Raw genomic sequence first — 57,671 nt, 5'->3', positions numbered from 1 at the left:
GGTGCTGGCGCTCTGACGCCGCGTTTCGTCGGGATTCGTAACTATGCTCGTCTCCTCAACGACACCAAGTTCTGGAACTCGCTTCTCGTTACCTTCCTCTTCGTGCTTGGCTCGGCGATCATAGGGCAATTCGTCCTTGGGCTCGTCTCGGCGATGGCGCTTGGCCGGTCGATCCGCTTCCGGAAGGTCTTCGCCTCGATCATCCTGCTGCCCAATGCAGCGCCCGAGGTCGTTGCCGGCTTCATGTGGATCTCGATGCTGGCGGGTGGCGAACAGGCGACGCTGAGCCGCATCGTCGCATTCTTCGGTGTCGAACCCTCCGATTGGCTGAACACTTTTCCGCTCGCCATGATCATCGTCGTCAATACCTGGCGCGGTATCGCCACCGCGATGATCCTTCTGACCGCCGGCCTCAGCACCATTCCCGGCGAAATCTACGAGGCGGCGCGGATGGACGGCGCAACCCCGATGCAGACGTTCCGACGCATCACGCTGCCGCTGATGATGCCGACCATCCTGCTTTACATGCTCATCTCCGCCGTCTCGACGATTGCCGTGTTCGGCCTTGTCTATGCGCTCACGCGCGGCGGCCCGGGCGGCGCGACCGAGCTCATCAGCATCTACATCTACAATCAGTCCTTCACGGCATACCAGCTTGGCTACGGCGCGGCCGTCGCTGTCGTGGTTCTGCTGATCTCCGTCGTCATCGGCGTCGGCTACGTCAAGGCCATGAAGGTGGAGGTCTAGGATGGCTGCAATCTCCCCAGCGGAAAGCGCAAACAAGGTGAAGGGCGATCTTCTGGCCTATGCGACGCTTTCGCTCATATCGATCTTTTGCGCTATCCCATTCCTTTGGGTGTTCCTCGCTTCCCTTGACGGCAATGCGCAGCTCTTCCTCCGCTGGCCCGAGCAATGGACACTCGGCAATTATGCCAGGATCTTCGTTCAGGAAGATGGTGGCAGGTGGCTGTTCAATTCGCTGTTCATCGTCGGCAGTTCGACGGCTGTCGTCATCGTGCTCGCCGGGCTTGGCGGCTACGCGCTTTCCCGTACGACGGCCTGGTGGAAGCTGCCGTTTCTCTATGGCATCCTGCTGATCAGGGTCCTGCCGCCGACTGCGCTCGTCGTCCCGCTCTACAAGATCCTGCTCACGCTCAATCTTGCCGAGGCGGCGATGCTGCGGCCGATCTTCGGCAGTTCCACGCGAGCCATCATGCGCTGGACCGGGTTCATCGACGGATATCTCGGCATTATTCTCGTCCTCGCAACAATGCAGCTCCCGCTGGCGCTGTGGATCATGAAGACGTTCTTCGACGGCCTGCCCAGGGACTATGAAGAGGCGGCGCTGATGGACGGCGCGACTATGGTGCAGCGCATCCGCCGCGTGCTTGTGCCGCTGGCGCTGCCGGGCCTTGCCGCGGCCGGCCTGTTCGCCTTCATTTCCGCCTGGGGTGATTTCCTGCTGCCCTTGACCTTCCTCTCCTCGCCCGAGCTGCAGCCGCTGCCGCTTGGCCTGTTCCGAGCCTATCTGCGGGTGAATACCGTTGACTACGGTTTTCTTGCCGCCCTGGCGTTCATCTACCTGCTTCCCGCTGTCGTCGCCTTCGGCTTTGCCCGCCGTTTCCTGGTGCAGACCTTTGCCGGCGGCGTGAAGGGTTAGCCGATGAAGAAAGAGCAACAACAATGATTACGCTAAACAATGTCCGCAAATTCTATGGCGCTCTCGAAGTCATCAAGGGCGTGGATATCACCGTCGAGGATGGAGAGTTTGCCGTTTTCGTCGGCCCGTCCGGCTGCGGAAAGTCGACTCTGCTGCGCATGATCGCCGGTCTTGAGGGGATCGATGACGGCGACCTCATCCTCAACGGCCAGCGCATCAACGATGTCCCGCCCGACAAGCGCGGCATCGCCATGGTCTTCCAGTCCTACGCGCTCTATCCGCATATGACCGTCGCGGAGAACATCGGTTTTTCGCTCAGCCTCAAGAAGGTTCCGGAGGCGGAAATCCGCAAGCAGGTGGAAGGTGTCGCCGAGATCCTGCAGCTGACGGACTACCTTAATCGCCGCCCCGCCGCCCTTTCCGGTGGCCAGCGGCAGCGTGTGGCGATCGGCCGGGCGATCATCAAGAAACCGTCGCTCATCCTGTTCGACGAACCGCTTTCAAACCTAGATTCTGCCCTCAGAGTGCAGATGCGCGCCGAGCTGCAGCGCCTGCACCGCGAACTGAAGGCGGCCGTTGTCTATGTCACCCACGATCAGGTCGAGGCGATGACGATGGCCGACCGGATCGTTGTGCTGAACAAGGGCACGGTTGCGCAGCAGGGCGCACCCATGGAGCTCTATCACCGCCCCCAAAACGAGTTCGTCGCCACATTCATCGGCTCGCCGAAGATGAACGTCATCCCCATGACGGCCACCCGCAATGGCTCCGACGCGGCGCTGACGAGCGGCATCGGGCTCGCACTCGGCCTTGCGGATGCGGATGGCCGGATACCGCAGGGCGAGGTGCGGCTTGGCGTTCGCCCGGAGCATTTGAAGCTCACGGCGCACGGGCAGGGAACCTTCGAGACGGAGGTCCAGCTTGTCGAGCGGCTGGGCGTGGAAACCTATCTCACCGTCGGTCGTCGCGACGACCCTCTGATCGTTCGAACCGAGGGCGACATGGTCCTGCGCCCCGGCGATCGCGTCTCCCTGCGGGTCGATCCCGATAGCTGTCACGTCTTCGACACGGCCGGCCGCCTCGTTCGTCCGGCAGCAATCTCTTAAAACCACCTGAGGAAAGTGAAATGACAATCAAAGTGACCATTTGGAACGAAGGCCGGCACGAGAAGACCGATGAGATCGTGCAGAAGCTCTATCCCGACCGGATGGATGGCGCGATCGCCAAGGGGATTGAAAGCCCCGACTTCGAAATTCGCCGCGTGACGATGGACGATCCGGAAGAAGGCCTGCCGGATTCGCTGCTTGAGGATACCGATGTTCTGCTCTGGTGGGGGCATGTGGCGCATGAGGAGGTCAGCGACGGGCTGATCGACCGGATCCAGCAGCGGGTGCTGAAGGGAATGGGCCTGCTGATCCTGCACTCCGGCCATCATTCGAAGCTCTTCCGGCGCCTGATGGGAACCAATGCGAACCTCTCCTGGCGTGAGCTCCCAGAGGGCGATCTCGAACGCGTGTGGGTGATCAATCCTTCCCATCCGATCGCAGAGGGGCTGCCGCCTTATTTCGAAGTCGAGGCTTCGGAAATGTATGGCGAGCCCTTCGATATTCCGCAGCCCGACGAGCTGGTCTTCATCTCCTGGTATTCCGGCGGCGAAGTGTTCCGCAGCGGCTGCACCTTCCAGCGCGGCCGCGGCCGGATCTTCTTCTTCAGCCCCGGGCACGAGAGCTATCCGGTGTATCACAACCAGCACGTCCTGAGGGTGATCTCAAACGGCATCCGCTGGGCGCAGCAGAAGCACACCGACGGCAGGATTCTTGAGAATTGGCACCGCAAGGAGCCGCTGCACGGAAAGACCGCGCCCAGATCCTGAGGCTACCTCCCGTGGGAGGCTGGGGCGTTCGCGCCCCGGCTTCCTGCGGGACGTTCTATTTTGGAGGCCATGTGATGACAGAAGCCCATGCCGAGTTAACGGGCCGCATGCTTGATGCGGATTTCTGGATGCACGTTCGCTGTCGGCATGATGGATGTTTTGCGCCGCTTGCAAAGCTGGCCGCCGAGCACCCCGATGTGTTCGCATTCGAATCCGGCCTGCAGATCGCAAAACGTTGCCAGACATCCCAGACAACGGTCGTTCGCTTCGCCCATCACCTCGGCTTTGAGGGGTTCTCGCAAATGAAGAAGGCGTTTCGCCTTGCCTTGAGAAGCCGTATCCGGACGATCAACTAATACGGCTCTGGCATGAGCCGTGATCTGCTCTTCGCGTGGCGTTAGCCGAGTTCCTGAGCGAGCCCGATGAGAAGCCCTCCGGGACCACGAATGTAGCAGAGCCGGTATATATCCTTGTACTGCACGACTTCGCCCACCAGCTGCGCGCCGCGCTTGCGGAGCCTTTCGAGCGTCTCGTCGACATCGTCCACGGAGAACATGACGCGAAGGTAGCCGAGAGCGTTGACCGGGGCATTGCGGTGATCTTCGACGACGGCCGGTCTGATGAAGCGGGAGAGTTCAAGCCGGCTGTGGCCATCCGGCGTGCGCATCATGGCAACCTCGACGTGCTGATCGCCCAGTCCGGTGACACGCCCGGCCCACTCTCCTTCGATCGTGGCCCGCCCTTCGAGCTCGAGCCCGAGCTCACGCAAGAAATCAATCGTCTCGTCGAGATCGTCGACGACGATTCCGACATTATGCATCTGCTTGATCGCCATGTGTCCAACCTCCCGGGTGCGATTGCAATCTACAGGGCGTCTTCCCGTCAAACAACGGACGAGTTGTGCAATCTCCCGGCCTGAGCGGACCGGCAAGATCATGCAAGGCATCACGGCCACCGGCGGAATCGCCCACTGGGCGTTGTTTTGTAAGGCAACGCTGCCGATGGCCCATGCCCGTTCACTAAATATGTGCCATGATTAATCGCGCGTTCATTTTGCAGTCGCTATTGAGGAGCGTTAACAGTTTCCAATATTTCATGTCTGAACAGAGCTATTTCCCTTCAAACCCACGAAGAGCCCGAACACGGAACTTTTGCGCCCCCAGGCGCATCTTGTTTGGTCAGGATATTCAATCGGACATGATCTCAACAGAAGAGCGGATGGTATGGTGTCTCAAAATCTAACGGGCGGTTCGACCGCACAGGCCAAACTGCCTCTCGCGGATGTCGATTTCGGAATCCGCTCTACTCTTTTGTCGAACGATCAATTGAGAGCCAAGGCCACGCAATTTGCGGAAAGCCAGAAGCTCGATGTCGCCAGCTTCGAAAACTTCGATTTCTTTCAACGACATCGCGAGAACGAAAGCGAGATCCTGAGGGTCTATCGCGCTGCGGCAGCGGATGTCGATGCCGGCGAAAGCATCACGCCGGCGACGGAGTGGCTGCTCGACAACCACTACATCGTCGAGGAGGCTATTCAGGAAGTCCGCCGGGACTTCCCGAAGAAATTCTATCGCGAGCTGCGCACGATCAATCTGAACGGCGTAGCAATACCGCGCACTCTGGCGCTCGCCTGGCTCTATATGGCCCATGCCCACAGCAATATCAGCAATGCCGGCATGGCGGCCGTCACGGAAGGCTTCCAGGACAAGCAGACCTTGCATATCGGCGAACTCTGGGCGCTGCCGTCGCTCGTTCGCTACGTGCTGATCGATAATCTGCGGCGTGTTGCTACACGCATCGACAAGAGCCGCGAGATGCGCGGCATTGCCAATGCCGCAGCCACCAAGGTGATTGCGCTCGGCGATGCAAGCTCCGCCGAATTCCTTGAGACGCTGTCCGCCAATCTCGACGACACGACCTTCGTGACTCAGTTGCACTATCGTCTGCGCAACGCGATCGAGCCCACCGATGCCGCACTCGGCTGGCTGGAAGCAAAGCTCGCTGCGAAAGGCACCGACGCCGAAGCTGTCATGTCGCTCGAGCAGACGCGACTTGCCTCCGGCAATACGCTGATGGGCAGCATCATCAAGAGCCTGAGGGAGATCGATGATACCGATTGGTCGACCTGGGTCGAAGAGGTCAGCAAGATCGACAAGCTTCTGTGGAAGCAGACCGACTATGCTGAGCTCGACTCCGGTTCCCGCAATGCCTATCGCCGCCAGATCGAGAAGCTGGCAAAGCGCAGCGAGAAGACGGAGCTCGATATCGCAGAGGCGGCCATCAGCCTGGCCGAGCGTTCTGCCGCTGGCGGCAAGGACCCGTCGGCCGCCGCCGCCAATGTCGGCTATTTCCTGGTTGGTGCCGGCCGCCCCCTGCTAGAGGCGGAGATCGATTTCCGGCAGACGATCGGCCTGCGGTTCATGCGGGCGATCCGCCGCCTGAACTGGCTGGCGATTGCCGTGCCCGTACTCACCTTGACGCTGTTGGCGCTCCTTGCCGTTGGAAGCGTTTTCGTCAGCACCGGCATTCCGGTCATCGCGACGATCGTTCTTTTGCTGGCATTCGCGCTTCCGGCCTCGGAAGGTGCTACCGGCCTCTTCAACTTCTTCGCCACCTTCTTCATCGCGCCTGATCGCCTGATCGGCTACGAATTCAAGAAGGGCCTGCCTGCCGAGGCCCGCACGCTCGTCACCATCCCGAGCCTGATCGGCAAGCGCGAGCATGTTGACGAACTGATCCGCAATCTCGAGGTTCATTATCTCGCCAATCCCCTCGGCGAAATCTACTACGCCCTGCTCACCGACTGGCCCGACAGCCAGGAGGAGCAGAACGCCCGCGATCTCGAAATCCTCGACTATGCGAAGCGCCAGATGGCCAATCTCGAGGCGCGTTATGCCGAGGAAGGCAAGCAGCGCTTCTATCTGCTGCATCGCCGCCGTCTTCACAATCCGGCCGAAGGCGCGTGGATGGGCTGGGAGCGCAAGCGCGGCAAGCTGCACGAACTGAACATGCTGCTGCGCGGCAGCCGCGATACCACCTTCCTGCCGGGTGCCGACAAGGTGCCGCAGGATGTGAAATACGTCATGACGCTCGACAGCGACACGCGCATCATCCGCGACACGGTGACGAAGCTCGTCGGCAAGCTCCATCATCCGATCAACCGCCCGGTCTTCGATGCCAAGAGCCAGCGCGTCGTCGACGGCTACAGCGTGCTGCAGCCGCGCGTCACCCCGTCACTGACGACGGGTAAGGATGCATCGGCCTTCCAGCGCATCTTTTCGGTCAATCGCGGCCTCGACCCCTACGTCTTCGCCGTTTCCGACGTCTACCAAGACATCACCGGCGAAGGTACCTTCACGGGCAAGGGGCTTTATCACGTCGACGCCTTCGAGGCCTCACTGAAGGGCAGGATCGAGGAAAACTCGGTGCTCAGCCACGACCTGCTCGAAGGCTCGATGGCGCGCTGCGCCCTGGTGACCGATTGCGAGCTCGTCGAGGATTTTCCGATCCGCTACGAAGTGGAAATCTCCCGTCAGCATCGCTGGGCTCGCGGCGACTGGCAGCTCCTTCCCTATATCTTCAACCCGAAGCGGGGCGTGACGGCGCTCGGTCGCTGGAAGATGGCCGATAACCTTCGCCGCTCGCTGACGCCGATCGCCTGGTTCCTGGCATCGGCCCTCGGCTGGTACTGGATGAGCCCACTCGGCGCGCTGCTCTGGCAGATCGTGCTGATCTTCAGCCTGTTTGTGGCGCCGACGCTGTCGCTGATCAACGGCATCATCCCGCGCACCAGCGATATCATCCTGCGCGCCCACCTTCATACGGTCTGGAACGATATTCAGAATGCCAATGCGCAGGTGGCGCTGCGTATCGTCTTCATCGTCGATACCGCCTGCGTCATGGCCGATGCCATCATCCGCTCGCTCTACCGCGCCTTCGTCAGCCGCAAGCTGATGCTGCAATGGCGCACCGCCGCCAGCGCGCAGGCCATGGCACAGACGACCATTCTCGGCCACTACAAGGTCATGTGGCGGGCTCCGGTGCTCGCCCTTCTCGCGCTGCTCTTTGCCGTGTCTTCCGGTGACAGCGCCTTTCTGGTCGGCGTTCCCTTCATCATCCTCTGGGTGCTGTCGCCGGTGATTGCCTGGATCGTCAGCCAGACGGCGGAGACGGAAGACAGGCTCGTTGTTCCCGACAAGGTGAGAAGCGAGCTTCGCAAGATCGCGCGGCGCACCTGGCGCTACTTTGATAATTTCGTCGTTCCCGGGCAGCATTACCTGCCGCCGGACAACGTGCAGCAGACGCCGCATGCCGTCGTGGCGATGCGAACGTCGCCGACCAATATCGGCGTTTATCTCCTGTCGGTGGTTTCGGCGCGGCATTTCGGCTGGATCTCGTTCGAAGATGCAATCAAGCGCATCGAGCAGACGATCGAGACCACCGCGAAGCTCGAAAAATATCGTGGCCACCTGTTCAACTGGTATCACACCGATACGCTGAAGCCGCTTGGCCGGAAATATGTGTCGTCGGTGGATAGCGGCAATCTGGCCGGCCATCTGATCGCCGTGGCCTCCGCCTGCCGCATTTGGGCGCTGAATCCTGCCGCGCAGATTCACGGCAGCCTCGATGGCATCGGCGACGTTGTCGGTATCCTTCGCGAGGTCCTGGCCGAGGTTGCGGATGACAACAAGATAACCCGTGACCTGCGGGCTCGCGTCGAGGAGCGGATAGCCGCCTTCGAGGCCACGCTCGCAGCGGCCAAGCAGAAGAACGAGTTTTCTTCAGCCACTATCGAGCGGCTTGTTGCAGACGCCCGGGAGATCGCCAAATTTGCCGGCGATCTCGATCGGGAGGTCAAGTCGGCCAAGAGCGAAGAGGTCGTCCACTGGGCCGGCAAGCTTACGGCGACCTGCGACCTTCATCTGGTCGATAACTCTTTCGACCAGGCGAAGATGGATGCCGTCTCGGAGAGGCTTGTTGCGGTCGGCAATCGCGCTCGCGAGCTCGCCTTTGCCATGGATTTCAGCTTCCTCTTCCGTCCCGAGCGCCGGCTGTTGTCGATCGGCTTCCGGGTCGAAACCGAAGAAGTCGATGCCGCCTGCTACGACCTTCTCGCGTCCGAAGCCCGTCTGACGAGCCTCTTTGCCGTCGCCAAGGGCGATCTGCCGACCGAGCATTGGTACAAGCTCGGACGTCACGTCGTTCCGGTCGGGCCGCGCGGTGCGCTGGTTTCCTGGTCGGGCTCGATGTTCGAATATCTGATGCCGCCGCTCGTGATGCAGGAGCGCCAGGGCGGTATCCTCAACCAGACGAACAATCTGATTGTTCAGGAACAGATGAACTACGCCAAGCACCTTGGCGGCATTCCCTGGGGCATTTCGGAAGCGGCCTTCAATGCCCGCGACCACCAGATGAACTATCAGTACAGCAACTTCGGGGTGCCGACGCTCGGCCTCAAGCGTGGTCTCGGCCAGAATGCCGTCATCGCGCCCTATGCCTCGCTGCTGGCAAGCCAATACAACCCGATCGCCGCGCTCGAGAATCTCGAGAGGCTTCGGGGCGTCGGTGCGCTCGGCATGTATGGTTTCCACGATGCCGTCGACTTCACGCCGAGCCGCGTGCCCGAGGGTAAGAAGCATGCGGTCATCTACAACTACTATGCCCACCATCACGGCATGTCGATCGCAGCCGTCGCCAACGTCGCCTTCGACGGACTTCTGCGCGAACTCTTCCATGCCGATCCGGTGATCGAAGCGGCCGAACTGCTGCTACAGGAGAAGGCGCCGCGCGACATTCCCGTTATGGCGTCCAAGCACGAGACCGATGCGCCGGCAACCATTCAGGGCGATCTGATGCGCCCCGAAGTGCGCCGCGTGGAAGATCCGGCCTCTCGCGAACGCGAGCTGCTGCTGCTGTCCAACGGGCGTTATTCGACCATGCTGACGGCGACGGGCGCCGGCTACACCCGCTGGAACAACCTGGCGATCAATCGCTGGCGCGCCGACCCGACCGAAGACCGCTGGGGCTCGTTTATCTTCCTGCGGGATACGGCGTCGCACGAATGGTGGTCCGCAACCGCTGAGCCGCGATCGATCGCCAATGAGCATGTTCGTGTAACTTTCAGCGACGACAAGGCCGAATTCGTCAAGACCGTCGGCGATCTCACCAGTGAAATGGAAGTCTTCATCGCGAGCGATCACGATGCTGAAGGCCGCCGCCTGACGATTTCCAATACCGGCACGGAAGACCGGGTGATCGAAGTCACCTCCTATATGGAGCCCGTTGCCACGCTCGACATCGTCGATACCGGACATCCGGCCTTTGCCCGCATGTTCGTGCACACGGAGATTGCCGGCCAGGGCGATGCGATCTTCGTCGAACGCCGCAAGCGCGGAGTGACCGATCCGGAAGTAGCGATCGCGCAGCTTGTTGTCGACGGCAGCGACGGGGATGGACCGACCCAGTTCGAAACCGATCGCATGCGGTTCCTCGGCAGGGGACGCACCTTGACGGAGGCCGCCGCCTTTGACGAAGGCGCCACTCTTTCGGGCACCGATGGGTTCACCATGGATGCCTGCGTGTCGCTGCGCCGTGTCGTCCGCATTCCAGCCGGCCAGAAGGTCAGCCTGGTCTTCTGGACCATTGCGGCCGCGAACCGGGCGGAACTCGACACCGCGGTCGAGCACTATCGCCAGCCGGACAGCTTTGCCCAAGGTCTTGTCCAGGCGTGGACGCGGACCCAGAAACAGCTGCGCCAGATCGGCGTCAACTCCAAGGAAGCGGCGGCCTATCAGCGCTTTGCGCGCTATATCGTCTATCCCGAAATGTCGCTGCGGGCGGACAGCAAGACGGTTCGCGCCGGTCTCAAGTCGCAGTCGGTCCTTTGGGGCGCAACCCTCTCGGGCGACGTACCGATCATCACGCTGCGCATGACTGACGAACTCGGCACCGATCTCGTCAAGGAACTGCTGCGCGCCCAGGGCTTCCTGCAGTCGCGAGGTGTCGAGGTCGATCTGGTGATCTTCAACGAGCGCACCGGCGAAGAAGCCTCGGAGATGCAACGTATCATCGACCAGCTTTGCGATGGTGCCCGTCATGCCAGCGAGGCGGCCGGCGTTCAGCGCAACATCTATGTCATCCGCAAGGACATGACCGAACCTGGCGTCTACGACGCGATCATCGCCTCCTCTCGCATCGTGCTGCGCGGGCGCGATGGCAGCCTGAAGGGTCAGCTGGAGCGGGCGCGCTCCGTCGCCGGATCGCCGGCGCTGCTTGGCCAGTGGGGTGATTCCACGCTTGTACCGAGAATGACCCGCAGCGAGACCGTTCCTGCAGCAGATGCGGGACGCGACCTGGCATTCTGGAACGGCTATGGCGGTTTCGCAGCAGAGGGCAGCGAATATGTCGTGCGCCTTTCGGGTGGCGAACAGACACCGCATCCGTGGGTCAACATCATGGCCAATGAAAGCTTCGGCTTTCACGTCTCGGCCGAGGGTGCTGCCTTCACCTGGAGCCAGAACTCCCGCGATCATCAGCTGACGCCCTGGACCAACGACATGGTCACCAACAGGCCCGGCGAAGCCTTCTATCTCAAGGATCTCGAGCGTGGTTCGGTGATCGTGCCCTATGCTGCCCTGGCGCAGCATTCGGACACCCAGTTCGAAGCGCGCCATGGTCTGGGCTACTCCGTCTTCACGACCGTCCAGGACGAGATCGCGCTGGAAGTCACGCAGACCCTCCATATGGAGAAATCGGTCAAGCTGACGCAGATTCGTATTCGCAACACGGCGACTGTGGCACGCAAGCTCCGCCTTTACGGCTATGCCGAATGGATTCTCGGCAACAACCCGACCAAGAGCAAGCCGTTCATCGTCTCGGAGTTTGATGCCGAGACTGGCGCGATCTTCGCGAACAATCCATTCAGCGTCGATTTCTCGACGCGGGTGGCATCATTTGCCGCCAGCGAGAAACCATCCAGCATTTCCGGTAGCCGCCGCGAATTCATCGGCCGCCACGGGACGATCCAGCAGCCACGCACGGTTTCGGCCGGGTCGCGCCTGTCCGATGCGATTGATCTCGATGGAGATCCGGCCGCCGCAATGGCTTTCGATCTGACGCTCGAGCCCGGCGGCGTGCACGACATCTGCTTCTATATGGGCGATGCCGGCTCGCGCGAGGAAGCGGCAGCGCTTCTGGCCGATATCCGCGCGGTCAGCTTCGACGAGGTACTCGGCAAGACCAGAGATTTCTGGAAGGTGTTTACGGGCAAGACGCGCGTTTCGACCCCGGATCAGCGCTTCGACTTCATGGTCAACCACTGGCTGCCCTATCAGACGCTCAGCTGCCGCATCATGGCACGTACGGCCTTCTATCAGTCGAGCGGTGCCTGGGGGCTTCGCGACCAGCTGCAGGATTCCCTGGCCTTCCTGCTGCATTCGCCGGAGATCGCCCGCAAGCAGATCGTCAATACCGGCAGGCGGCAGTTTCCGGAAGGCGACTTCCAGCATTGGTGGCTGGCCGATAGCGGCGCGGGTGTCCGGACGAATATTTCGGACGATCCGGTCTGGCTCGCCTACGCCGTCGACCAATATTATGCTGCGACCGGCGACGTCACGATCCTCGATGAAATGCTGCCTTTCGTCGAAGGTGCGGCGCTCAGCCCGGGTCAGCACGACGCCTTCTTCCAGCCGCGCCTTTCGGCCGAAAATGCGTCGCTTTACGAGCATGCCGCCCTTGGTCTCGATCTGGCGATCAAGCGCACGGGTGCAAATGGCCTGCCGCTGATGATGAGTGGCGACTGGGGTGACAAGATGGACCGCGTCGGCATCGACGGTCGCGGCGAAAGCGTTTGGCTCGGCTGGTTCCTGGCCGGTGCGCTTGGACGTTTCATCACCTATGCCGAAACGCGTGGCGATGCGCAGCGTGTTATCAGCTGGACGGATCATCTGGCAAAGCTCAAGAATGCGCTTGAAACTGCGGGATGGGACGGCAACTACTACCGCCGCGCCTATTTCGACAATGGCGCACCGCTTGGATCGCATCAATCCGATCAGGCCAAGATCGACTCCATTGCCCAATCATGGAGTGTTCTGTCCGGCGAAGGCAATCCGGAACGCAGCGAAACGGCGATGAACGCTGTCCTCGAACAACTCGCGGACCAGGAAGGCGGCTTCATTCGCTTGTTGACGCCACCCTTCACCAACCCGACGAACGATCCGGGCTCCATCAAGGCCTATCCTCCGGGCGTTCGCGAGAACGGTGGTCAGTATACCCATGCTGCCGTATGGGCGACGCTGGCTCTCGCCCGCATGGGCCGTGCGGAGGACGCCTGGCGCTGCTTCGAGATGCTCAATCCGATCAATCATTCGCTCGATAAATCGGCGGCGGATGTCTATCGCGTCGAACCCTACGTGATCTCGGGTGACGTTTACAGCGAAGGTCCCCTCAAGGGTCGCGGCGGATGGAGCTGGTACACCGGCTCCGGCGGCTGGCTCTATCGAACGGCGATAGAGGGTATCCTCGGCGTTCGTGTCGAGAACGGCCATCTCCACGTCAAGCCGGTTCTCCCGGCAAAATGGGATGGGTTCTCGGCGGATCTTTATTTGCCGAGTGGGGCGTACAAGGTGTCGGTTTCCAAGGGAGCGGCCGCGGACGGCTATGCCGTGACGATCAACGGGACCGCCATCGACCACCTTAACGAGGGATATCCGCTCGGCGCCGGGCAATAACGATAGTCCAAAGAAAAAGAGGCCGCCCGCAAATGCGGCGGCCTCTTGCCAAGCCTTCAGGGCGTAGCAGCAATAGATCTGCCTATTGGCCTATCGCAATGCTGCGGGTCTCTTTGTCGAAGAGATGAAACTGCGCGGGATCGATGGCGAGGCTAACGGGCTGCCCCACGCTCAGCTGGACGTTGCCGGCCAGGCGGACCGTGGTCAATTCAAGGCCCTCATGAGCAACGTAAGCATAGGTATCGGAACCCAGTCGTTCGATGACGTCGATCTTGCCTTCGAGATTGCCCTTCCCGGGTTCCAGAATGCCAAGATGCTCGGGACGGGCGCCGAGCTTGGCAGCCTGCGAGGGTGCGTAAGGCAGCAGTAACTTGCCGCCGCCGGCTATTTTCAATCCCCCTGCGGTCGGTTCGACGTCGTAGACGTTCATCTTCGGCGAGCCGAGGAACTGCGCCACGAAGAGGTTGGCCGGCTTTTCGTAGAGATCGATTGGCGAGCCGATCTGCTGAATGGAGCCATCCTTGAGCACGACGATCTTGTCGGCGAGCGTCATCGCCTCGACCTGATCGTGGGTGACATAGATCATCGTTGCGCCAAGGCGCTGATGCAGCCGGGCGATCTCAATGCGCATTTCCGCACGCAGGGCGGCATCGAGGTTCGAAAGGGGCTCGTCAAACAGAAACGCCACAGGGTCGCGAACGATGGCGCGGCCGATGGCGACGCGCTGCCGCTGCCCGCCGGAGAGCTCCTTGGGCTTCCGGTCGAGATAACTTTCCAGCCGAAGTGCAGCCGCTGCAGCCTGGACGCGGCGGGTGATCTCGGCCTTTGGCGTGCGTGCGACTTCCAGGCCGAAGGCCATATTGGCGCGCACGGTCTTGTGCGGATAAAGCGCGTAGGACTGGAAAACCATGGAGAGCGCCCTGTCCGCCGGCCCGAGCTCGGTGACATCCTCGCCGCCAATCAGGACTTGGCCGGAGGTGACCTCCTCCAGACCGGCGACGAGGCGCAGCAGCGTTGATTTACCGCTGCCGGAAGGGCCGACGAAGACGACGAACTCGCCGTCTTCTATCCGCAGGTCGAGCCCGTGAATAATGTCCAGAGCGCCGAAGGATTTGCGGATCTTGTTCAGTTCGATAACGGCCATGTCTGTTTCTCCGCAGCTTCAAGCCTTGACGCCGCCGGCACCCAGGCCACCTTGCCAGAAGCGCTGCATGACGATGAAAGCTATAATGACAGGAACAATGCTGATCAGTGCGCCGGCCAGCACGAGTGTAAAGAGTGCGGCACCACCGCCCGAGCCGACCGTTGCCGTCGCATACCATTGGGCAAGGCCGACCGTGACTGGAAAATATTCCGGCGAGCTCAGCACGACCAACGGCAGGAAGTAGTTGTTCCAGGTCGCGACGAAGGACAGGATCAGCACGGTCGCAAAGCCGGGCATCAGCAGGCGCAGCGCCAGGGAAAAGAAGATGTGCAGCTCGCCGGCGCCATCGACGCGGCCGGCATCGAGCAGCTCGTTCGGGATCGCACCGTCGGCATAGACGCGCATCAGGAAGACGCCGGGCGGATAGACGAGCGACGGCAGGATGACAGCCCAGGGCGTGTTGACGATGCCGACCTTGGACATCAGCAGAAACAGCGGCACCACGAGCGCCGTCTGCGGGATCATGACGGCGCCGAGGATAATCGCAAAGACCAGCCGCTTGCCGAGAAATTCATACTTCGCGAGCGCATATCCGGCCATGGTCGCAAAGAGTGCGGCGCCGATCCCGGCCGTGGTGGCGTAAACGATGGTGTTGAGCAGCCAGCGGGCAAAGATGCCACCCTGATAACTGAAGACCTGCTGAATGTTCTCAAACAGCTTGAAGTCGCCGGCAAACCAGAGACCGAAGCTTGTGAAGAGATCGTTGTTCGATTTCGACGCGGACACCAGAACATAGAATAGGGGCAGGGCGGTATAGAGCCATATCACCAGCAGGATGGCTGACAGCATCCAGCGGTTACGACGGAACGATGGCGAGCGCTTCGATTTACCGACAATGGTCATGCCTTGCCTCCACGATTGACGATGAGCATGAAGGCATAGGAGATCACAGCGGTGACTGCGCCGAGCAGGAAGGACATGGCGGCCGAGTAATTATATTGCTGGTTGGCGAAGGCGAGCGTGTAGGCATAGTAGTTCGGCGTGTAGGAATTGGTGATGCTGAGCGGGGCGAGGTTTCGCAGCAGATAAGGCTCCGAGAAGAGCTGCAGCGAGCCGATGATCGAGAAGATGATGGTGACGACCACCATGGGTGCAATCAACGGCAGCTTGACGCGCAGCGCATAGACGAAAGCGCTTGCGCCATCCATCGACGCGGCTTCTTCCAGATCGGACGGGATCGCCTGGAGCGCGGCGTAGTAGATGATCATCTGATAGCCCGTATATTCCCAGTTCGCGATATTGGCGATCGACGGGAGAATTGTGCTGGCCCCGAGAAAATTCGGCGCCGGAAGCCCGACGGCATTGGCGAGCTGCGTGAACGGGCCGAAGGCCGGCCCATAGAGATAGCCCCAGATCAGCGTGGCGATGACGGCCGGGACGGCATAGGGCAGGAACAGGCTGATGCGAAAGAAGCTCTTGGCGTAGACCGTGCCGCTATTGAGGATCAGCGCGATCAGAAGCGCGATCGCCACCATGCCGGGGATCTGGATGACGGCGAATTTGAGGAGCACGACAACGCCCTGCCAGAATTTCGGGTCGCCCAGCGCGCGCACGAAATTATCCGCTCCGACGAACTTGGTGCCTGCAACCACGGTGGTCTTATAGACCGCCAGATTGAGGGCATAGAGCATGGGAGCGATCAGGAAGGCGATGAAGAGCAGCGCAAATGGCGCAAGGAAGAGCAAGGGCGCCAGTTTCTTGCTCACGCGGCGGCGGCGCTTGCGGCTACTAGGACCAGCCATTTGTGGTGTCTCCGGCTGTGAATTGCGCCTGCGCCTCGGCGCGGGTCATGCGAGAAAGATATGTGCGGGGGCGAGGCCCCCGCACGGAGTCCATCAACCGTTGGAAACGGTATAGCCCTGATCGGCGCAATAGGCGCTGACGCCCGCCTGCAGGCGATCGAAGGCATCACTCAGCGAGCCCTTGCCGCCGATCGAGGCGGAGAGTTCCTGCTGCACCTGGCCGGCGAGGTAATCCTGGAACGGCGCATACTGGAACGACGAGTCGACGTGCTTGGCCGCCTCGACGAAGACCTCGTTGACGGCCTGGCCGCCATAGAGATCGTATTTGTGATTGATGAGCTCCGGATCCGAGACCAGTTCCTTGAGGACCGGGAAAAGGAACTGTTTGGTGTTCCAGAGGCGCGCGGTCTGAGGATCGGCACCGAGGAACACGGCAAGCTGCGTTGCTTCCTTCGGATGCTTCGTGGTCTTGAAGGTCGCAAAGGTGGAGCCGCCGAGATTTGCGGTCACATATTTTCCTGCATCCCATTGCGGCAGGGGAGCGGCGCGCCAGTGGCCGTTGCTCTTCTTGGCAAACTGCGGAATGAACACGGCACCCCAGGCGCCCGTCATCCAAGAGGCATAGGTGCCTTCGTCCAGGCCCGTGAACCAGTCGGTGGTCCAGACCGGGGTTTTGACGCCCACGGCCTTCGCATCGATGAGATCCTGCCAATAGGCGGCCCATTTCTTGGCGATGGCATCGTTCAGGTTGAGCTTCAGATCCGTGCCCTTGAGCTCGAACGGCTTCCAGCCGGCCTGCGCCAGAAGAGCGATGACCCAGCCGCCATCGGCGGTGCCGCCGAAATTGGTAAGGAATGTATCCGGTGATGCCTTGCTCAGTGCTTTCGAGCTTTCGGCAAAGGCGGCCCATGTCTTCGGCACTTCGATCTTGTGCGCATCCAGAACGTCGGCGCGGTAGAGAATGCCCATCGGGCCGGAGTCCCACGGAATACCATAGACGGCGGCGCCGTCGGAAGCGGACGTCCAGGTCCAGTCGATGAACTTGTCCTTGACGTCGTTGGCGCCGTATTGGCCCATGTCGAGCAGCGCTTCGAGCTGACGGAAGCCTGGAATATTGGTGAACTCGACCTGGCCGACGTCAGGCAGGCCGGTGCCAGCCTGGATCGCGTTGCGCAGTTTCACATATTCGGCAGGCCCCTGGCCGGCATTTTCGAGCTTGACGCTGATATGCGGGAAAGCCTTGGTGAACAGATCGATCTGGGACTGCGTGTCGGGCGTCCAGGCCCACATCGTCAGCTCGACCTTTTCCTGCGCCATGGCCGGTGCACCGAGGCCTGAGAATACGGCTGCAGCAGCACCCGCACCAGCCGCCTGCAGCAGCTGCCGCCGGCTCAATGCGATCTGGATTGCATCCTTTTTCATGTCGTTGGTCATTGCATGTCCTCCCACATTCGATGAAACCGCACCCTCCCGGATCGGCTTTTTCATGATGACGCGCAATTCATCACGCGCAATTTGCGTTGTCAATTGCGCAATTTGCGAACTTATGCAAAATATGTCGCAAGTTTCGTGTGTGCGATAAAGACAGAGCCGTTGATATCGGCGTCCGGGGATGGATTTCTCACGAGAATCCCGTGATTATCCGGGGTAAATTGAAGGGTAGGCATTTGACTCGTTCACCTAAGTCCAACGCAAATCAGCTCGAAATTGCGAAGGCGGCTGGCGTTTCCGTCAGCACTGTGTCCCGCGCGCTTTCGGACGCTCGCGGGATCAGCGATGAGCGACGCCTGCAAATTCGCAAGATTGCCGAGGATGCCGGCTATTTTGGCCGATCCAGGGCAGCGGCGGCTCCGACAAGGCATTTGCGGGCCTATGTGACCGGCAGCCTTGCAACCGGGGGCTTGGCGCCTTTCTACGAGGCGGTGATCGCCGGGTTGCGTGACAGCTCGAATGACGGCGGCTTCAGCCTTTCGATCCGCATGGTGGACGAAACTTCGCTTGGTCCGCATCGCATGGCCCGCGACCAGGAAAAGGAAGAGGCCGATGTCACGATTTTCGTCGGCATTGATCTGAACGACAGTCTGGCCGGCTATTTCCTCAACGGCAGCCACCGCGCGGTGCTCGTCAACGGCTATGATCCGGATATGCGTTTCGACTGTGTTGCGCCCAATAATTTCTACGGCGCACGGCTGGCCGGTCGGACCCTGCTCAAGGCGGGGCACAGGAAATTACTTTATATTCATGATCATACGCGTTGGACAACAATCCAGCGCCGCCGCGGGTTCTACGCTTCCCTCGAAGAGTTTCCGGGTGCCTCCTGTACGGCGATCGGCGTCGCCAATGGTGTCGATACCGCGCTGCTGGCGGAGGTGGAGCGGCGAGCAAAGGGTGAGGCGGATTGGACCAGCGTGTTCTGTGCCAACGATATGGGTGCGTTCCGCCTGATGAATGCGCTTGAGGCTGTGGGGCTCAGCGTGCCGGGAGAGGTTTCGGTCATCGGCTTTGACGACCTGCCCTATGCCGCGATGATGCATCCTCGACTGACGACGATGCGGGTCAATTGTCTGGAGATGGCCCGCCAGGCAATTCAGCTTGCGCAGCGGCGCATTGCCGAGCCGGATGCCATGCCGATGCAGGTCGAATGTGCTGTTGCGCTGGAGTCTGGCGCAACTGTCGCGCAATTTGCGTGAATTGAAGAAATATTCGTTCTTATATTGCGTAACTTGCGTTTGTATGCGATCTCATTTCGCGAATGGCCTGATTGCCGTTCAGCATTTGCGGACATCGTTCCGCCAGGAGTTCGCTGTTGCCATCGCCCTCAAATATCATGCCCCCGCCAAGGCTCAGCTTTGCTTTCGGTCCTCTCGGAATAGAAAAGCTCTTTTCCCCTGCGGATCTGCATCGGCTTGAACGTTGCTGCAGCATCGTTTCCAGCAAGCCTCTCCGGGAGTTTCAAGGTGAGGAGGCGAAGGCACAGCTCGCCGAGACGGATATTCTGGTCACGGGTTGGGGGTGTGCCGCAATCGATGCGGCCGTGCTGGAAGCTGCGTCATCTCTGACGCTTGTCGCCCATGCGGCAGGATCGGTGAAACATCTTATCGGACCTGATGTCTTCGAACGAGGAATTGCGGTGACGAATGCGGCTGCCGCCAACGCCGTTCCTGTCGCCGAATTCGCGCTTGCCGCCATCCTGTTTGCCAACAAGGATGTCTTTCGCTTCCAGCGGCTTTATGCCCAGCAGCGGCGCTCCCTCGAAATGCATCAATCCTTCGATGGCGACAGCGGCAGCTGGCACAAGAAGGTCGGCATCGTCGGCGCCTCGCGCATTGGCCGCCGCGTCCTCGAGCTTCTCCGCCCGCATGATATGGATATCCTGCTCTACGATCCGCTCGTGGATGCAACCGAGGCTGCCGAACTGGGCGCTCGGACGGCATCTCTTTCGGAGCTGATGGCCGAGTGCCAGACTGTCTCCCTGCATGCGCCGCTACTGGCAACGACGCAGCACATGATCGATGCTTCAATGCTCGCCCGGATGCCGGATGGTGCGACATTGATCAATACGGCGCGGGGCGGCCTTGTCGATCAGGCAGCACTCGAAGCCGAACTTTCGAGCGGCAGGATCTCTGCCATTCTCGATGTCACCGAACCAGAGGTGGTCCCACCGACATCACCGCTCTATGATCTGCCGAATGTCGTTCTGACACCCCATATCGCCGGCGCAATCGGCAATGAGCGCCAGCGCCTCGGCCGGCTGATCGTCGACGAGATCGAACGGTTCGTTGCCGGCGCGCCGCTGCAACATAGTCTGACTTTGGAAAGCCTGCGCTACCAGGCGTGAGATGCCGGATCGCAGGATGCCTGAAATTCGTATCGTGAGGATAGCCACATGACCGCATACCCTTTCATCGCACCTCGTCTCGACGATCCGCGGCTTCTGCAGCAGCGGCGCTATAGCATGGTGATCGGCGGTAAATCGGTACCGGCCCTTTCGGGGGAGACGATCACCCGGGAAAGCCCGGCCCATCCGGGTCACATCGTCAGCACGATCCCGAAGGGCAGCCGCGCCGATGCCGAGGCGGCAATCGCCGCTGCACGCAAGGCATTCGACAATGGCCCCTGGCCGAGGATGACTGGTGGTGAGCGCGCCCGCATCATGCGCCGCGTCGGTGATCTGATCGAGGCGAATATCGAGGAACTCGCGACCATCGAGGCGCTTGAGGTCGGCAAGGCCATCAGTCAGGCCCGTGGGGAGATCGGTTTCGCCGTCAGCCTCTGGCACTATGCCGCCGGCCATGCCCAGGGGCTTGAAGGGGAGGCGCATAATGATCTCGGCCCGAATACGCTTGGTCTCATTCTGCGCGAGCCTGCCGGCGTGGTCGGCCTGATCACCCCTTGGAATTTTCCGCTGCTGATTGGCTCGGAGCGGATTCCGTGGGCGATCGGAGCAGGCTGCACCGTCGTCATCAAGCCGAGCGAGTTCACCTCGGGCTCGACGATCCGCATGGCAGAACTTGCGCTTCAAGCCGGTTTACCCGAGGGCGTGCTGAACGTCATCACCGGATATGGCGCCGATGTCGGCCAGATTCTGGCCGAGCATCCCGATGTCGATGTCGTCAATTTCACCGGCTCGCAGCGTGTCGGGCGTCTGATCGGCGCTCTCGCTGGACAGAATATTAAAAAGGTGGGGCTGGAGCTTGGAGGCAAGGGCCCGCAGGTGGTTTTTGCCGACGCCGATCTCGATGCCGCGGCGGCAAAGATTTCAGGCGGTGTCTTTCATTGCTCCGGGCAGGTCTGCATCTCCGGCAGCCGCCTGATCGTGCACGAGAGCATCGCCGATGCACTTCTGGAAAAAGTGCAAAAGGTAGCAGGACAAATCGTCACCGGCGATCCGCTGGATGATCGGGTCAATGTCGGTGCCCTCATTCACCAGGGGCATCTGGACAAAGTTGCCGGCTATGTCCAGCAGGGCAAGGCCGATGGCGCGCAGGTGCTGGTGGGCGGCGACCGGCTGGGCGAGCTGGGTGCCTTCTACGCCCCGACGATTTTCACCCATGTCACGCCTCAGATGGCCATTGCCCAGGACGAAATCTTCGGCCCGGTGCTGACCACCTTCCGCTTCAAGACGGCAGAAGAGGCGATCCGAATGGCAAACGACACGCCCTATGGCCTGTCGGCCTGCGTCTGGTCGACCAATCTGTCGACTGCCTTCCAGGCCATTCGCCGCATCAAGGCCGGCCGGACCTGGATCAACGGCATGGGAGATGGCGCTCCGCAGCTGGCGATCGGCGGTTACAAGCAGAGCGGCGTCGGCCGCGAACTCGGCAAGCACGGCTTTGATGAATATTCCGAGCTGAAAAGCGTCCACGTTACGCTGTCAGCTTTTCCGGGATAGTCACTGTCGCCTCCCGATTCCGGTGCCTTATGGCGTCATGCCGAAGCGGGAGGCGAAAAGCGATTTGAGGCGCATGACGTCCTGCGGAGCGATCGAAGCATCCGTCAGGGATATCCAGCTATCGATATAGTGCTGCGGAGCATAGATATGCCCGTAACCGATCGGCGAGGTCGTCGCGATCATCATGTCGAACAGAAGCTGGAGCATCGTCACCACGGGTATCCAGGTGAGCTCCGGCGAAACGTCCGGACCGCGTGGCGCCTTCATCCATTCCGGCTCGCGGAAGGCGGATGCTGCGTTGAAGAACACGACCGGGTCGCTCGCATATTGCAGATAGACGACGCGAAGTGGTCCCCAGGGGGCCGCGAACTGGTCCGGCGCATGCTCCTGGTTTGCAAAGCGGATCACGGAGCCGTCGCGAAATGTCGGCAACCATTCCGGCGTGCCGGGATTGCGGGCTGCGGTCGCCGCCTTCCATCTGGCACTGCGGAACGGAGGGCCGCTCCAGAGCGCACCATTCACCGGATCGCCGATAACATTGTAGATGTCGAGCGACAGCTGCGAGTTCAGCGCGCCGAGACTCAACCCATGCAGATAGAGCTTCGGACGCTTGTCCCGAGGCAGCTTCGACCAGTAGCCATAGACGGCGTCGAACAGGTCGACCGCCGTTTCCTCGCCCTGTTGCGGTTCGAAGAGAAGCGACATCCAGCTCGACAGATAGGAATATTGCACGGCGACACTGGCGACGTCGCCATGCTGCAGATATTCGAGCGTATCCATGGCGGCCGGATCGATCCAGCCTGTCCCTGTGGGAACGATCACCACCAGCATGGAACGATTGAAAGCGCCCTGCCGTATCAGCTCTTTCAGGGCAAGTGCAGCCCGCTCTTTGCTGGTGTCGCCGTTGTTCAATCCGACATAGATGCGAAGCGGCTCCTGTGCCCTAGCATTCCAGAAGGTTGAAATTTCGGTTGCTGTCGGGCCGGATGCAACGAAGTGCCGTCCCTGTCGCCCCAATCCCTGCCAGGCGACAAGCGAGGCGGTACTACCGGTCTTTGTCGCATCCCGCGGGCTCGGCAAATCGTCATCGATCAATGCGTCAGCCTGCTTGAAGGAAGCGTCGGCCGCATCAAGCGCGCCGCGAAGCAATATGCCCTGCCCGATAGACCAGAACAGCGCGACGGCAAGCAAGGCGCCTACGACTTTCGAGAGCCGGCTTGGCACGACGCGCGAAAGCCATCGTGAAAACACCAGGTAGGCCAGGCGAAACAAGCGGCCGATGATCAGCGCAGCCAGGAAGGTAGCTGCGGCCACTGCCGCGAGCCAATATGGATCGGCGCTGGCGATCGGCGGCATCTTCCACAGAATGCGGATCGAGTTTTGCCAGAAGGTCGCGTGCCAGAGTGCGGCAAGGCAGAGGATCAGGCAGGCGATGCCGATCAGCCAGCGTGCCAGTCTCAACGACTTAGCTGGAGCCGGGAGTTGCAGATAGAACCAGAGCCAGGTGAGGGCCGTCCCGATCATATAGCCGACGCCGGCGCTGATGCCCGAGAGGGCGCCTTGGACAAGATAGGATCGCGGCATCAGGCTCGGCGTCAGCGAGGCCGCGAAGAAGATGAGCCCCATGACCATGCCGAGGAGGGAAAGGGAACGGAACATCTCCTTGTCCAGTCGGCGCATGGTTATCCTTTTGCTTGGCGCGGAAATGCAGGCAACGGTTACCCGCGGGATGGGTTGCGACTTCAGGTGGATGCTACGCAATCAAGCCCGGAATGCCAAGAAATGTCCGTGACGATATCTCGGCCGCCGGCTTTTACATGCGCTCGCCGGGCAAGTGGCTTGCCTGCCGCACCCAATCGGCAAGCTGCGGCTCGTCGATCGGGTCGCCCTCATGGATGTTGAGGTAGCGTGTCTGTTCGCTCTTGGATTCGCCGGGTGGGATCGGATGAAGCAATGCGCCGCGAAAGAATGCGACCTTGATATACTTCGCAAAGCAGTGAATGCCGAGAAACCAGCCGTCGCCCTCAATACCGTAGAGCGGCGAATTCCATTTGACCGCCTTCTGAACATTGGGGATGGTTTTCGTGATGAGTGTGTCGACACGGCGTCCGACCTCGCTTTTCCAGCCCGGCATGGCGGCGATATAGGCCTGCACCGGTTCGTCGCCATAGCCCTTGGCAATCTGTGGGTTGCCGCCTGAAAGCAATTTGGGCGCCGATGCGCTTTTGCCGGACACAGGCGTCGTTGATTGCTTTGGGGGTCTATTCGCCATTGCATTTCTCCGCAGCCGGTATCCGGTCTATGGTATAAGGCTGATTTGGTGTTTCGTCTTCATTGTTCCAGATATGCCATGTGCCCCGCTGGTCAAAGCGGGCTGATCATCTGGGATAAAAGTGCAGCGCGTCGAAGTGGAGTTTGGAATTGAGCACAGCGTTCATGAAGGAAGAAAGCGCCGAAACGGCAGCTGAAACCCTGTTGCCCGACCGGACGATTTCCCCGCATCCGAATCTTGTGACCGAGGCGGGATTGAAGGCGCTGGAGCAACAGCTCCAGCAGGCGCGCGAAGCCTATGAAGCAACGACCTCAATCGAAGATATCAATGAGCGCCGCCGGCAAGCCGCCATCCCGCTGCGCGACCTGCGTTATCTTGTCGAGAGGGTGCGCACTGCCGAGATCATGCCGGCTCCCGTTTCTTCGGACCTCGTCGCTTTTGCAAGCACGGTCACCTATAGTCGCGAGGATGGCCGTGTGCAGAAATATCGGATCGTCGGCGAGGACGAGGCCGACCCCAAGGCCGGATCGATCTCCTATGTCTCCCCGGTGGCAAGGCTGCTGATGGGCAAGGCGGTCGGCGATTTCGTCAGCCTCGGTAGCGAGGAGCTGGAGATCACTGCGATCGAATAGAGCGCTCGCTGTGAGACGTGACGGCACTCCTGATCGCATCGCGCAACCAGATATGCGCCGGCTGGGAATCCAGCCTTCTGTGCCATCGCATGCAGGTGGCAATCCTGGGTGAGATAAATGGGAGTTCGCTTATTGCGAGGCGGGAACCCTTGCAGATCGCTTCGGCAATCGGCCGTCTCATCGGAACATAGATATCCTGCTCCGACAGGACATCGGTGCATCCGAGCAGGGGCACGGAATGCTTCACGTCGCGATGCATCTGCCGCTCGCCAAGCCAGCGGTCGAGGAAACCGGTGTCGTCGCCGGCGGACGAGAGATGCAGGTGCGGCTTGCCGATCAACTCTTCAGCCGTCATTGGAGTTTTCGCCTTGCGGAGTTCCGAGCGATGGACGATGACGAAATCGTCGCTGCTCAAATCCTCGGAGGCGAAGCGTTCCCGGTCTTCGCCCGGGCGGCCAATGAAGAGGTCGAGTTCGGAAGCATCGATCATGCGGTCGATGTCGGCCGTGCCGCTCGGGCGCAGGTTCAACGATATGCTGGGCGCAACAGCGCCGACAGCAAGGACGATTTTCGATGTCAGCGCGATCGCCGAGCAATTGTCGACGGCAAGTTTGAATTTCTGTTTCGATGTCGCCGGTTCGAACGGCCCCGATTGAAGGCCGAGTTCGAGATAGCTCAGCGCCTGTCTTATGGGTTCGGCGAGTTGCTCGGCGCGGGACGTCGGCAGCATTCCCTGGGCTGAGCGGACAAAGAGGTCATCATCGAGCGCATGGCGCAGACGCGCCAGCGCATGGCTGGCGGCGGGCTGGCTCATGCCGAGGCGCTGGGCGGCGCGCAGGATGTTGCCCTCCCGAAAGACGGCATCGAACACCCGCAGAAGGTTGAGATCGATACTGTTGATGTTGGGGGAATGCATGGCTGCCGATCGTCGATAATTCACTTCGCTTCGGCAACATGCACATTTGAAACGAAAAGTGGAGATCAAAATTCATATTATGCATATCGGTATGACGAGGTTTCAGTTCCACGCCGGGCAGGATTGATGCAAGAGACGCTCATTCTGCCGGCTTCTCGTCATCCTTTGATGTGGGCCGCTTTGTTTTAACCGGCGGTCCCGAGCAGTTATTTCAGCGGCTGGAGCGGCCGCCAAGGAGTATTGTCGATGACGATTGCCGGATCGCTGTTCAAGGCGCTGCGTGTCCTTGCCCTCCTATCGCTTGGTTTGGCTCTGCCCGCCATTTCACGTGCCGGCGAAGTGACCGACGTGCTTGGACGCAAGGTCAATGTGCCCGATCACGTCTCGCGCATTGTGCTCGGCGAAGGGCGCCTCAGCTATGCTCTGGCGCTGCTCGACAGGGACAACCCGTTCCAGCGGATCGTCGGATGGCAGAACGATCTGCGCAAGCTCGATCCTCACACTTTCGATACTTACAAGAAGAAATTCCCGTCCGTCGCCGATATCGCCGTAATCGGCGAGACCTCCGAGGTGAGCGTCAGCGTCGAGACCATTCTCGCCCTGAAGCCGGACCTCGTGATCTTCAGCGTTGCCGGCGAGGGCCCGAAGGCTCATAGCCCGATTGCGGATACGCTGGCACAGGCCGGTATCGCGGTCGTCTATGTCGATTTCCGCGTTTCTCCCATCGAGAACACCCCGAAGAGCATCGCGCTTATCGGTGAGGCGATCGGTCGTCAAGCGGAAGCAAAAGCCTTTACGGACTTCTACTCCCAACACCTTGGCTTGATTACTTCCCGCGTCGCCTCCCTGAAGGATGAGCAGAAGCCGAGCGTATTTGTCGAGCTCTTGGCGGGCGTATGGCAGGCGCCGGGCCACACGACAGGCAATGGTGGCCTTGGCCAGTTCGTGACGGCCGTCGGCGGGAGCAATATCGCGGCCGGTGTCGTGCCCGGCGCCATCGGCGATGTTGCGGTTGAATATGTTCTCCATGCCGATCCGGATATCTACATTGCTACCGGCAACCGAGCACCGGGCCTGCTTTTGGGCGCCGGCGTCGAGAAGGAGACAGCGCAGAAAAGCCTCTATACGGTTCTGACGCGCCAGGAATTCAGGGATCTTCGGGCAATCCGGGATCGCAAAGCCTATGGTCTTTGGCACGATTTCTACAATTCGCCCTACAACATCGTGGCGATAGAGGCTCTGGCGAAATGGATCCATCCGGAGCTTTTCCAGGATATCGATCCGGCCAAGACGCAACAGGAGATGGCAAAATCCCTCCTGGCTATCGACAACACCGGTACTTACTGGGTTGAGCCCAGCGCTACCAACTGATGGGACACGGGGGAATGGATGCCTCCGTAACGCCTCGGAGCAAACTTGAAGCAGGCAGCACGGCCGGCTTTGCCGAGACACGGGTGGCCTATCGCCGCCTTGTTGGCCGGCGCCTGATCATCATGGTCTTGCTATTGGGGTTGCTGTTGACCTCCTTCGGCTATGATCTCGTCACGGGATCATCGGGCATGAGCGTCGCCGATCTCCTTCATGGCATTTTCCACCCGGCGGATCTGTCGCCGACCGACCGCGCCATCATCTGGAACGTCCGCCTGCCTTTCGCGCTGATGGCGCTGCTCGTCGGGGCATCGCTATCGCTTGCCGGTGTGGAAATGCAGGTCGTCCTCAACAACCCGCTTGCCAGCCCGTTCACACTCGGTGTCGCCTCGGCATCAGCACTCGGTGCATCAACGGTTATTGTCTTTCATCTTGCGCTGTCCTGGCTTCCCTATAATTGGCTCGTCTCGCTTGCTGCCTTTGTCTTTGCCTTCGGGTCGGTGCTTCTGCTGGATGCGCTATCGCGCTTGAGGGCCGCCAGCATGGAAACGATGGTCTTGCTGGGGATTGCGCTGGTCTTCAGCTGTAACGCCGTGGTGCTGTTGTTTCAGCTTGTTGCAACGGAGGATGCGCTGCAGCAGCTGGTGTTCTGGTCGGTCGGCAGTCTTGCCCGCGCCACATGGGACAAGGTCGCGATCCTCGCGGTTGCGCTCGTGGTTGTCATGCCGATGTCGTTTGCCTCGGCGGGGAGAATGACGGCCTTGCGCATGGGGGAGGAGCGGGCGATCAGCTTCGGCATCGATGTCGTGCGGCTGCGCTATCTCTCGCTGTTGCGGGTCAGTCTCCTGTCGGCCATGGCGGTCGCCTTCGTCGGTACCATCGGCTTCATTGGTCTCGTCGGGCCGCATATAGCGCGACTTCTTGTGGGCGAGGATCAGCGTTTCGCGCTGCCGGCGAGCGCTCTTATCGGTGCTCTCCTGCTGTCGCTTTCATCGATTGCCAGCAAGACCGTGCTGCCGGGGCTGGTCGTGCCCGTCGGCATCGTCACGGCGCTTGTCGGCGTACCGGTCTTCGTCGTGCTGATTTTCAATGCAAGGCCAGGCCGATGACGAGCGAAGTCAACGGCCTCGTCATTCGCAAGCTTGCGGTCGCCTATGGCCGCAAGAAAGTAGTAAGCTCGTTTTCGCTGGGGCCGGTGCCGCGCGGTGCGGTTCTTGCCCTGCTCGGGCCGAATGCGGCCGGCAAATCTACGCTGTTGCGCGGTATCGCGGGGCTTGGCTCTGCTTCTGGCGAGGTTCTGCTCGACGGCATCGATCTGGCACGGCTATCGAGGGTCGAACGCGCGAAGAAGATCGTCTACATGCCGCAATCGCAGCCGCCGGGCATTGCCTTGCCCGTCATTGAGGCCGTCATGAGCGCTTGCAGCGGCTTGATGGGTCGCGAGGCGGCAATGCGCGAAGGCTATGATGCGCTTGCGCAGCTGGGTGCCAGCGACCTTTCCATGCAATTGCTCTCTGAGCTTTCCGGAGGGCAACGTCAGATGGTTGCTCTTGCCCAGGCGGTTGTGCGTCGGCCCGATGTGCTGCTGCTCGACGAACCCACAAGCGCGCTCGATCTCAGGCATCAGATTCGCGTCATGGAATGTGCAACAGCCCTTGCCCGCGAGCAGGGCACGATCGTGCTTGCGGTTCTTCATGACGTCCCGTTGGCACTGCGCTATGCCGATACGGTCGCCGTGCTCAAGGGCGGGGATCTTATGGCATATGGCGAGCCCGGGGCTATCGTCACCTCGCAGATGCTTGCCGATATCTACGGCATCGAAGCTCGCGTCGAGCGCTGCAGCCATGGGCGAATTCAGATCATGGTCGACGGCACGTTACCGCAATAATCCGGCGACATTGCCGCAACTGATTATTTGAAACCATGCGGCAGCTCTGCATCGCAGCTGCGCTGACTGATTCTAGCGCTCTAGTCTTAGAGGGCGGGTATCCGCGAAACTATGCCGGTCTTGCGAGGTTGCATGGACAAATGAGGCTCGAGAGAGATCGATCTAAGGTTGAAACGGGGTGTCGGGATTGTCACAATTCTGTAGAGTTTCACCGTCTCGTCGAGCCGAGATTTTGCGGAAAACAGCGTAAAATGCCCTCTAATAGCCATTTGCGCCAAGTCGATGCGTTGTTTCTGCAACAGGACGCATATACGTTTTGTCACATATTTCTGGGTTGTTGTAAAAGGGCGGCCTCAAAAGCATTTTATTCATGGAAGCGAAACGCTGAGCTTCAACTAGGTACTGAAACTTGATGTCGAGCGGCCCCCCAGGTTCGTCAATCGCGCAAGTACATTTGAAGAATGGAGTTACCATGAACATCAAGAGCTTGCTTATCGGCTCCGCTGCTGCGCTATGCGTAGTATCCGGTGCGCATGCGGCCGACGCTATCGTCGCCGCTGAGCCGGAGCCATTGGAATACGTTCGCATTTGCGACGCTTTCGGCGCTGGCTATTTCTTCATTCCCGGCACTGAAACCTGCCTCAGAGTAGGCGGCAAGGTTCGCACGGAAGGTCAGTGGTATGACCCCTACAATCGGGCCAGCACCATTGGTACAAAGTGGCATACTCGCGCTGAACTCAACCTCAACACCGCAACCGACACGGAATATGGTCCGCTGAAGACGGAGACCATCGTTCGCTGGGACTGGAATGACGGCGGCGCCACCACGACGAACCTGCTTTGGGCCTACATCACCCTCGGTGGTTTCACGGTCGGTAAGACGGACTCGCAGTACAACCAGTTCGTCGGTTATGCCGGCGATGTGATCCAGGACGACGTCATCTATGACGGTCCGTACGAATTGAACCAGCTGACCTACAACTACGACAGCGGTACCGGTTTTACGGGCGTCATCTCCCTCGAAGACAGCAATTCCGGCACCACCACCAGCGCCTATGGCGGAAACTGGCAGTTGTCCAAGGCTGACCATTACGCTCCGAACGTCGTTGCCGGTCTCGGCTACAAGGCTGGGATGTTCGGCTTCAAGGTCGTCGGCGGCTATGACTCGATCGTCGAGCAAGGCGCCATCAAGGCCCGTATCGATGCCGACTTCGGTTTCCTCACGGCCTTCCTGATGGGTGGCTGGAACACCGATGGCGATAAGCTCAACCAGTATGCCGGCTCGAACCAGAACGTATCGGCCTGCACTTCGCCCGCGGGCGTTGTCAATGGTGCAAAATGCGGCTGGGGTGACTGGGCAGTGTGGGGCGGTGTTGGCGTACCGGTCAACGACAAGCTGAAATGGAACCTGCAGCTCGCCTATACAGACTCGAAGATCTTCGAAGCCACCACGAACGTGAAGTTCAACCCGGTGAAGAACCTGCTTATCGAGCCGGAAATCACCTACGTTCACTACGACTATGCCAACGACGACACAGTCTCTGGTATCCTGCGTTTCGAGCGGACATTCTAAGGCCAGCCGGCTTGGCTTGACCTTCATGAGAAATCGGGCCCGATGATGGATCGGGCCCTGTTTGTCTCAATCCGAGGCGATTGGAAAACCTAACCCGGCCTGCACCGTGCCAATGGGTACCATGCAAGGCTGGACGGCCTTCGGCTCGTGCCATTTGACGCGCGAGCTTGCCGAGCGATCGTTCGCGATTGCAACCTCTGCAGCTGACAAAGGGAAGTCGGCTTACTGTCATAAATGTGAAGCTAATGAAGGGATATCTCATCCTTTCTAGCGCTATTTGGTGCCACTAAAGGAAGCCCTATGAAGACGATTATCATACTTGCGGCCGTTGGAATGATGTTCACCACCAACGCCATGGCCATGTCGGCCTACAATTCCAAGTCCATGAGCTGCGCAACGGTGCATGAAAAGATGGCCCAGGAAGGGTCGATCGTGCTGCGATACCCATCACACCATCCAGGCATGATGATGTACAACCGCACGGTCTCGAATTCGATGTCTTGCCTTGGCCAGGGTGCGATGACCAGCGCCAGCGTTCCAACAAGCGACGATCCAAGCTGCAAGATCAAGACCTGCAGCTTCGCCACGGGCAAGGGCCCGAACAAGAACCACTAAATGGATTGAGGGCCGGCTATCAATTCGTCGGCCTGTCCATGAATTGAAACGCCAGACGGCAGGATCAATCCTGCCGTCTGCGGCGTGGATTTGCCATTTACCGGACGTTCCGTCTATTCAGACGATGCCTGGCCGAGATGCCGGAGAGGGTGAGTGTCAGCCCTCGAATAGGCATGGATATCGGCTCAGTCGCTGACGCCATCCACTGATCTGAAGGGCTGCCTCAGGTCGAGGTTACCGGGACAAGCGGGGTCTGATGAACGACGATACGGGCGTGATATGGGACGCGGTCGTAGAGATCGATCGCATCCTGATTGATGAGCCTGACACAGCCTGACGACGTTGCCTTGCCGATCGATTTCCATTCCGGCGTGCCGTGCAGGCGATAGAGCGTGTCCTTGCCGTCCTGAAAAATATAAAGCGCGCGTGCCCCGAGGGGATTTTTCAGTCCCGGCGCCATCCCGCCGTTTGCGACCGAGAATTTCTCGAGAGCGGGCTGACGGGCAATCATGTCTGTCGGCGGCTTCCAGCGCGGCCAGTGCTGGCGCCAGTGGATGATGCCTTCGCCCTTCCAGGCAAAACCTTCACGGCCGATACCGACGCCGTAACGCATCGCCTTGCCGCCTGGCAGCACCAGATAGAGGAAACGCCCGACCGTATCGACAACGACGGTGCCTGCAGGCTCGCCCGTCGGGTCTCTAACCTCTTGACGGAGGTATTTCGGATCGATCTTCTCGTAGGGAATGGCGGGGATCGTGAAGCCGCCATCCTGGACCTGCGCATAGCGGGCCGCAATTTCCGGGGACGCTACGGGAGCGGCGACGGGCTCGATGACCGGTTTGACGAGTGGGGGGGCCGGCAATGGCGTCTGCAGACGAGCTTGGTCTTCTGGGGCACCTTGCGGGCCGGACACCGTGGTGCAGCCGGCCAGCGTGGCGGACGCTGCCAATGAACCAAGAATAAAAGCGCGACGGGATAGGGAGGATGAGATGCGGGTCATGGATATCGTCAGGGAATTGTTACGTAAATAGGTCGGTCGGGCGAATCTGCCGCCTGACCTCTAAGTTTGATTTGTGGCGGGATTAGACCGACTAGAGGTCGAATGGCAAGTCTTTAACAACTTTCGCGCAGGCTGACCATGCTGCGAATGCTTGCTCGTCGCATCGGTGGCTCACCCAATTGAAACCGCTCCGATCGCGGCTTGCGCTCTATCTCGTAAGTCGACATGTAATGTAGCCGCAATCTTTGGCATGTGAGTGGGGGAAGGGGATGGCAAGAGGCTGTCCTCGTCAAGGAGAAGCCATTGCGAATCTTGCTGCTTGAGGACGAGCCGGAAATGGCTCGAGCTTTGCTTGAGGCGCTGAGGCGCCGCGATGTGCTCGCCGATCATGTCCGCACCATCGCGGATGCCGATGCCATGGCGCGCGTTGGCACCTATGATGTCCTGGTTCTGGATCGACGCCTGCCGGATGGCGAGGGACTGGATCTTGTTGCCGCCCTTCGCCAACGCAAATACCCGGTACCGATCCTTGTCCTCACTGCTCTCGGCAGCATCGACCACCGCGTCGACGGGCTTGATAGCGGCGCCGATGATTACCTTGCCAAACCTTTTGCTATCGAGGAACTGCTCGCCCGGCTGCGGGCACTTCAGAGGCGAGGCCCTGCCATTTCCGATAAGTATCTGAATTTCGGTAATCTGAGCGTCGACCCCCGGAGCAACGAAATCTCCATAGCAGGATCGGTCGTCGAGTTTCCGCGGCGCGAATACCTGGTGCTGGAGACGTTGATGCGTCGTCCGAACCGGATCGTCACGAGGTCTAACCTGATCGAAGCGGTCTATGCGCTGGAGGACGAAATCGGCTCGAACGCATTGGACGCCCATATTTCGCGGATCAGAAAGAAGCTCGTTCAGGCCGGCGCCGCGGCTGAGATAAGAGCTGTGCGCAACATTGGCTATCTGATCCGGGCGAAGGCATGAAGGTAGAGCGCAGCCGGTCGTTGCGATGGGGGCTGATACGGCGCCTGATCATGTTGCAGGCATTTCTTCTGGTTCTCTTCGTCGTCCTGTTGGCCGGCTGGATCTGGATCATCAATCCCGAGCTGGAAGACGCCAACGAAGAAGCGGTGCGTGTCGTTGCGCAACATGTGGCGAGAGATGCCGATGGCCGATTGCAGGTTGCCGATGCGCCGGAAATTGCGGAGTTGAAGCAGCGCTATCCGGATCTCTGGTTCACAGTCCGGGGTGTCGATGGGCCTGTCTTTCAATATGGAGAGATACCGGTGGTTCCTCTCCAGCAGAGCTTTCCCTGGACGATCGAAAGAGCGCGGGTGGAAGCCGGCAATGGAACGCATGCGACAGTCGAGAACCGGGACACGCCAGTCGGCAGGCTCCAATTCGTGGCGGCGACCGAACGCGGTTTTGCGAATGACGGCCTCAATGTCTGGATCAATATGCGGGTCGATGTCGCAAAGGATGCCAACGGGGAAGTCCGCTGGCTGACCGTATTGCCGGGCATGGGAGCCATCATTCTCATTGCGGTTTTCCCGATGCTTGCGCTCACCGGCGTTGCCACCTTGCTCGTTACGCCGCGTGCGGTCGGGCGATCCCTGAGCGGGCTGGTGGAAACGGCAACGCAAGCGCAGGCGATCGATTTCGAAAACCGGTCGGCCCGTCTCGATCGCTCGAAAGTGCCGAACGAGATCATTCCCATGGTCGATGCGTTCAACCACGCCCTTTCCAAACTGGATGAGGGATATAATCGGCACAACCGCTTTCTGGCTGACGCAGCCCATGAACTGCGGACGCCGATCGCAATTGCGCGTACACGGGCCGATCTTCTCCCAGAGGCTGAGGTCAGCCGGCAGCTTCGGGACGATATCGATCGCCTCTCCCGCGTGGCGCACCAGCTTCTGGAGATGCAGGCCATCGGCGCGGTCGAATTGCGCGCGGAGCAGAAGGACCTCAACCTGCTGGTCGAGAATATTGCCGCCGATCTTGCCCCGATTGCGATGGATGCGGGTTACGATTTTGACTTCGAGCCGAGCCCCGAGGCGGCTGTCTTTGTGATCCAGACATCGACGATCGAAATGGCTGTCGTCAACCTCATTCGAAACGCGATCGATCACGCCGGCGGCAAGGGCGCAATAGTCGTCAGAGTGGGCGCTGCTGGGACGATCGATGTCTGCGACCAGGGGCCGGGCATCGCGCCATCGGAGCGGGACCGGGTTTTCGAGCCGTTTCGCCGCATCAACACCAGCTCGTCCGGCGCCGGCCTCGGACTGAACCTCGTCAAGAAGGCCGCAGAGATTCACGGCGGAAAGGTGTCATTCTTCGATACCAACCAAGGTTTTTGCGTGCGGCTGGAGATCCGTTCGATCGCCTCATCCGTCGCGAAGGATCAGGGCGGCCGAGGCGGCAAGAAGCAAGGTTGATTCAGCCGCGTGAATTATGGGCCGTTATCCCTTGTTGCAAAACGCGATCAGGCAAGCCTAGTTTTTATTGGAATGGTTTCGACCGGGGATATTTCTCGTCCTCGAACATGATTCAGGTCGCGGAACATATTGATTAAAGCCATGGCTCAGGTTGATCGTCCTGTCGTTCTCCTTGATATAAGTTTCTGATGCTTTTCATCCCTCTGCCCTTTGTCGTCGCCATTCTGCTCCTCGTGCTGTTTGCCGTCGTGGCGAGGGGGAGCGACCAGGCCTCCTTGAAGGAGGCCCCGCGCAATCTGCCGTTCCTGGCGCTGATATTGATGGGTGCTTTTCAGTCGTTTCTGAGCGGCCTGCGCTGGGGATACGGCATAGGGGAGATCATATATGTGGCGCCGATCGGTGCGGCGATCGTTCCGCCGCTGGCATATCTGGGAGTGTGCAAGCTTACCCGCAAAGCCTCGGCCTCATCCTCGCGACGATTGGGATTGCATGCTCTTCCGGCTGTGGCGATCATCCTTCTGGTGATTGTCTGGCGCGGCGCCATCGATGTGGCGCTTCCGCTCATTTTCATCGGCTATGCCGTTGCCATCCTGCTTTTGATGCGATCCGGGACGGACTCGCTCAGAACGACGTCCTTTGAGAGCGCACCACGGGTTTTTCGCGCTCTCGTTTTCACGGCATTCGCGTTGCTGTTATCGGCTGCGCTGGACATTTTCGTCGCTCTCGATTTCGCGTGGACCGAGGGCAGGCATGTGATTCCGATGATAAGCCTCGGAAACCTCTCAGCGCTGATTATCCTGTCGATCGCTGGTGCGGTCGCCAGCCGTGGACGCAGCTTTCCGGAAGTGACGGAGCCGCTGTCGCAGCCCGACACGGCAGAGGACAAGGATACGATGACCGCGATCCGGGCCTTGCTGGAAGCAAAGCGCGTCTACCGCGATCCCGATCTTAATCTCGATCGTCTTGCCCGCAAGGCCGGCATTCCGGCCCGGCAGATCTCCACGGCAATCAATCGCACGACCGGCAAAAACGTCTCGCAATATGTCAATGAATTCCGGGTGGCCGAGGCCTGCGGTTTGCTCGAAGAGACGAAGAGGCCGGTAACGGACATCATGTTCGAAGTGGGGTTCCAGACCAAATCGAACTTCAATCGCGAATTCCGCCGTGTCACCGAGATGACCCCGCTTGAATGGCGGGAGCGCAAAGAAAATCCCGCCTGAATCTTCGACGCAGGTACGAAATCGCGATCGAGGACTGCCGAAAATGTGTTTGAGGTCGAGTTAACGGCCTAGTCGGCCATGCTGTTCGGCATGAACACAAGCACCGAACACGACCGCAAACTTGCCGAAACGCTCAAGTCGCTTTCTCTTGAGCCTTTAACCAGCACAAATAAATCCGAGCCGCCGTGGACAATCGCACGGCGGCTCGCGCTACCGGCCATCCTTGTCGCTTTGGTAGCCGTCCCGGTCGCCACTGCCGTTGTTTGGCCGAATGCCCTAGGCCGTTTCAAGGCTATGCTTCCAGATGAGCTGCGGGCGGACATCATGGCCTCCGCAACGCCGGCCACGAACATCCGATCAGCCAAGGCCGGCGATGCAGAAGCACCGTCTATGCGGGCGGTCACCTTTGCGCCGACCCGCGAAATAACCGGCTCCGGCTATGTCGTCGCGCCACGGTTTACGGCCATCTTTTCCAAATATGAGGGCAGGATTACCGGCATCCCCGTCGAAGCCGGCGATCATGTCGAGGCCGGCCAGGTCTTGGTCATTCTGGACGATGCAGGCGCCCGCTTTGCGCTCGAGCAAGCGATGGCGGCAAGGGTTTCTGCCGATCTTGCTTTGTCTGCGAAGGATATCGCGCTCACGCTGGCGGATGCTTCTCTGCGGCGCATAGGAGCGCTTGCCTCTCGCCAGGCGGCATCTCAAAAAGAGCTTGAGGAGGCTCAAACGGCCTGGAAGAGCGCGTCGAACGCCATGGCGCAGGCGCGTCAGGATCTCCATCGGGCCGAGCTGTCCATCCGCATCGCCCAAGAGCAACTGGATGAATTGACGGTTCGCGCGCCCTTTGCCGGCACGGTGACGCGGCTCAACGCTCACGTCGGTGACACCGTATTGGCGCGTGTCGATAGCGTCCGCGAAAACCAGAGCCTTCTGACGCTCGTCGATACCGGCAGCATGGTGATCGATGCCGACGTGGCTGAGACGAACATCGCCGCGATCCGTCCCGGCATGGGTGGGGAGGCAGTTCTTGACGGCTTTCCCGACAAGCCATTCGCTATTGAACTGAACCGGATCGCGCCCGTCGCTTCATCCGAAAAGGGCACCATCGCGCTTCGGCTTTCCCTCACGGCACCCCCGGCCGGAATCCGTCCCAACATGGCAGCGCGCATTCGCCTCACTGTTCCCAATCCCCAGACATCATCAGGAGACGTCAAGCAATGACAGAGATCATCAAGGAAGAATCATACATCATCTTGAACGCCGTGCAGAAGGGATACCGGGTGGGAGGCGAAGCGATCCCCATCTTTAGCGGTCTCGATCTCACTATCCCGAAAGGTGGCTTCGTCGCCATCATGGGGCCGTCCGGATCGGGAAAATCGACACTTCTCAACATGCTGGCGGGTATCGACCGCCCCGATGCCGGCGAACTGCGCATTGGCAGCGCCCGGCTCGATCAGATGGGAGAAGCGGCGCGTTCTTCCTGGCGGGCCCATAATATGGGCATCGTCTTCCAGTTCTATAATCTGCTGCCCATGCTCAATGCGGCTGAGAATGTCGAGCTGCCGCTTCTGCTCAAGCCGATTTCCGCCAGGGAGCGACGCGCCCGGGTCGAGAAGGTATTGGATCTCGTCGGGCTGTCGGGCCGTGGCAAGCAATATCCGGCCTCGATGTCCGGCGGTCAGCAGCAGCGTGTCGGCATTGCACGCGCCATCATTGCCGATCCCGATCTGCTGCTTTGCGACGAGCCGACCGGCGATCTCGACCGAAAGTCAGCCGATGATGTCCTCGACATGCTGGGCTTTCTCAATCGCGAGATGGGCAAGACGATCGTCATGGTGACACACGACCCGCAAGCAGCCCTCCATGCCCGACAGACGCTGCGTCTCGACAAGGGGCATTTCGTTGAAGAGAAGAGGGCCGCCTGATGAGCTTCCTTCGTCTTGCCCGAAAGAATGCGTGGCGAAAGCCGCTGCGGACCCTGCTGCTGATCTTCTGCGTGATCGTGGCCTTCCTGATTTATGGTCTCACAGCGAGCTTTGAGAACGGCACGCAAGGGGCGGCAGGCGCCAGCGAGAATATTCTCGGTGTGATGAACGCGGCCGGGCGTAACCAGCCGCTGCCGATGGCCTATCTCTCGCGGATCGCTTCGCAGCCCGGTGTGTCAGACGTGGCTTACATGACGCGTCTACGCGGCTTTGTCGGCACGGAAAAGAATGCCATGGCGGTGAGCGCCGTCGAGCCGCAACTGCTCGCCGACGTCAATGGCAGGGAGCTCGGCCTGAGGGCAGAGCTGGTGACATCGCTCGGTGCGGCGCGCGATCGCGTGCTGGTCGGCCGCGCTTTGGCGGAAGCACAAGGCTGGTCCGTCGGTCAGCGCATCACGCTGACATCCTTCCAGACGGCAATGAAAAACGGCAGTCGCGACTGGCGTTTCGAGATCGCCGGGATTTTCGAAGGCGAGACTGCGAGCACCGATACCTATTTCATCATTGCCCGCCACGACTACGTCAATGCCGCCCGCGAGCGTAACGCCGATACGGTGGATGCCTTCATCGTGCGGCCACAAGACGGCGTCTCTCCCGGTCAACTGGCTGTCGGCATCGATGCGCTGTTTGCCAATTCCGCCGTGGCGACGCGCACGCAATCGGAGAAGCAATTCCTTGAAGCCTTTCTGCGCCAATATGCCGATATCGGCCTGATCATCAATTTCATCGTCGGTGCCGCTTTCACGACCCTGCTGATGATCGTCGTCAACACCATGGTCTTCGCGGTACGTGAGCGAACGTTCGAAATCGGCGTTCTGAAGACGCTCGGCTTTTCGCGGCGGCGGATCCTGGGGCTCATTCTCAGCGAGACGATGTTGATTTTCATCATCGGAGGCTCTGTCGGTCTTCTTCTGGCAAAGCTCGCGGCCATGGCGGCAGCGCCGGTTCTTGGCCTGGTTTTTTCGGCCACCGTCCTTGCCAAGGCAGTTTGCCTCATCGCGCTCCTCGGCTTTGCGACGGGGCTCATCCCGGCAGTCAATGCCATGCGCGCACCCGTCACCAAAGCGCTGAGAGCGAGGTAGTCCCATGTCTTCCAGTATCAAGCAAATGCTCGTGATGATCCGGGCCAGTCTTTTCAGCCTGCCACGTCGTCTGGCGATTTCCATCTCGATGGCGCTGTCCATCGCGCTCGTCGTCGCGGTCCTCGCCGGCTTTCTCTCCATGGCGGCCGGCTTCGAAACGGCATTGAAGAGCGCCGGGTCGCCCACCATTGCTGTCCTTCTCGGCGGCGGCACCAATCAGGAAATGGCCTCCGCTATTCCCGCCGAGGCGGTCCGGACCCTCGAGGCTGTGCGGGGCGATATCGGAGCCGTGCGCGATGCGGCCGGCAATCTTGTCTATTCCCGCGAGATCGTCGTTCCTGTGGAAGTCCGACAGGTAGGCGCAGATGCTGCCAAGATGCTGGCTTTGCGGGGAATGGACCCGACCGGACCCTCGCTTCGAGATGGCGTCACTCTGTCGGCCGGTCGTTTCCCGACAGCCGGTTCGCGAGAGATCGTTGTCGGCGATCGCATTGCTGGTGAATTCGGCTCGCTTGCGGTGGGAGACCGGGTGCGGCTGGGTCCGGTCGAATGGACGGTGGTCGGGCATTTTTCCGCGAATGGCAGTGCTTTCGAGTCGGAAATATGGGGCGATCTCGATGCCGTCCGCTCAGCCTTCGATCGGCAGGGCGAGGTTCAGAGCGTGAGATTGCGGCTCGTCGAACCGGGCGCGATCAAGCTGTTGCAGTCTGCGCTCGGCGCCATCACGGTCACGCCCATGGTCGCGGTATCCGAAGTCGATCTTTATGCGGCACAGTCTTCCGGTACGGCCGATCTCATCCGCATGTTCGGATGGCCGGTCGCTCTCCTGATGGCGCTTGGCGCGACGGCCGGTGCGCTCAACACGATGATGAGTTCGGTCTCCGATAGAGCCGTCGAGATTGCCACCGTACGAGCGCTGGGATTTAGCCGGCTGGCCGCCTTCATCGCAACCTGGGTCGAGGCAATCCTGCTTTCGGCAATCGGCGCTGCCATCGGGCTCATCGCTTCATGGTTTCTGTTCAATGGCTGGCAGGCCAGTACCATTGGCGCAAACAATGCCAGCATGGCATTTCAGCTCACGATGAATGGAGGGGTGATGTCCGCGGCTGGTCTATTGGGCTTGGCGATTGGGATTATCGGCGGCGCATTGCCGGCCCTTTCCGCCACGCGCTTGCCCCTGACGGTCGCGTTGCGTGCACGTGGCTAGGGACTTCTCAAAGTCCCCAGATCACCGACTCCTCATGCCGTTTGATCAGATGGCGAAGGTTCTGGAAGCCGGAGCGGACAAATTCGGCAAACTGGTCGACGGCTGGAGAGTGCGGCGCGTCGATCCGTGTGAGGATGGCAAGGGCGCGCTCCGGGTGGGGAATTGTGATCGGCAGCGCGGTGATCGTCTTTTCCTTGCGCTGCGCAAACACCACGCTATGCGGCATGATCGTCAGGGCATCCGCTGCCTTCAGATAGTTGATGACGCTCATGAGCGAGCCGCCCGAATAGCGGATCTTGATTTCCGTCGCGCCGAAGGAAAGCAGCAGGGCGCGCAGATCCGCCAGCAACGGGCTGCCGGGCGGCGGCGCGATCCAGGGGTAGTCGAGAAGATGGCTCGGCTGCGGCCGCCGCTTCAGCAGCAGTGGGTGTGTCACCCGGCAGGCGACGACATTGCGTCCGGGGAGGATCTGTTGAAATTCGAGCCCGGACCCCTCGTCGAGAATATCGATCGGGCAGATGGCAAGATCGATCTGGTCGGCCTTGAGGGCGGCCCGCAGATCGGGGAAGTAGCCATAGCTCTGGTCGATCCGCACATCCGGGTGGCTTGCCTGGAATTCGGCACAGAGGCCGGCGATCAGCGCATCCATGAAGAACGGCGTGCCGCCGATCCGCACGACGCCGCTCTTGCCCACCCTGAAACTCTCTACGAGATCGGATGCCTTGCGCGAAGCGGCCAGCATGATCAGACCATGCTCGGCCAAAGAGAGGCCAAGCGGCGTCGGTTGAAGCGGCCGGCGACCCCTGATGAACAGCGGCTCGCCGACGCGTTTTTCCAGCATGGACAAGGTGCGCGAAACGGCCGGCTGCGCCAACCCCAGCAAGGCGGCGCCTTCCGTTACACCGCCTGTCTTCACGACGGCAGCAAGCTGAATGAGGTGGCGTTCGTCGAACTTCATAACAATATGTTATATTGATCTATAACAAAATCATCAATCCATGCATTTTCCGCTGCTAATGTCTCTTCAAGCTGCACAGCAGATTTTGGAGGAAGAGCATGGCGGGGCATGCCAAGGCGCTCACATTCAGCGAAGCGACATCGTCGGAGGCTTTCTCCGAGCGCTTCTCCGCCAACGGCGATGGCAATCTGCCACGGCTGATTGCTGCTGCCGTGACCCATGTGCATGATCTCATCAAGCAGTTTCGCCCGACCCAGGAAGAGTGGCGTCAGCTCATTGCGTTTCTGACCGAGGTCGGTCACGCCTCCGACGAGCGGCGTCAGGAATGGGTGCTCCTGTCGGATCTCATCGGTGCTTCGGCACTGGTGGAGGAGATCAATTGCCGGCGTCCGAAGGCGGCGACGCCGAACACCATCCGCGGACCATTCTTTCGCAACGATGCGCCGGAGCGAGCCTCCGGGGCTTCGATTTCGCTCGATGGCGTTGGCGAGCCGCTGGCGGTGTCCGCGCGGGTGCAGGATCTGGACGGCCTGCCGATCGCCAGTGCCGAGATCATCACCTGGCAGGCCAATGGTGAGGGCTTCTATGAAAATCAGCAGCCCGACCTGCAGCCCGAACACAATCTGCGCGGTCTTTTCCGCACGAATGCGGACGGACATTTCCACTATCGTTCGGTGATGCCCGCGGGCTACGGGGTGCCGGATGACGGGCCGGTTGGGCGGCTGCTTGCCGAAGCCGGCTATCCGCTGCGCCGTCCCGCTCATCTGCATTTCGTCGTGCGCGCCAAGGGTTTCGAGACGATCACGACCCATATCTACGATGCGAGCGACCCAAATCTTGCCGAAGACGCCCTCTTCGGCGTGCGACCGGAACTCGTCACCAGTTTCGAAGCCGTCGACATCGGCGGACAGCGCGGCAAGGCTGCAAATCTCACCTTCGTCATGGTCAGAGCAAAGCCGGGGAGAGCAGGATGACCTCAGATTTTTCCTATGCGGGCAGCCCCGCCCAGATCGTATTCGGCGCTGGCAGTAGAAGCGCGGTTGCCGAATGGATCGCTACGGCCGGCTGTAAGCGCGCTTTGGTCCTGTCGACGCCGCACCAGAAGGCCGATGCCGAGGCGCTCGCTCGCGAGATCGGCCTGCTCGCCTGCGGCGTCTTCACGGGCGCCACCATGCACACGCCTGTCGATGTCACTGAGGCTGCGATGAAGGTTGTGGCGGAAACCGGTGCGGATTGTGTTGTTTCGCTGGGGGGCGGATCGACGACTGGCCTCGGCAAGGCGATCGCCTATCGCACTGATCTTCTCCAGATCGTCATTCCAACAACCTATGCAGGCTCGGAGGTCACGCCGATCCTCGGCCAGACCGAAGGCGGCCGCAAGACGACGGTGCGCGACGCCAGGATCCTGCCGGAAATCGTCATCTACGATCCCTCGCTGACACTCGGCCTGCCGGTGGCGATGAGCGTGACGAGCGGTCTGAACGCCATGGCTCATGCGGTCGAGGCGCTTTACGCGCGTGACCGCAATCCGATTTCGAGCCTGATGGCGCTGGAAGGCCTGCGCGCCTTTGCGCGGAGCCTGCCCGCTATCGTGCGTGATCCGAAGAACGCTGAGGCTCGTAGCGATGCGCTTTATGGCGCCTGGCTCTGCGGGTCGGTGCTCGGCACCGTCGGTATGGCGCTGCATCACAAGATCTGCCACACGCTGGGCGGCTCCTTTGATACGCCGCACGCGGAAACCCATGCGGTGATGCTGCCGCATACCGCCGCGTTCAATGCAGCCGCGGCCGCATCGGAACTGGCGGAGGCGGCCGGCATCTTCGGCGGGTCGATCGGCGGTGGGCTCTGGGATTTCGCCAAGGCGATCGGAGCGCCGCTATCGCTCAAGGAGTTCGGACTGACGGAAGCCGATCTTGATCGCGCGGCCTCGATCGCAGTCGAAAATCCCTATTGGAATCCGCGGCCGATCGACCGGGGTTCGATCAGGACACTCTTGCAGGATGCATGGGAGGGCCGGCGACCAGTCGGCTGAGACATCGGCGCCTTTTGGCGCACTCTTTGGGAGGAGAGACAATGAGGGGAGGAAACATGTTCACGAGACGCGATTTTCTGAAGACGACGGCTGCCGGTGGTGCCGTGCTGGCGGTGCCAGGCCTAGCCATGCCGGCCATTGCCAAGGATGCGGCGATCAAGCTCGGCTATGTCAGCCCGCAGACGGGGCCACTCGCCGGCTTCGGCGAGGCTGATAAGTTCGTCATCGATGCCTTCCTGGCAACGACCAAGGCAAAGGGTCTCAATTACGAGGTCGTGGTGAAGGACAGCCAGTCCAACCCCAACCGCGCGGCTGAAGTCGCAAAGGAACTGATCGTCGACGACCAGATCAACCTGATGCTGGTCTCCTCGACGCCGGAAACGACCAATCCGGTCTCCACCACCTGCGAAGCCGAGGAGATGCCCTGCATTTCCACAGTCGCGCCCTGGCAGCCCTGGTTCATCGGCCAGCAAGGCAATCCGGGCGATCCGGCTTCGTGGAAGCCCTTCAACTATGCCTACCACTTTTTCTGGGGTCTGGAAGACATCATCGCCGTCTTCACCGGCATGTGGGGCCAGATCGACACGAACAAGAAGGTCGGCGGCCTGTTCCCGAACGATGGCGACGGCAATGCCTGGGGCGACAAGGTCGTCGGCTTCCCGCCGGTTCTCGATAAGCTTGGCTACGGGCTCACGGATACCGGCCGCTATCAGAACCTGACGGATGATTTCTCCGCGCAGATCAACACCTTCAAGCAGGCAGGCACCGATATCCTGACCGGCGTCATGATCCCGCCCGACCTCACCACATTCTGGAACCAGGCCAAGCAGCAGGGTCTGAAGCCGAAGGTCGCCTCGATCGGAAAGGCGCTTCTCTTCCCACAGACCGTCGAGGCGTTGGGGAACGCCGGGCACAATCTGTCGACCGAAGTCTGGTGGACGCCAACGCATCCGTTCAAGTCATCTCTGACCGGTGAGACCGCTGCCGCCGTCGCGGACGCCTTTACCAAGGCTACCGGCCGCCCGTGGACCCAGCCGATCGGCTTTGCCCATGCTCTGTTCGAGCTGGCCGTCGATGTGATGAAGCGCGCCGGGGATGCCGGCGATGCGGAAGCGGTCGCCAAGGCGATCGGCGAAACGAAGCTCGATACGCTCGTCGGGCCGATTGCCTGGGGCAATGAGAAGCTTCCCCCCTTCGCCCGGAAGAATGTCGCCAAGACGCCGCTGGTCGGCGGCCAATGGCGGCTGAAGTCGGGCGGCGGCTACGATCTCGTCGTTGTCGAAAATGGGCTGGCGCCGAATGTGCCGCTCGGCGGCAAGCTCGAAGCGCTGGCGTGAAAGGATGGCTGCCCGGCGTTGCGCCGGGCAGCCTCCAAGGGAGAACGACAATGCCCATACTGGAATTGAACGGAGTTTCGAAATCCTTCGGCGCGCTCGTCGTCGCCGAGGATATCGGCTTCTCTGTCGAGGCTGGCGAAGCGCTCGGGATCATCGGGCCGAATGGCGCCGGCAAGTCGACGCTGTTCAACCTGATCAATGGCAACCTCTCCGTCGCGCGCGGATCGATCCGCTTCGACGGTCGCGATGTCACCCACACGCCGCCGATGCAGCGCTGCTTTGCCGGCATGGGCCGCACCTTCCAGATCCCGCAGCCTTTCGAACGGTTGACCGTCTATGAGAACCTGCTGGTCGCTGGCACCTTTGGGGCGCAGGCGACCGAGAGGAATGTCTCGGATCTTTGCGCAGACATTCTGGTCGAGACCGGCTTGATCGCCAAGGCGAACATGCCGGCGGGATCGCTAACCCTGCTCGAACGCAAGCGCCTGGAGCTGGCCCGGGCTTTGGCGACCCAGCCGAAGCTGCTGCTGCTCGACGAGATCGCCGGCGGCTTGACGGAAGGCGAATGCCGCCAGCTGGTCACGACCATCAAGCGGGTCCACCAGCGCGGTATCGCGATCATCTGGATCGAGCATGTGCTGCATGCGTTGACGGCAGTGGTTCAGCGCATTCTTGTGCTGAATTTCGGCCGGATGATCGGCATCGGCGAGCCGGAAGCCATCATGGCTTCAAGCGAAGTGCGCGAGATCTATCTGGGGATGGAAGTCTGATGGCAAGCCTTATCGAAACCCATGGCCTCATGGCCTCCTACGGCGATTTCCAGGCCGTGCTTGGCGTCGATATGCGGCTTGAGGCTGGCGAGACCATCGCTGTCATTGGGGCGAACGGCGCCGGCAAATCGACGCTGATGCGCTCGATAGCCGGTGTCATTAACAATAAGCCCGAGATGGTCCTGCATCGCGGCGAGCCGATCGGCGCTTTGGCCGCATCCGATGTGGTTCGGCGTGGCATCGCGCTCGTGCCGGAGGGGCGAAAGCTGTTTCCGTCGCTGACGGTCGAGGAAAATCTGCAAATCGGCCGTTATGGCCGGCGGATCTCCGGGCCATGGACACTCGACAGTATCTACACGCTATTTCCGATCCTGAGGGAAAGACGGCGCAATCCCGCGACGGCGCTTTCCGGTGGACAGCAGCAGATGGTCGCGATTGGCAGGGCGCTGATGTCCAACCCCGAAGTCCTTCTCTGCGACGAGCTGAGCCTCGGCCTTGCTCCCGTAGTCATCAAGGACATCTATGCCGCCTTTGCGCATATCCGCGCCGCGGGTGCCGCCATCGTCATCGTCGAGCAGGATATCGCACAGGCGCTGAAGGTCGCCGATCGCGTCTATTGCATGATGGAGGGTCGGATCACCCTGACGGGCCGACCGGCGGAACTCGATCGCGCCGATATTCATGCAGCTTATTTTGGAGCAGACACCCATGAACTGGCTTGATACGCTTCTTCAAGGCGTGCTGCTGGGCGGCCTTTATGCGCTGTTTGCGGCGGGTCTCAGCCTCGTCTTCGGCATCATGCGTCTCGTCAATCTCGCCCATGGCGATCTCATCGTGCTCGCGGCCTTCCTGATCCTGACGCTCGTTTCCCTGCTTGGGCTCAATCCCTTCCTGGCGGCGCTGATCGCCGCGCCCCTGATGTTTGCGGTCGGCTGGCTGCTGCAATATCATCTGCTCAACCGCACGCTCGGCAAGGATATCCTGCCGCCCTTGCTTGTTACCTTCGGTCTGTCGATCGTCATCCAGAACGGACTTCTCGAAGGCTTCACGGCCGACAGCCGACGGATATCCGCGGGCGCATTGGAGACAGCCTCGCTGCAATTCGGCGGCGTCAATGCCGGGCTGATGCCGCTTCTGACCTTTGCATCGGCCGTTCTCGTCATCGTTGCCCTCAACCAGCTGATCTACCGTACCGAGCTTGGCCGCGCCTTCCGGGCGACCTCGGACGATGTGGTGACGGCAAGCCTGATGGGCATTCGGCCGAATTCCATCTTCGCCATCGCCACCGGGCTTGCGATGATGATCGTGACGGTAGCAGCGCTCTATCTCGGCATGCGGGCGAATTTCGATCCGACGGCGGGGCCGGCACGGCTGATCTACGCCTTCGAAGCGGTCATCATCGGCGGTCTCGGCTCGCTGTGGGGCACGCTCGCCGGCGGCGTTATCCTCGGAGTTGCCCAGACATTTGGCGCGGCGATCAATCCCGAATGGCAGATCCTTGCCGGGCATATTGCCTTCCTTTGCGTGCTGCTCTTCCGCCCGCGCGGCCTTTTCCCTCGGGCAGTGGATTGAGGCGGCCATGACCAAAGGTTTCGAAACAATGTCGACCGAAATCGCAGCACCCAAAGGCTGGCGGGTGGAAACGCGCACAAGGCTTTCCGGTATATTCGCCATCCTTTCGCTCATCGCGGTTGTCGCGCTGGCAGCTGCACCCTTCCTGGTGTCGCGCGGTGTCGTCCAGGATCTCTTCTTCATTCTCACCATGCTGGCACTGGCACAGAGCTGGAACCTGCTTGCCGGCTATGCAGGTCTGATTTCTGTGGGACAGCAGCTTTTCGTCGGCTGTGGCGCCTACGCGCTGTTCGGCTTCGTCATTCTCGCCGGCATCGACCCGATCCTCGCCATTCCGCTGGCCGGGCTCTTCGCGATGTTGATCGCCGCGCCGGCCGCCTTCTTTTCCTTCCGTCTCTACGGTCCCTATTTCGCGATCGGCACCTGGGTCATTGCCGAAGTCGGGCGGCTGCTTTTTGCCCAGTGGAAGATGCTGGGTGGTGGAACAGGAACCTCGCTGCCGCGCGAAGCCACCAAGGACATGCTGGGTATCTCGCTGCTGCAGGACTGGTTCGGCATGCGCTCGGCAGCGGCGGCGGATGCGCTTGCCTATTGGCTGGCGCTGGCGCTCACGGCGTTGACGATCGGCTTCATCTACAGGCTGCTGCGCAGCAAGCAGGGGCTTGGCCTTGCTGCCGTACGCGACAACGAGACGGCAGCGCGTGCGCTCGGCGTCGATGCGCTCCGCCTGAAGATAGTCGTCTATCTGGCGACCGCCTTCGTGACGGGCATGGTCGGTGCCCTCATCTACCTGCAGAAGGCGCGCATTTCGCCTGACGCCGCCTTCTCGCTCACCGATTGGACCGCCTATGTCGTCTTCATCGTCGTGATCGGCGGCATCGGCACCATCGAAGGGCCGCTGGTCGGCGTGCTCGTCTTCTTCCTGCTGCGGAATGCCTTTTCGAGCTACGGCTCCTGGTATCTGCTCGCTCTGGGGGCGCTCGCCATCGTCACGATGCTCTTCGCACCACGGGGTCTCTGGGGCCTCATATCCAGCCGCACCGGTTGGGAGCTGTTTCCGGTCCGCCGCCTGCTGAAGGGCGGACCTGTCCTCAATGATGAAAAGGGAGGGCCACATGGCTGACATCACCACCGACGTTCTGATCATCGGTACAGGACCCGCCGGCTCGGCAACGGCTGCGCTGCTTGCGACCTATGGTCTCGAGCCGCTGATAATCAACCGTTATCGCTGGCTGGCGAGCACACCACGCGCGCACATCACCAACCAGCGCACGATGGAGGTCCTGCGCGATCTTGGCCGAGACGTGGAGGATGAGGCCTATCTCTTCGCGGTCGAACAGGATCTGATGGGGCAGAACGTCTTCTGCACGGCGGTTGCCGGCGAAGAGATCGGCCGCATGCAGAGCTGGGGCAACCATCCCTTGTCGCGCGCCGAGCATCTGCTTTCGTCGCCCGCCCACATGAACGATCTGCCGCAGACCTATATGGAGCCGCTCCTGTTCAAGACCGCTTGCTCGCGCGGGGCGCAGGCGCGTATGTCGATGGAATATCTGAGCCATGTCCAGGATGCCGAAGGCGTCACGACGACCTGTCTCGATCGCCTGACGGGCAAGGAAGTGACCATCCGCTCGAAGTTTCTGATCGGGGCCGATGGCGGCAACTCGAAAGTGGCCGAGCATGCGGGCCTGACCTTCGAAGGCAAGATGGGCGTTGCCGGCTCGATGAACATCCTGTTCGAGGCCGATCTCTCGCGCTACGTCGCGCACCGGCCGTCGGTGCTCTATTGGGTGCTCCAGCCCGGCGCCGATGTCGGCGGCATCGGCATGGGTCTGGTGCGCATGGTCAGGCCGTGGAACGAATGGCTGATCGTCTGGGGCTATGACATCAACCAGCCGGCGCCTCAGGTCGACGACGCCTTCGCCACCAAGGTCGTGCGCGAACTGGTCGGCGTTGCCGACCTCAAGCCGAAGATCAAATCCGTCTCGACCTGGACCGTCAACAACATGTATGCGACGACCATGTCGAACGGCCGGGTTTTCTGCATGGGCGATGCCACGCATCGTCATCCGCCTTCGAACGGCCTCGGCTCCAACACCTCGATCCAGGATGGCTTCAATCTCGCCTGGAAGCTTGCCATGGTCCTCAGAGGTCAGGCCGGCATTGGCCTGCTCGACAGCTACCAGGCTGAGCGTGCGCCGATCGCCAAGCAGATCGTCAGCCGCGCCAACAAATCGATCGAGGAATTTGGCCCGATCTTCAAGGCGCTCGGTCTGCTCGATTCCGTCGATCCGGTGAAGATGCAGCAGAATATGGATGCGCGCTGCGATGACACGGCCGATGCCGAGCGCCAGCGCACGGCCATTCGTGAGGCGATCGCGCACAAGGTCTACGAATTCGATGCGCATGGCGTCGAGATGAACCACCGCTATGCCTCGAATGCCGTGGTCAAGGACGGTCAGCCGGAACCCGCCTTCGAGAAGGACCCGGAATTGCATTTTCAGCCAACGAGCTGGCCTGGTGCGCGGTTGCCGCATGCGTGGCTGTTCAACGACAGCGGCGCGAAGGTATCGAGCCTCGATCTCACCGGGCATGGCGTCTTCACGGTGCTGACCGGCATCGGTGGAGACGGCTGGGTCGCGGCGGCAAAGGCATTATCAAAAGAGTTGGGTCTGCCGATCTCGGCCCACAAGATTGGTCCGCGGCAAGAGTGGCAAGACCTGACCGGAGACTGGGCGCGCGCCCGCGAGATCAGCGATTCCGGCGTGCTGCTCGTACGTCCCGATCATCATGTTGCCTGGCGCTCCGATGCGGCGGTTGACGACCCGGAACGCGAGCTGCGTCGCGTTCTGAAGACAATTCTGGATTTGTGAGGCGACAATGAGCGTGCAAGAAAAAGGCTATTTCACCGAGGAAAATTCCGTCGAGGTTGTTACCGGCCGCAACGCGAATACTGGGGATGCGCGGCTAAAGCAGGTGATGGAGGTCGTCACCCGCAAGCTGCACGAGGCGGTGAAGGAACTGGAGCCTACCCAGGGCGAGTGGATGGAAGCGATCTTCTTCCTCACCCGCACTGGCCACACCTGCACCGACTGGCGGCAGGAATTTATCCTACTATCGGATGTGCTTGGCGTGTCGATGCTGGTCGATGCGATCAACAATCGCAAGCCGTCAGGCGCATCCGAAAGCACTGTCCTTGGCCCCTTCCATGTGGCCGATGCGCCGGAATTGCCTATGGGTGCCAATATCTGCCTCGATCAGAAGGGCGAGGACATGGTGATCAGCGGCTGCATCCTCGATACCGACGGCAAGCCGATCGAAAATGCGGTGCTTGATGTCTGGCAGGCCAACGACGAGGGGTTCTACGACGTCCAGCAGAAGGGCATTCAGCCCGATTTCAACCTGCGCGGTGTCTTCCGCACCGGCAAGGACGGGCGCTACTGGTTCCGGGCGGTAAAGCCGAAATACTATCCGATCCCGGATGACGGTCCGGTGGGGAAATTGCTCGAAGCACTCGGTCGCCACCCGTATCGCCCCGCCCATCTGCACTACATCATCAAGGCCGACGGCTTCGAGACGCTGACGACCCACATCTTCGATCCCGATGACCCCTACATCCACTCCGATGCGGTGTTCGGCGTCAAGGAAAGTCTGCTTGCCGAATTCAGGCTGACCGACGATCCGGCACGGGCGAAGGAACTCGAATTCCCGGGAACGTTCTGGCGGGTCGAGCACGATTTCGTTCTGGCGCCCGATCACAAGCGAAGCTAGCCAAAGGGGTCTCCCTCCAGGCCGGGCTATCGTGTACTTTCGATGCCGACCAGGATGAGGTTGATGCCGGCAAGAAACTGCTCTTGATCGTCATGCTCGGGTATCTGCGCCGCCACCTGATGCACGAATGGATATTCTGCGGGATCGTGCTGTGTCCATCGCGCGGCGATGCTTGCCAGAAATGCCGAGCGATCCACCTCGCGCGGAAGAAGGCGGGCGTTCGCGGCATTCTGGCCGGCGACGCCGAGGATGTAGTTCAGAAGCACAGAGGCGGCGTCGAACTGCGCCTGTTCGGGAACACCGAGCGCCCGGAGCCGGCCGCCAATGCCTTCGAAGATCTGCAGCATCGCCGTCTGCCACGGCTCTCGGGAGAGCTGGGTGCCGACCCAGGGGTGGATGTCGATGACATTGAACACGCCAAGGGCGATGGCGCGGATCCCCTCCCGCGGGTCGGCATCATTGACGCTCGCACCTAAAGTCCGGGCGATGATATGATTGGCTGCTGCCGTCAGCAGTTCATTCTTGTCGGCAACGTGCCAATAGATCGCCCCGCTTCCTGTCGCCAGGCGCGCGGCAAGTGCACGGAAGGTCAAGGCGTTCTCACCATCCGTATCGAGGATTTCGATCGCAGCCTCGACGATCCGCTCTTTCGAGAGTGCGTCGGTACGCCGTTCGGTCCTTTGGTTTTTTGTCCGCATGAGTCTAATCCTGACATAATTGGAACAATGTTCCAATCCATATCTATGGAACGTTGTTCCAAAAGATCAGAAAGACAATCCAATGACGATATCAGTGACAATTGTCGGCGCGGGCCTGGGTGGCCTCGTTCTCGCACGCGTCCTGCATATTCATGGCATTCCCGTAACGATCTACGAGGCGGAGCCTTCGGCCGAGGCTCGCACGCAGGGAGGCCAACTCGATATCCACGAGCACAACGGGCAGCTTGCGCTCGACGCGGCCGGCCTCACCCAGGAGTTCCGCGCGATCATCCACGAGGGCGCCCAGGCGACGCGGGTGCTCGACCAGCACGGGAAATTGTTGTTCGAGGAGGCTGATGACGGCACGGGTGGACGTCCCGAAGTGCTTCGCGGCGATCTGCGAAGGATTCTCCTTGAATCCTTGCCCGCGGAAACCATCCAATGGGGCAAGAAACTTGCAAGCGTGGCGACCTTAGGCGGAGGGCAGTACGAGCTGGCATTCGCGGATGGCTCAACGGTTAAGACCGAGTTCCTCGTCGGTGCGGACGGCGCATGGTCGAAGGTGCGGCCGCTGCTATCGGACGCCAAACCAAACTATGCCGGCCCGACATTCTTCGAAACCTATCTCTACGACGCCGACGAGCGGCATCCTGCGGCCGCTGAAGCGGTTGGCAGTGGGGCGCTGTTTGTTGCCTCGCCGGGAAAGGGGATCTTCGCGCATCGTGAGGCGGGGGGAGTTCTTCACACCTATGTCCAGCTCAGCCGCCCTGTCGAATGGGTTGCCAGCATCGATCTTACCGATAGTGCCGCCGCTGCTCGCATTGCTGCCGAGTTCGAGGGTTGGGCGCCGGAGCTGATCGCGCTGATCACCGATGGCGACACGCCGCTGGTTCCGCGCATGATCTACACGCTCCCAGACGCGCATCGATGGGACCGCATACCCGGCGTGACGCTTCTCGGGGATGCCGCGCATCTGATGCCGCCGTCCGGTGAGGGTGCTAACCTGGCGATGTTCGACGGTGCTGAGCTCGGAAAGGCAATCGTTTCGCATCCCGACGACATCGAGGCGGCACTTGCTGTCTACGAGGCCGGCATGTTCCCGCGCAGTGGTTCGGAAGCGGTGGATGCCCACCTGATCCTCGATCTTTGTCTCGGAGCGCGTGCACCCTTCGGGCTTGTCGAGTTCTTCAACAGCGGCTTCAAGGGAGAGCATGAATGACACGATCTTTGGGACGCGCCGCAATTTTGCGATTGAAGCCATGAGGATTGAAGTGCCGTCCATGCAATACAACCTTGGAGTAACCCGAAAGTAAGCTTTCTCCACCAAGCTACGGCTCATCTGGCCCGTGGAGGCCCGCGTGAGGCAGCCACGGACGGGAAGCGCCATGCCATCCATCGACATCATCGTCCCACAATCTGCTCCTCGCCTCTGGCAGGAAATCGCCATCAGGCGGCTGCGGGCTGACGGATATGATGTCGCGGTTTTGCATGCGACGGGATCGGCGGGCTGCCCGGCCATGGTCAATGCCATCCTCGCCCTTGAGCGGCGCGTCTTTCGCCGCACCATCCCTGGTCTCGCAACTCCCGTGTCGGCGATACCAGCGAGTCCCCGCAGGGGCTCGGCGGCGTTAAGGCTGGATCTTGTCGGCAATGCCCCACCTTCGGATATTCCCACGATCGCGCTCAGGTTCGACAACTCTCCTTTCGATGTCTCGACTATACAAGCGGTAGCGGCAGGCAGATTGCCTGTCATCGAGGCGGTGCTTGATGGCAAGACCGTCGTCGGTCGGGCCTGGCCGATGATCGACAGGCGGGAGTCGGTAGCGCTCGGCATCGAGGACGTGCTTGCCCGGGCCATCACTCTCATTGTTTCGACAGTTCGAGCCTTTACCGAGAGCCGGTTGGCCATCGGCGAGCCGTTGTCAGAGGCGCCCAGCAAGGACAGCCTCACGGCAGTTGGATTTGCGTCTGCCTATTTGGCGGGATCACTGCCCCGGCTTGGCCGCGAGGCCATACGGCGAACGCGTTTCCGTCATGCGCACTGGCGCGTCGGTTATCGCTTTATAGATGCGCCGGGTGTCGCTGCGACATGCACCCTTGGCGACGGTTGGTCCGTCCTGCCGGATGAGGGCGACCATTTCTACGCAGACCCCTTCGCCTTCCAATGGCAAGGCCGGGACTTCCTGTTTGTCGAAGACTATCCGCACGCAACCGGAAAGGCCGTCATATCTGTCGTGCCATTCGATGTGGATGGGACGCCTCAGGCGCCGCGATGCGTCATGGAGGAGCCGCATCATCTCTCTTATCCGCAGGTATTCGAGCGCGACGGCTCGATCTGGATGCTTCCAGAGGCAAGCGCGAGCGGGAAGCTTACATTATACCGCTCGGTCGAATTTCCGGATCGCTGGGTCGCCGAGGCCGTGCTCATCGAGGGCGAAATCTCCGATGCGACATTGCTCGACTATGGCGGGCGGCTTTGGTTGTTTGCGACGAACCGCGATGGCTATGGCAGTACGTCCGATACTCTGGTGGTTTTCCATGCCCCAAGCCTTGCCGGCCCCTGGACGCCGCATCCGCTCAACCCCATCCTCATCGACCGTCGCATGGCGCGCCCGGGTGGCGCCTTCATCCGTTGTGAGAACGATCGCATCTTCCTGCCGGTGCAGGATGGAACGCTTGGCTACGGCGGCGGGCTCGGTCTCTCCGAGCTGCTGGAATTGAACGATCAGACGGTCCGGCTGTCGCCGCCGCAACCGATCACGGCTGAGGGCGATTGGCCCTATCCGAAGATCCATACACTCAATCGCTCAGGCCGATTGGAAGTGATCGACGGGATTGCAGCCGTGCGGAAATGATTGCGGCGAGAGGAGCGCCTCGTAGCCCGCGCACATTCTTGCCGGCGAATATTGTTCCTTGAGCCGCTGTCCGGCCGCCGCGAGGCGGGCTGCAAGCTCTGGCTCGGCTATAAGCTCAGCGAGCCCCTTTGCGATGCCTGATGCATTGGCGTCGACGAAGAGTGCTGCCGCGTCGCCTTCCTCCGTCGTCAGCACTTCCTGCATGACCGGCAAGTTGCTCGTCACAACGGGCAGGCCGGAGATGGCAGCTTCGACTGCGGCCAGGCCAAAAGTCTCGGTTGTCGAGGCAAAGGCGTATGCATCGCCTGTGGCGAGGAACTCGAAAATGCGCGTCGGCGGAACCTCGCCGATCAGATGGAGCCTGTCCTTCACGCCGTGGCTTTTGGCAAAGGCGACAATCGCGTCCCATTCGGGTCCGGTGCCGGCAATCGCCATGTGAATTTCGGGCAGATGAACGAGCGCTCCGATGAGGGCGATCTGGTTTTTCGACGGTGCCATTCGGCCGGACGAGACGGCAAGCCATGCTTCCGGCGGCAGGCCGAAAGCGGCCCGCGCCGCTGCCTTGTCGATTGCCTGCGATGGTGCGGAAACGCCGTGGTCGATCCGTAGCGTACGGCGCTGGTAGGCTTGCGGGAAGGTGTCGAATTGTGCCCGCGTCCAACCGGAGTTGACGACGTTTGCATGGTAGGCGCCGAGGGCACCCATCAGCTTGTCGATCTGTGTGAGAATGCCTCTCACGCCTCGTGTCTGCGGTGCCCCGCTCTGGTTCGCGATGATCAGCTTCGCGCCGGCCAGACGTGCGCCGATGGTGCCAAAGATATTGCCGTAGTGCTGGAAGGTGATGACCGCGTCCGGTCGTGCGGCGCGCAGATAGCGCGCAAGTCCGATGGCCGCCCTGATTTGTCCAAAGAGGCCTCGCGGTGGCTCGGCGAGGATGAAATCCGCATGGGGGTCGCGGTCGTAAACGTCCGTCTTCCTGTACATGAACACGGTGCGTATCTCGTGGCCGCGAGCGCGCAGCCCTTCACCCACCATGTCCGATATGCGTTGAGCGCCGCCTGCTTCCGCCTGTGTCTGCACCTGGACGATTTTCATGAGCGGCCTTTCAGGAAGGAACGGGCGGCAAGTGCGTCTTCACCGCCGAAAAAGCCCAGGATCGAGGGATTGATGCCTATGCTGCGCCGCGCGATGAAAACGGCCGTCACGCACCAGACAATGATGGTGCCGGAGATGCTCAACGCCGCTCCGATAGGGCCGAGCAAATAGGTTAGCGCCGCCGTCGCGCAGAGCCCGAGGACATTGACGATAACGAGCAGCTTGAAAAGCGCATGCTGCAGGCCCGTCAGTTGCATCAGGATTTCAGTCGGGCCGCAGGCGGTTCCAACCGTGGCACCGATACCGAAGATGATCAGCGTTATCTGCATGGTCGGCGTGGCATAGGCGGGATTGAAGACCGAGAGGATCAGGTCTCCGAAGAATACAAATACCATCAGCACCGACAAAGCGATGACAAAGCCGGCGAAGGCGGCAAGGCTGGTGATGCGCTGCACATGCGGCCTGTCGCCACTATGAAACGCGCCGGAGATCTGCGGAGCCAGTGCCTGGTTGATGCCGTTGAGGGCCAGGACCACAAGCCGCATGGTCCGGTCTGCGACAAAGATCGCTCCGGCGGCCTCCGGACCGAGGATTGCAGCTACAAGCAGGGTACTTGCCTGGCTCAAGGCAGGCGGCAGCGCGGTGACGCCCCAGAGGCCGAGGGTTACGGTCTTGAATTCCCGCCTCTGTTCCCGGGTGAGCGGGCCGCGCTTCGCGCGGATCGTGTCGCGAAACAAGACCAGTGTTTGCGGGGCGATGCAGAGAAGCAGCAGGCCTGCGGTCAGATAGGTCGCTGTCACCGCACTCATTTTGATCTGCAGGAAGTGGGCGAGGATGAAGATCGGGATCGCTACTGCTCGCCAGATCACGTCGCGCGGAAGCAGGGCGAATATGAGCGCGTTTTTGGCACGGAGCGCACAAGCGACGAATTCGGACCAGCCGAGCGCGAAAGCAAGCACTGTCGTTGCGATACAGATCGATAGCCACTCGGGTGTTTGCGCACCCGCAAGTGGTAGAAATCCGATAACAGCAATGAGCAGGCTGAAGCTAGCGAGCCCGGCGAGCGCGACGAGGACGGAGCGCGCCATCATGCCGTTGGCCGAATTGAGGTCGTTATTTCCCGCATATTGGGGCCAAAAGCGCAGGACCGCACTTTGCTGGCCGACGATGGAAAAGAACGAGGTCAGGCTCGCTCCGGCATAGGCAGCGCTGTAAAGGCCGAACTGTCGCTCATCGGTGGTCATGGCCACCGTTACGAACATCAGGAAAGATAGGCCTGCACTGGCAAGCTTAATCACGCTTGCCACAGCTCCGCTTCTCGCAAGTGCGCCTATAGATTGGCGCAGATTGTTCGCGGGGGGGGATATTTCGGCCGATATAGTATTGTGACTACTTACTTTGTCACTCAACGTCGTAATCCTGCACTGATTAATTCGGGCTCTACGGCCGATAAGTCTTAAAATAAGATGTATCTCTAATATCTTAAGTTCTCATGGTGGCGCCAGCGCGAACTGGTAACATGGTTACTTGCGATGTCTCATCTCGATCACACGCACCGGTATAAATTCAACGGATGATTAACATTATTCACTAATACTGAATTTAACCATCCGGGACGAGCCGAGGACCCGCGGCAGCGGAGCAACACAGAATGAAGCCGTTTAGCATTGACGAACGCACGCTGCCGCCGCTGCTCGACGTCGGTGCCGTATGGACGATCCTTTGGCAGCGCCGTTTGACGGTGCTGGCAAGCGTCATCGTCGTGCTGCTGCTGACGGTCGCCTATCTTGCCGCCGCCAAGCCGAGCTACACGGCGACGGCCTCGATCATGATCGATCCACGCGATTCACATGCCACGAATTTGAACAGCGTTCTCCCCAATATCGGCAGCGACAGCGCTGCTATTGCGAGCCAGGTCTACGTCATTGAATCGCGCGACCTGCTGATAAAGGTCTTCGAAAGCGAAGGCATCGAGAACGATCCCGAATTCTCGAGCGGCGGTTTGCTCTCGCTTGTCGGTCTGGGTAAACGCCCGACGACGGATGAGATCTTCAAGCGGTTCCAGCGCGGCGTGACCGTCGAACGCGCGGGACTTACCTATGTCATCGATGTCAGCTTTGTATCCCGCTATCCTGACAAGGCGGCGCGGATCGCCAATGCGATCGTCAATCGATACAGGACCGGCCTTTCGGGAGATCGGGAAACCGCCAACAGCGATGTGAATTCGCTGCTTGCCGACAAGATCAGCGGCCTTCAGAAAAATGTCAGCGACGCGGAACGCGAGGTTGGGGATTTCAAGGTCACCCATAAGATACTCGATGCGTCCGCTGGCGGCACCCTGCAATCGCAGATCGATCGGGTCACCGAGCAATTGAGCGGGGCGCGAAGCGACGCCGATCAGGCCAAGGATAAATATGCCCAGGCGGTTGCCGCCGGCACGTCGCCCGCCGGCCTTGCCAAGCTTTCGGAAATCCTCTCCTCCGAAGCCACGGTGAAACTGCGCGAAAACTACAATCAGCGCGCGGCGGATCTTGCCAATTACGAAGCCACCTACCAATCGCGTCATCCTATCATCAGAAGGCTTCGATCGGAGCTTGATGGAATGCAGGGCCTCATGGCCGTGGAAGCCCAGCGAATCACGCAGGAGTTGAAGGCGAAATCCGATCTGGCGGCACAGAACGTCGTCACCCTTGAGATCAAGCTCGATGCCCTGCGTCAGCAGCTTGAAAACTCGGATGTCGCGCAGGTGCAGTTGCGGCGTTTCGAGGCGAGGGCTCAGGCAGCCCGAACAGTGCTC

47 protein-coding genes (2 of these 47 cut by a window edge) are annotated in these 57,671 nt (G+C 60.6%); 34 read left to right on the top strand and 13 right to left on the bottom strand.

The genetic code is table 11. The features are described 5' to 3' along the window. The 5 genes from ACQZ6F_RS26310 to ACQZ6F_RS26290 form a co-directional block, all read left to right on the top strand. A protein-coding gene (locus tag ACQZ6F_RS26310) for a carbohydrate ABC transporter permease (RefSeq protein ID WP_449094667.1) crosses the window boundary here: on the top strand, window positions 1-747 show its 3' portion. 144 nt of this gene lie to the left of the window's left edge; 747 of the gene's 891 nt are visible here — the last part of the coding sequence; its start codon lies off the left edge, out of view; it ends in the stop codon at window positions 745-747. Between the two features lies 1 nt (window position 748). Next, window positions 749-1,660: a carbohydrate ABC transporter permease gene (locus ACQZ6F_RS26305; RefSeq protein WP_077467514.1), complete on the top strand. Its 912-nt coding sequence runs from the start codon at window positions 749-751 to the stop codon at window positions 1,658-1,660. Window positions 1,661-1,683: 23 nt separating this feature from the next. Next, complete coding sequence (locus ACQZ6F_RS26300; protein WP_449094666.1) at window positions 1,684-2,766, top strand: ABC transporter ATP-binding protein; 1,083 nt, start codon at window positions 1,684-1,686, stop codon at window positions 2,764-2,766. A 20-nt stretch (window positions 2,767-2,786) separates the two neighbouring features. Further along, a complete protein-coding gene (locus ACQZ6F_RS26295) occupies window positions 2,787-3,533 on the top strand; it encodes a ThuA domain-containing protein (RefSeq protein ID WP_449094665.1) in 747 nt (248 codons plus the stop codon). 74 nt (window positions 3,534-3,607) lie between these two features. Further along, the gene (locus ACQZ6F_RS26290; RefSeq protein ID WP_449094664.1) at window positions 3,608-3,889 is read left to right on the top strand and encodes a MurR/RpiR family transcriptional regulator; all 282 of its coding nucleotides are present in this window, start codon (window positions 3,608-3,610) and stop codon (window positions 3,887-3,889) included. A gap of 41 nt (window positions 3,890-3,930) precedes the next feature. Here ACQZ6F_RS26290 and ACQZ6F_RS26285 read toward each other — a convergent pair whose 3' ends face one another. Further along, window positions 3,931-4,368: a VOC family protein gene (locus ACQZ6F_RS26285; protein ID WP_449094663.1), complete on the bottom strand. Its 438-nt coding sequence runs from the start codon at window positions 4,366-4,368 to the stop codon at window positions 3,931-3,933. A 388-nt stretch (window positions 4,369-4,756) separates the two neighbouring features. Here ACQZ6F_RS26285 and ACQZ6F_RS26280 point away from each other — a divergent pair, with 388 nt between their 5' ends. After that, window positions 4,757-13,261 carry a GH36-type glycosyl hydrolase domain-containing protein gene (locus ACQZ6F_RS26280; RefSeq protein ID WP_449094662.1) on the top strand — a complete coding sequence of 2,835 codons (8,505 nt, stop codon included), beginning with the start codon at window positions 4,757-4,759 and terminating at the stop codon, window positions 13,259-13,261. A gap of 82 nt (window positions 13,262-13,343) precedes the next feature. Here ACQZ6F_RS26280 and ACQZ6F_RS26275 read toward each other — a convergent pair whose 3' ends face one another. From ACQZ6F_RS26275 to ACQZ6F_RS26260, 4 genes are all read right to left on the bottom strand, one after another. Further along, window positions 13,344-14,405: an ABC transporter ATP-binding protein gene (locus tag ACQZ6F_RS26275; RefSeq protein WP_174073467.1), complete on the bottom strand. Its 1,062-nt coding sequence runs from the start codon at window positions 14,403-14,405 to the stop codon at window positions 13,344-13,346. 18 nt (window positions 14,406-14,423) lie between these two features. Continuing rightward, window positions 14,424-15,308: a carbohydrate ABC transporter permease gene (locus ACQZ6F_RS26270; RefSeq protein ID WP_449094661.1), complete on the bottom strand. Its 885-nt coding sequence runs from the start codon at window positions 15,306-15,308 to the stop codon at window positions 14,424-14,426. Then, complete coding sequence (locus ACQZ6F_RS26265; RefSeq protein WP_449094660.1) at window positions 15,305-16,207, bottom strand: carbohydrate ABC transporter permease; 903 nt, start codon at window positions 16,205-16,207, stop codon at window positions 15,305-15,307. Before ACQZ6F_RS26265 ends, ACQZ6F_RS26270 begins: the two co-directional genes overlap by 4 nt. Before the next feature lie 93 nt (window positions 16,208-16,300). Next, the gene (locus tag ACQZ6F_RS26260) at window positions 16,301-17,641 is read right to left on the bottom strand and encodes an ABC transporter substrate-binding protein (protein WP_449094659.1); all 1,341 of its coding nucleotides are present in this window, start codon (window positions 17,639-17,641) and stop codon (window positions 16,301-16,303) included. A 233-nt stretch (window positions 17,642-17,874) separates the two neighbouring features. Between ACQZ6F_RS26260 and ACQZ6F_RS26255 the strand changes: the two genes are divergently transcribed. From ACQZ6F_RS26255 to ACQZ6F_RS26245, 3 genes are all read left to right on the top strand, one after another. After that, window positions 17,875-18,897: a LacI family DNA-binding transcriptional regulator gene (locus tag ACQZ6F_RS26255; protein WP_449094658.1), complete on the top strand. Its 1,023-nt coding sequence runs from the start codon at window positions 17,875-17,877 to the stop codon at window positions 18,895-18,897. Window positions 18,898-19,034: 137 nt separating this feature from the next. Then, window positions 19,035-20,045 (top strand): hydroxyacid dehydrogenase, encoded by a 1,011-nt coding sequence (locus tag ACQZ6F_RS26250; RefSeq protein ID WP_449094800.1) that lies wholly within the window; start codon window positions 19,035-19,037, stop codon window positions 20,043-20,045. A 48-nt stretch (window positions 20,046-20,093) separates the two neighbouring features. After that, complete coding sequence (locus tag ACQZ6F_RS26245) at window positions 20,094-21,599, top strand: aldehyde dehydrogenase family protein (RefSeq protein WP_449094657.1); 1,506 nt, start codon at window positions 20,094-20,096, stop codon at window positions 21,597-21,599. A 27-nt stretch (window positions 21,600-21,626) separates the two neighbouring features. On the opposite strand, the gene ACQZ6F_RS26240 is transcribed toward ACQZ6F_RS26245, so the two are convergent. After that, window positions 21,627-23,258, bottom strand: a complete 1,632-nt coding sequence (locus ACQZ6F_RS26240; RefSeq protein ID WP_449096340.1) for an alpha/beta hydrolase — start codon at window positions 23,256-23,258, stop codon at window positions 21,627-21,629. 154 nt (window positions 23,259-23,412) lie between these two features. Then, window positions 23,413-23,871, bottom strand: coding sequence for a DUF1801 domain-containing protein (locus ACQZ6F_RS26235; protein WP_077467501.1), 459 nt, complete (start codon window positions 23,869-23,871; stop codon window positions 23,413-23,415). A gap of 149 nt (window positions 23,872-24,020) precedes the next feature. Here ACQZ6F_RS26235 and greA point away from each other — a divergent pair, with 149 nt between their 5' ends. Beyond that, window positions 24,021-24,503, top strand: coding sequence for a transcription elongation factor GreA (greA, locus tag ACQZ6F_RS26230; protein WP_449094655.1), 483 nt, complete (start codon window positions 24,021-24,023; stop codon window positions 24,501-24,503). On the opposite strand, the gene ACQZ6F_RS26225 is transcribed toward greA, so the two are convergent. Beyond that, entirely contained in the window at window positions 24,487-25,419 is a 933-nt protein-coding gene (locus ACQZ6F_RS26225) for a LysR family transcriptional regulator (RefSeq protein ID WP_449094654.1), read from the bottom strand. The two genes, greA and ACQZ6F_RS26225, sit on opposite strands and share 17 nt — an antisense overlap. A 246-nt stretch (window positions 25,420-25,665) precedes the next feature. Between ACQZ6F_RS26225 and ACQZ6F_RS26220 the strand changes: the two genes are divergently transcribed. The 5 genes from ACQZ6F_RS26220 to ACQZ6F_RS26200 all read left to right on the top strand — a co-directional run bounded on the left by ACQZ6F_RS26220 (window position 25,666) and on the right by ACQZ6F_RS26200 (window position 30,863). Beyond that, window positions 25,666-26,790 (top strand): ABC transporter substrate-binding protein, encoded by a 1,125-nt coding sequence (locus tag ACQZ6F_RS26220; RefSeq protein WP_449094653.1) that lies wholly within the window; start codon window positions 25,666-25,668, stop codon window positions 26,788-26,790. Window positions 26,791-26,804: 14 nt separating this feature from the next. After that, the gene (locus ACQZ6F_RS26215; protein WP_449094652.1) at window positions 26,805-27,896 is read left to right on the top strand and encodes a FecCD family ABC transporter permease; all 1,092 of its coding nucleotides are present in this window, start codon (window positions 26,805-26,807) and stop codon (window positions 27,894-27,896) included. After that, entirely contained in the window at window positions 27,893-28,675 is a 783-nt protein-coding gene (locus ACQZ6F_RS26210; RefSeq protein ID WP_077467496.1) for an ABC transporter ATP-binding protein, read from the top strand. The genes ACQZ6F_RS26215 and ACQZ6F_RS26210 overlap by 4 nt, the downstream gene beginning before the upstream one ends. Window positions 28,676-29,147: 472 nt before the next feature. Beyond that, window positions 29,148-30,248, top strand: coding sequence for a porin (locus ACQZ6F_RS26205; RefSeq protein ID WP_449094651.1), 1,101 nt, complete (start codon window positions 29,148-29,150; stop codon window positions 30,246-30,248). A 300-nt stretch (window positions 30,249-30,548) separates the two neighbouring features. Then, window positions 30,549-30,863 carry a hypothetical protein gene (locus ACQZ6F_RS26200; RefSeq protein ID WP_077467495.1) on the top strand — a complete coding sequence of 105 codons (315 nt, stop codon included), beginning with the start codon at window positions 30,549-30,551 and terminating at the stop codon, window positions 30,861-30,863. Window positions 30,864-31,086: 223 nt separating this feature from the next. On the opposite strand, the gene ACQZ6F_RS26195 is transcribed toward ACQZ6F_RS26200, so the two are convergent. Beyond that, complete coding sequence (locus tag ACQZ6F_RS26195; RefSeq protein WP_077467494.1) at window positions 31,087-31,863, bottom strand: L,D-transpeptidase; 777 nt, start codon at window positions 31,861-31,863, stop codon at window positions 31,087-31,089. A 303-nt stretch (window positions 31,864-32,166) separates the two neighbouring features. Between ACQZ6F_RS26195 and ACQZ6F_RS26190 the strand changes: the two genes are divergently transcribed. From ACQZ6F_RS26190 to ACQZ6F_RS26160, 7 genes are all read left to right on the top strand, one after another. Then, entirely contained in the window at window positions 32,167-32,841 is a 675-nt protein-coding gene (locus ACQZ6F_RS26190) for a response regulator transcription factor (RefSeq protein WP_077467493.1), read from the top strand. Next, entirely contained in the window at window positions 32,838-34,295 is a 1,458-nt protein-coding gene (locus tag ACQZ6F_RS26185) for a sensor histidine kinase (RefSeq protein ID WP_449094650.1), read from the top strand. The genes ACQZ6F_RS26190 and ACQZ6F_RS26185 overlap by 4 nt, the downstream gene beginning before the upstream one ends. A gap of 188 nt (window positions 34,296-34,483) precedes the next feature. Then, on the top strand, window positions 34,484-35,515 hold the full coding sequence (locus ACQZ6F_RS26180) for a helix-turn-helix domain-containing protein (protein ID WP_449094649.1): 1,032 nt from the start codon (window positions 34,484-34,486) through the stop codon (window positions 35,513-35,515). A gap of 324 nt (window positions 35,516-35,839) precedes the next feature. Next, window positions 35,840-36,736, top strand: coding sequence for an efflux RND transporter periplasmic adaptor subunit (locus tag ACQZ6F_RS26175; RefSeq protein WP_449094648.1), 897 nt, complete (start codon window positions 35,840-35,842; stop codon window positions 36,734-36,736). Further along, window positions 36,733-37,440 carry an ABC transporter ATP-binding protein gene (locus ACQZ6F_RS26170; protein WP_449094647.1) on the top strand — a complete coding sequence of 236 codons (708 nt, stop codon included), beginning with the start codon at window positions 36,733-36,735 and terminating at the stop codon, window positions 37,438-37,440. Before ACQZ6F_RS26175 ends, ACQZ6F_RS26170 begins: the two co-directional genes overlap by 4 nt. After that, window positions 37,440-38,582 carry an ABC transporter permease gene (locus ACQZ6F_RS26165; RefSeq protein ID WP_449094646.1) on the top strand — a complete coding sequence of 381 codons (1,143 nt, stop codon included), beginning with the start codon at window positions 37,440-37,442 and terminating at the stop codon, window positions 38,580-38,582. The genes ACQZ6F_RS26170 and ACQZ6F_RS26165 overlap by 1 nt, the downstream gene beginning before the upstream one ends. Window positions 38,583-38,586: 4 nt before the next feature. Beyond that, window positions 38,587-39,789: an ABC transporter permease gene (locus tag ACQZ6F_RS26160; RefSeq protein ID WP_449094645.1), complete on the top strand. Its 1,203-nt coding sequence runs from the start codon at window positions 38,587-38,589 to the stop codon at window positions 39,787-39,789. A gap of 7 nt (window positions 39,790-39,796) precedes the next feature. Here the strand turns inward: ACQZ6F_RS26160 and ACQZ6F_RS26155 are convergent, their stop codons facing one another. Continuing rightward, complete coding sequence (locus ACQZ6F_RS26155; protein ID WP_449094644.1) at window positions 39,797-40,747, bottom strand: LysR family transcriptional regulator; 951 nt, start codon at window positions 40,745-40,747, stop codon at window positions 39,797-39,799. 98 nt (window positions 40,748-40,845) lie between these two features. On the opposite strand from ACQZ6F_RS26155, the gene ACQZ6F_RS26150 reads away from it, so the two are divergent. From ACQZ6F_RS26150 to ACQZ6F_RS26110, 9 genes are read left to right on the top strand one after another with little or no spacing between them, the layout of a single operon-like run. Next, a complete protein-coding gene (locus ACQZ6F_RS26150) occupies window positions 40,846-41,721 on the top strand; it encodes a dioxygenase family protein (RefSeq protein ID WP_449094643.1) in 876 nt (291 codons plus the stop codon). Next, entirely contained in the window at window positions 41,718-42,779 is a 1,062-nt protein-coding gene (locus ACQZ6F_RS26145) for a maleylacetate reductase (protein ID WP_449094642.1), read from the top strand. The genes ACQZ6F_RS26150 and ACQZ6F_RS26145 overlap by 4 nt, the downstream gene beginning before the upstream one ends. A gap of 56 nt (window positions 42,780-42,835) precedes the next feature. Continuing rightward, the gene (locus ACQZ6F_RS26140) at window positions 42,836-44,116 is read left to right on the top strand and encodes an ABC transporter substrate-binding protein (RefSeq protein WP_449094641.1); all 1,281 of its coding nucleotides are present in this window, start codon (window positions 42,836-42,838) and stop codon (window positions 44,114-44,116) included. Between the two features lie 50 nt (window positions 44,117-44,166). Continuing rightward, complete coding sequence (locus ACQZ6F_RS26135; RefSeq protein ID WP_449094640.1) at window positions 44,167-44,886, top strand: ABC transporter ATP-binding protein; 720 nt, start codon at window positions 44,167-44,169, stop codon at window positions 44,884-44,886. Further along, complete coding sequence (locus ACQZ6F_RS26130) at window positions 44,886-45,608, top strand: ABC transporter ATP-binding protein (RefSeq protein WP_449094639.1); 723 nt, start codon at window positions 44,886-44,888, stop codon at window positions 45,606-45,608. The genes ACQZ6F_RS26135 and ACQZ6F_RS26130 overlap by 1 nt, the downstream gene beginning before the upstream one ends. Then, the gene (locus ACQZ6F_RS26125) at window positions 45,595-46,458 is read left to right on the top strand and encodes a branched-chain amino acid ABC transporter permease (protein ID WP_449094638.1); all 864 of its coding nucleotides are present in this window, start codon (window positions 45,595-45,597) and stop codon (window positions 46,456-46,458) included. The genes ACQZ6F_RS26130 and ACQZ6F_RS26125 overlap by 14 nt, the downstream gene beginning before the upstream one ends. A gap of 7 nt (window positions 46,459-46,465) precedes the next feature. Continuing rightward, window positions 46,466-47,581: a branched-chain amino acid ABC transporter permease gene (locus tag ACQZ6F_RS26120; RefSeq protein ID WP_449094637.1), complete on the top strand. Its 1,116-nt coding sequence runs from the start codon at window positions 46,466-46,468 to the stop codon at window positions 47,579-47,581. Further along, on the top strand, window positions 47,574-49,328 hold the full coding sequence (locus ACQZ6F_RS26115) for an FAD-dependent monooxygenase (RefSeq protein ID WP_449094636.1): 1,755 nt from the start codon (window positions 47,574-47,576) through the stop codon (window positions 49,326-49,328). The genes ACQZ6F_RS26120 and ACQZ6F_RS26115 overlap by 8 nt, the downstream gene beginning before the upstream one ends. A 7-nt stretch (window positions 49,329-49,335) precedes the next feature. After that, complete coding sequence (locus tag ACQZ6F_RS26110; protein ID WP_449094635.1) at window positions 49,336-50,226, top strand: intradiol ring-cleavage dioxygenase; 891 nt, start codon at window positions 49,336-49,338, stop codon at window positions 50,224-50,226. Between the two features lie 26 nt (window positions 50,227-50,252). On the opposite strand, the gene ACQZ6F_RS26105 is transcribed toward ACQZ6F_RS26110, so the two are convergent. Continuing rightward, on the bottom strand, window positions 50,253-50,924 hold the full coding sequence (locus tag ACQZ6F_RS26105) for a TetR/AcrR family transcriptional regulator (protein ID WP_449094634.1): 672 nt from the start codon (window positions 50,922-50,924) through the stop codon (window positions 50,253-50,255). Between the two features lie 82 nt (window positions 50,925-51,006). On the opposite strand from ACQZ6F_RS26105, the gene ACQZ6F_RS26100 reads away from it, so the two are divergent. Then, window positions 51,007-52,143: an FAD-dependent oxidoreductase gene (locus ACQZ6F_RS26100; protein WP_449094633.1), complete on the top strand. Its 1,137-nt coding sequence runs from the start codon at window positions 51,007-51,009 to the stop codon at window positions 52,141-52,143. A gap of 166 nt (window positions 52,144-52,309) precedes the next feature. Further along, the gene (locus ACQZ6F_RS26095; protein WP_449094632.1) at window positions 52,310-53,779 is read left to right on the top strand and encodes a glucosamine inositolphosphorylceramide transferase family protein; all 1,470 of its coding nucleotides are present in this window, start codon (window positions 52,310-52,312) and stop codon (window positions 53,777-53,779) included. On the opposite strand, the gene ACQZ6F_RS26090 is transcribed toward ACQZ6F_RS26095, so the two are convergent. Next, window positions 53,732-54,874 (bottom strand): glycosyltransferase family 4 protein, encoded by a 1,143-nt coding sequence (locus tag ACQZ6F_RS26090; protein ID WP_449094631.1) that lies wholly within the window; start codon window positions 54,872-54,874, stop codon window positions 53,732-53,734. The genes ACQZ6F_RS26095 and ACQZ6F_RS26090 overlap by 48 nt on opposite strands. Further along, a complete protein-coding gene (locus ACQZ6F_RS26085) occupies window positions 54,871-56,283 on the bottom strand; it encodes a lipopolysaccharide biosynthesis protein (protein WP_449094630.1) in 1,413 nt (470 codons plus the stop codon). The genes ACQZ6F_RS26090 and ACQZ6F_RS26085 overlap by 4 nt, the downstream gene beginning before the upstream one ends. Window positions 56,284-56,525: 242 nt before the next feature. Between ACQZ6F_RS26085 and ACQZ6F_RS26080 the strand changes: the two genes are divergently transcribed. Further along, a protein-coding gene (locus tag ACQZ6F_RS26080) for a GumC family protein (RefSeq protein WP_449094629.1) crosses the window boundary here: on the top strand, window positions 56,526-57,671 show its 5' portion. Its footprint extends 1,017 nt past the window's final position; 1,146 of the gene's 2,163 nt are visible here — the first part of the coding sequence; the start codon lies at window positions 56,526-56,528; its stop codon lies beyond the right edge, outside the window.

It is taken from the genome of Rhizobium sp. A22-96, from assembly GCF_053521805.1.
The sequence above is the reverse complement of the archived record's forward strand: the minus strand, read 5'-3'. Positions and strand labels throughout refer to the sequence as shown.

Excerpts from the sequence above, each read along its gene's own strand:
- ACQZ6F_RS26115 (WP_449094636.1), top strand. The coding sequence starts at position 47,574 with ATGGCTGACATCACCACCGACGTTCTGATCATCGGTACAGGACCCGCC.
- ACQZ6F_RS26240 (WP_449096340.1), bottom strand. The coding sequence starts at position 23,258 with ATGTTCCGTTCCCTTTCCCTCCTCGGCATGGTCATGGGGCTCATCTTC.
- ACQZ6F_RS26225 (WP_449094654.1), bottom strand. The coding sequence starts at position 25,419 with ATGCATTCCCCCAACATCAACAGTATCGATCTCAACCTTCTGCGGGTG.
- ACQZ6F_RS26300 (WP_449094666.1), top strand. The coding sequence starts at position 1,684 with ATGATTACGCTAAACAATGTCCGCAAATTCTATGGCGCTCTCGAAGTC.
- ACQZ6F_RS26105 (WP_449094634.1), bottom strand. The coding sequence starts at position 50,924 with ATGCGGACAAAAAACCAAAGGACCGAACGGCGTACCGACGCACTCTCG.
- ACQZ6F_RS26180 (WP_449094649.1), top strand. The coding sequence starts at position 34,484 with ATGCTTTTCATCCCTCTGCCCTTTGTCGTCGCCATTCTGCTCCTCGTG.
- ACQZ6F_RS26290 (WP_449094664.1), top strand. The coding sequence starts at position 3,608 with ATGACAGAAGCCCATGCCGAGTTAACGGGCCGCATGCTTGATGCGGAT.
- ACQZ6F_RS26215 (WP_449094652.1), top strand. The coding sequence starts at position 26,805 with ATGGATGCCTCCGTAACGCCTCGGAGCAAACTTGAAGCAGGCAGCACG.
- ACQZ6F_RS26245 (WP_449094657.1), top strand. The coding sequence starts at position 20,094 with ATGACCGCATACCCTTTCATCGCACCTCGTCTCGACGATCCGCGGCTT.
- ACQZ6F_RS26265 (WP_449094660.1), bottom strand. The coding sequence starts at position 16,207 with ATGGCTGGTCCTAGTAGCCGCAAGCGCCGCCGCCGCGTGAGCAAGAAA.
- ACQZ6F_RS26195 (WP_077467494.1), bottom strand. The coding sequence starts at position 31,863 with ATGACCCGCATCTCATCCTCCCTATCCCGTCGCGCTTTTATTCTTGGT.
- ACQZ6F_RS26285 (WP_449094663.1), bottom strand. The coding sequence starts at position 4,368 with ATGGCGATCAAGCAGATGCATAATGTCGGAATCGTCGTCGACGATCTC.
- ACQZ6F_RS26220 (WP_449094653.1), top strand. The coding sequence starts at position 25,666 with ATGACGATTGCCGGATCGCTGTTCAAGGCGCTGCGTGTCCTTGCCCTC.
- ACQZ6F_RS26110 (WP_449094635.1), top strand. The coding sequence starts at position 49,336 with ATGAGCGTGCAAGAAAAAGGCTATTTCACCGAGGAAAATTCCGTCGAG.
- ACQZ6F_RS26270 (WP_449094661.1), bottom strand. The coding sequence starts at position 15,308 with ATGACCATTGTCGGTAAATCGAAGCGCTCGCCATCGTTCCGTCGTAAC.
- ACQZ6F_RS26185 (WP_449094650.1), top strand. The coding sequence starts at position 32,838 with ATGAAGGTAGAGCGCAGCCGGTCGTTGCGATGGGGGCTGATACGGCGC.
- ACQZ6F_RS26140 (WP_449094641.1), top strand. The coding sequence starts at position 42,836 with ATGTTCACGAGACGCGATTTTCTGAAGACGACGGCTGCCGGTGGTGCC.
- ACQZ6F_RS26275 (WP_174073467.1), bottom strand. The coding sequence starts at position 14,405 with ATGGCCGTTATCGAACTGAACAAGATCCGCAAATCCTTCGGCGCTCTG.
- ACQZ6F_RS26165 (WP_449094646.1), top strand. The coding sequence starts at position 37,440 with ATGAGCTTCCTTCGTCTTGCCCGAAAGAATGCGTGGCGAAAGCCGCTG.
- ACQZ6F_RS26295 (WP_449094665.1), top strand. The coding sequence starts at position 2,787 with ATGACAATCAAAGTGACCATTTGGAACGAAGGCCGGCACGAGAAGACC.
- ACQZ6F_RS26095 (WP_449094632.1), top strand. The coding sequence starts at position 52,310 with ATGCCATCCATCGACATCATCGTCCCACAATCTGCTCCTCGCCTCTGG.
- ACQZ6F_RS26210 (WP_077467496.1), top strand. The coding sequence starts at position 27,893 with ATGACGAGCGAAGTCAACGGCCTCGTCATTCGCAAGCTTGCGGTCGCC.
- ACQZ6F_RS26135 (WP_449094640.1), top strand. The coding sequence starts at position 44,167 with ATGCCCATACTGGAATTGAACGGAGTTTCGAAATCCTTCGGCGCGCTC.
- ACQZ6F_RS26150 (WP_449094643.1), top strand. The coding sequence starts at position 40,846 with ATGGCGGGGCATGCCAAGGCGCTCACATTCAGCGAAGCGACATCGTCG.
- ACQZ6F_RS26130 (WP_449094639.1), top strand. The coding sequence starts at position 44,886 with ATGGCAAGCCTTATCGAAACCCATGGCCTCATGGCCTCCTACGGCGAT.
- ACQZ6F_RS26175 (WP_449094648.1), top strand. The coding sequence starts at position 35,840 with ATGGCCTCCGCAACGCCGGCCACGAACATCCGATCAGCCAAGGCCGGC.
- ACQZ6F_RS26250 (WP_449094800.1), top strand. The coding sequence starts at position 19,035 with ATGCCCCCGCCAAGGCTCAGCTTTGCTTTCGGTCCTCTCGGAATAGAA.
- ACQZ6F_RS26160 (WP_449094645.1), top strand. The coding sequence starts at position 38,587 with ATGTCTTCCAGTATCAAGCAAATGCTCGTGATGATCCGGGCCAGTCTT.
- ACQZ6F_RS26200 (WP_077467495.1), top strand. The coding sequence starts at position 30,549 with ATGAAGACGATTATCATACTTGCGGCCGTTGGAATGATGTTCACCACC.
- ACQZ6F_RS26090 (WP_449094631.1), bottom strand. The coding sequence starts at position 54,874 with ATGAAAATCGTCCAGGTGCAGACACAGGCGGAAGCAGGCGGCGCTCAA.
- ACQZ6F_RS26170 (WP_449094647.1), top strand. The coding sequence starts at position 36,733 with ATGACAGAGATCATCAAGGAAGAATCATACATCATCTTGAACGCCGTG.
- ACQZ6F_RS26155 (WP_449094644.1), bottom strand. The coding sequence starts at position 40,747 with ATGAAGTTCGACGAACGCCACCTCATTCAGCTTGCTGCCGTCGTGAAG.
- ACQZ6F_RS26235 (WP_077467501.1), bottom strand. The coding sequence starts at position 23,871 with ATGGCGAATAGACCCCCAAAGCAATCAACGACGCCTGTGTCCGGCAAA.
- ACQZ6F_RS26305 (WP_077467514.1), top strand. The coding sequence starts at position 749 with ATGGCTGCAATCTCCCCAGCGGAAAGCGCAAACAAGGTGAAGGGCGAT.
- ACQZ6F_RS26205 (WP_449094651.1), top strand. The coding sequence starts at position 29,148 with ATGAACATCAAGAGCTTGCTTATCGGCTCCGCTGCTGCGCTATGCGTA.
- ACQZ6F_RS26100 (WP_449094633.1), top strand. The coding sequence starts at position 51,007 with ATGACGATATCAGTGACAATTGTCGGCGCGGGCCTGGGTGGCCTCGTT.
- ACQZ6F_RS26125 (WP_449094638.1), top strand. The coding sequence starts at position 45,595 with ATGAACTGGCTTGATACGCTTCTTCAAGGCGTGCTGCTGGGCGGCCTT.
- ACQZ6F_RS26280 (WP_449094662.1), top strand. The coding sequence starts at position 4,757 with ATGGTGTCTCAAAATCTAACGGGCGGTTCGACCGCACAGGCCAAACTG.
- ACQZ6F_RS26120 (WP_449094637.1), top strand. The coding sequence starts at position 46,466 with ATGACCAAAGGTTTCGAAACAATGTCGACCGAAATCGCAGCACCCAAA.
- ACQZ6F_RS26145 (WP_449094642.1), top strand. The coding sequence starts at position 41,718 with ATGACCTCAGATTTTTCCTATGCGGGCAGCCCCGCCCAGATCGTATTC.
- ACQZ6F_RS26260 (WP_449094659.1), bottom strand. The coding sequence starts at position 17,641 with ATGACCAACGACATGAAAAAGGATGCAATCCAGATCGCATTGAGCCGG.